The following is a 56,582-nucleotide window of genomic DNA, read 5'->3' as shown; positions in this document are numbered from 1 at the left end:
CAACCCGCTGCCTCCCATCCCGGGCTGTCCGCTGCTGGTGGCCTCGGGCAACCCGCAGTACCCGCCCTACCTGTGGCGCGACCCGGCCGACGAGCAGAAGCTGGTCGGCGCCAATGCCGACCTGATGCAGTGGCTCGCGGCCGAGATCGGCATCCCGGTCGAGACCCGCTATGTCGGCCCCTGGGGCCGGGTGCAGGAGGAGATGCGCGCCGGCCGCATCGACCTGATCGCGGGCGCCTTCTTCACGCTGCCGCGCACCGAGTACATGGACTACTTCCACCCGGCCTTCCGCGAGACGCGCAGCGTGATCTGGACCCGCAGCGCCGCACCGGTCGCGTACAAGCGCTGGAGCGACCTCGCGCCCAAGCTGGGCGTCACGGTGATCAACAACAGCTTCGGCGTCGAGTTCGACAACTACGCGCGCCAGTCGCTCAAGATCAGCCAGGTCGCCAGCATCGAGCAGGCGATCCAGATGCTGCAGCGCGGCCGCGCCGACTACCTGATCTACGAGGACACGCCGGCCGAGGCCTATGTCGCGCGCAACGGCGGGCCGGCGATCCAGCCGCTGCTGCCGGCGATCGCGCGCGAGGGCCTGTACCTGACGCTGGCCCACCGCTCGCGTTGCAACACCCCCGAGCTGCGCGGCCGCCTCGTCCGTGCGGTCTACAAGCTGTCGCAGGAACGGGTGATGAACCGGCTGGTCGAGCAGGGCTTCGTGCTCTGGCGCAAGCAGCCGTCCCCCTGACGGCCCCACCCGCCGGAGGGATCGGGAGGGGAAGCCGGAGCGGTATACTTCTGCCTCTTTTTTGTGCAGCCTCCGCACCGCTCCCGATGTCCACGCCGCTGCCCGGCACGCTCACGCTGGGTTCCTTCGTCCTGCCGAACCGTCTGTTCGTCGCCCCGATGGCGGGCGTGACCGACCGGCCCTTCCGCGTCCTGTGCAAGAAGCTGGGCGCGGGCTACGCGGTCAGCGAGATGGTGACCTCGCGCAAGGACCTGTGGAACAGCCTGAAGACCTCGCGCCGCGCCAACCATGAGGGCGAGCCGGCGCCGATCTCGGTGCAGATCGCCGGCACCGACGCGGCCATGATGGCCGAGGCCGCCGCCTACAACATCGACCGCGGCGCGCAGATCATCGACATCAACATGGGCTGCCCCGCCAAGAAGGTCTGCAACAAGTGGGCGGGCTCGGCGCTGATGCAGGACGAGGCGCTGGCGCTGCAGATCGTGGAGGCCGTGGTCGCCGCCTGCGCACCGCGCGGCGTGCCGGTGACGCTGAAGATGCGCACCGGCTGGTGCCAGGCCGAGAGGAACGCGGTGGCGCTGGCCCGGGCGGCGGAGTCCGCCGGCATCGCGATGGTGACCGTGCACGGCCGCACCCGCGAGCAGGGCTATACCGGCCACGCCGAATACGACACCATCGCCGCGGTCAAGGCCGCGCTGCGCATCCCGGTCGTCGCCAACGGCGACATCGACACCCCGCGCAAGGCCCGCGAAGTGCTGGCCGCCACCGGCGCCGACGCGATCATGGTCGGCCGCGCGGCGCAGGGGCGGCCCTGGATCTTCGCGGAGATCGCGCACTTCCTGGCCACCGGCGAGGAACTGCCCGCGCCCCGCGTCGCCGACGCCAAGCGCTGGCTGGTCGAGCACCTGCACGACCACTACGCGCTGTACGGCGAGCTCACCGGCATGCGCAGCGCGCGCAAGCACATCGGCTGGGCGGTGCGGGCGCTGCCCGGCGGCGAAGACTTCCGGCGCCGCATGAACGCGCTCGAGACCTGCGACGACCAGGTCCGCGCGCTCACCGACTGGCTCGATGCGCTGGCGGACCACCACGAGCGCCTGCCCTACGTGCCGACGGCCGACGACGCCGCGAACGACGGACAACACCAAGACGAAGACCAAGAAAGAAGGCTCACGGCATGACGCCCAAACCGATCGACTCCTGCATCCGCGAAAACCTGGAGGCCTACTTCCGCGACCTCGGCGGCGAGGCGCCGCACTCGATGCACGAGATGCTGATCCGGCTCGTCGAGAAACCGCTGCTGGAGGTCGTCATGCAGCACAGCGACGGCAACCAGAGCAAGGCCGCCGAATGGCTGGGCATCAACCGCAACACCCTGCGCCGCAAGCTCGTCGAGCACAAGTTGATCTAAGACCACCCCTACCGGCTTCCGCCGGCCCCTCAGGGGCGAACGCGGGAGCCCGGCAAAGCCGGATCTCCGCGTTCCGCTTGGTCACACCCGAATCCCCCCGCATCGAAGGAATGTTCATGGCCCAACTCACCGCCCTGATCTCGGTCTCCGACAAGACCGGCATCGTCGAATTCGCCCAGGCGCTGCATGCGCTGAACGTGCGCCTGCTGTCCACCGGCGGCACCGCCAAGCTGCTGGCCGACGCCGGCCTGCCGGTGACCGAGGTCGCCCAGCACACCGGCTTCCCCGAGATGCTGGACGGCCGCGTCAAGACGCTGCATCCGAAGATCCACGGCGGCCTGCTGGCGCGCCGCGACCTGCCCGAGCACGTCGCCGCGATCCAGCAGCACGGCATCGACACCATCGACATCCTGGCGGTGAATCTCTATCCCTTCGAGTCCACCGTCGCCAAGCCCGGCTGCACGCTGGAGGACGCGATCGAGAACATCGACATCGGCGGCCCAGCCATGGTCCGCAGCGCGGCCAAGAACTGGAAGGACGTGACGGTGCTGACCGACGCGTCGCAGTACGCGCAGGTGCTCGAGGAACTCAAGGCCCACGGCAAGACCAGCGACAAGACGCGCTTCGCGGCCTCGGTCGCGGCGTTCAACCGCATCGCGCAGTACGACGCGGCCATCAGCAACTACCTGAGCGCGCGCCTGGACGACGGCTCGCTGGCCGAGTACCCGGCGCAGATGAACAGCAGCTTCGTGAAGGTGCAGGACCTGCGCTATGGCGAGAACTCGCACCAGACCGCCGCCCTCTACCGCGACCTGCATCCGGCGCCCGGCTCGCTGGTGACCGGCAAGCAGCTGCAGGGCAAGGAGCTCAGCTACAACAACATCGCCGACGCGGATGCCGCCTGGGAATGCGTGAAGAGCTTCGACACGCCGGCCTGCGTGATCGTCAAGCACGCGAATCCCTGCGGCGTGGCCGTCGCGGCGAGCGCCGCCGATGCCTACGCGAAGGCCTTCAAGACCGATCCGACCAGCGCCTTCGGCGGCATCATCGCGTTCAACCGCGAGGTGGACCGCGCCGCGGCCGAGCTGGTGTCCAAGCAGTTCGTCGAGGTGCTGATGGCGCCGTCCTTCAGCGCCGAGGCGCGCGAGATCTTCAAGGGCAAGGTCAACGTGCGCCTGCTCGAGATCGCGCTGCCGCCGGGCGGCGCGCGCCCCTGGGACCAGGGCCGCAACGCGCAGGACGTCAAGCGCGTCGGTTCGGGCCTGCTGGTGCAGACCGCCGACAACCACTTCCTGTCCAAGGCCGACCTGAAGGTCGTCACCACGCTGCAGCCGACGGCGCAGCAGCTCGATGACCTGATGTTCGCGTGGACTGTCGCGCAGTACGTCAAGAGCAACGCGATCGTGTTCTGCGGCAATGGCATGACGCTGGGCGTGGGCGCGGGCCAGATGAGCCGCATCGACTCGGCGCGCATCGCGTCGATCAAGGCGGAGAACGCCGGCCTGGCGCTGGCCGGCTCGGCGGTGGCCAGCGATGCGTTCTTCCCGTTCCGCGACGGCCTGGACGTGCTGGCCGACGCGGGCGCCTCCTGCGTGATCCAGCCGGGCGGCTCGATGCGCGACGACGAAGTCATCGCCGCGGCCAACGAGCGCGGCATCGCGATGGTCTTCACCGGCGTACGCCACTTCCGCCATTGAGCGCCTGCGCCTGCGCCGGGGGCCGGGTCTTGCCCGCCCCGCGCGCGCTCCGCTCCGCTTCAGGCCCGGCCCTCGCGCCGGGCCTTTTGCTTGGCGCGTCGCCGTTACCGGTGCCCTCGCTGGCGGCGCATCCCTGACACATCTCTGCCGTTAAGACCGCATCAATGCATGTACGTTCTGCAGAGCGGACCCACTCTGATTGGGGATACGGGGCCTAGGCACCCACTCATTTGCGTCGCGAGCCTGCAACTCCATATGCACTTTTTTACCGCAGCGTGACCTCTTGCATTGACCGGCCAAGTGCGGCGTTGATACCTTTCGCCCCGCATCGCCGAGATGCGATTTTTCTTTAGAGAGAAGTATTCGAATGACCAAGATTTCCGCCATCGTCGTCGCCGCCCTGCTGGCCGCCGGCGCCGCTCAAGCACAGACCCAGACCCAAGCCCCGCTGTACGGCGAACTGGGCTACACCTTCGTCAAGGTGAAGGCTGACGGCGGCCTGTCGGCCAAGCCGGGCGCCATCCGCGGCATCGTCGGCTACGACGTGCACCCGAACGTCGCCATCGAAGGCATGCTGGCCTTCGGCGTGTCGGACGACACCGTCGGCGGCGCCAAGATCAAGATCCCGCACAGCTACGGCCTGTTCGTGACCCCGAAGTACGCCTTCGACCAGTTCGAAGTCTTCGGCCGCCTGGGCTACGCCCACAGCAAGATCAAGGCTTCTGACGAAGACGGCTCCATCTCCGACAGCGGCGGCAGCTTTGCCTACGGCCTGGGCGCGAAGTACAACTTCGACAAGTCGATCTACGGCGCTGTCGACTACATGCGCTATTACAAGAAGGACGGCATCAAGGCCGACGGCTTCACGCTGAGCGTGGGCTACCGTTTCTGATCGTCGCGATCGCCTCGCGCGATCCGACCGGGCCTTCATCGGCCCGAATTGAAAGCCCGGCTCCGGCCGGGCTTTTTCTTTTTTGCACGCCGGCACGCACCGGATCCGCCGCGGCTAGTCGCGCCCCTCTAGTCCAGGGTCGACGCGCTTGGCCCGCCACGCGAATGCGCATAGCCTTCGGCTCATTCCAAGCATCCCGCGGAGACACGCGATGGACCAAGCCCTGCACGAGCGCCTGCACCTGATCCTGGAGCAGCAGCGCGCGGCCTTCGACCGCGAACGCCTGCCCTCGCTCGCGCAGCGTCGCGACCGGCTGGAGCGGCTGCGGCGCATGACCGCCACGCATGCGCAGGACCTGGCCGAGGCGATGTCCCGGGACTTCGGCCACCGCTCGCGGCACGAGAGCCTGCTGGCCGACCTCTTCACCGTCGAGTCCGGCGCGCGCCACGCGATCCGGCACCTCAAGCGCTGGATGGCCGTGCGTCGCGCGCCGACCGCGCTGCACTTCCTGCCCGCGTCCAACCGCCTGATGCCGCAGCCGCTCGGCGTGGTGGGCATCGTCGCGCCCTGGAACTATCCGTACTACCTGGCGATGGCGCCGGCGCTCGCCGCGCTGGCCGCGGGCAACCGCGTGATGATCAAGCCCTCGGAGCTGACGCCGGCGACCTCCGAGCTGATGGCGCGGCTCGTCGCCCAGCACTTCGCGCCCGACGAGATGACCGTCGTCACCGGCGACGCCGAGGTCGGCAAGGCCTTCACCCACCTGCCCTTCGACCACCTCTTCTTCACCGGCTCGACGCCGGTGGGCCGGCTGGTGGCGCAGGCCGCGGCGCAGCGCCTGACGCCGGTGACGCTGGAGCTGGGCGGCAAGTCGCCCGCGATCGTCGACCGCAGCGCCGATCTCGCGCTGGCGGCCGAGCGGATCGCCTTCGGCAAGCTGCTCAACGCCGGCCAGACCTGCGTCGCGCCGGACTACGTGCTGGCGCCCAAGGAGCTGGTGCAGCCGCTGGCCGACGCGATCGTGGCGGCGGTGCGGCGCTTGTATCCGCGCATCGACGGCAACCCCGACTACACCGCCATCGTCAGCCCGCGCCACCATGCGCGGCTGCGCGGCCTGCTGGACGACGCCCGCGCCCGCGGCGCGACGCTGCGTCCGACGCACGACGAGGCACCGGCCGATCGCCGCCTCGTGCCCACGCTGTTGCTGGGCACGACGCCCGACATGACGGTGATGCGCGAGGAGATCTTCGGCCCGCTGCTGCCCATCGTGCCCTACGGTCACGTGTCCGAGGCGATCGCGCAGGTCAACGCCGGCGACCGCCCGCTGGCGCTCTACTGGTTCGGCGAGGACCGGGCCGCGCGCGAGGACGTGCTGGCCCGCACCGTGGCCGGCGGCGTCACCGTCAACGACTGCATCTGGCACCTGGGCCAGGAGGAGCAGCCCTTCGGCGGCGTCGGCGCCAGCGGCATGGGCGCATACCACGGCGTGTGGGGCTTCAACACCTTCAGCAAGCTCAAGCCGGTCTTCCTGCAGGCGCGCTTCGCCGGCACCCGGCTGTTCCATCCGCCCTATGGCCGGACCTTCGACCGCCTGCTCGGCCTGCTGAAGAAGATCGCATGAGCGCCGCGGACCACGTCGACGCCGACATCGTGATCGTCGGCGGCGGCTCCGCGGGCGCGGTGCTGGCCAGCCGGCTCAGCGAGGACCCGGCCTGCCGCGTGCTGCTGCTGGAAGCCGGCGGCCGCGGCGACGGCTGGATCACACGGACGCCCTTCGCCGGCGTGCTGCAGGTCGCGGCCAGGCTCAACAACTGGGGCTTCGAGACCGTGCCGCAGGCCGGCCTGAACGGGCGGCGCGGCTACCAGCCGCGCGGCAAGGCGCTGGGCGGCTCCTCGGCGATCAATGCGATGGTCTACACGCGCGGACACCGCAGCGACTACGACGCCTGGGCGGCGGCGGGCAATCCGGGCTGGGGCTACGACGAGCTGCTGCCGTACTTCGTGAAGGCCGAGCGCAACGCGCGTTTCGGCGCGCCGTGGCACGGGCAGGACGGCCCGCTGCGCGTCGGCGACCTGCGCACCGACAGCCCGGTGCACGCGGCCTGGCTAGCCGCCGCGCGTGAATGCGGCCATCCGGTGCGCGAGGACTTCAACGGCGAGGACATGGCGGGACTGGGCGTCTACCAGGTCACGCAACACGAGGGCGAGCGCTGGAGCGTCGCCCGCGGCTACCTGCACCCGATCCTCGGCCAGCGGCCCAACCTGCGCGTGGAGACCGGCGCACGCGCGCTGAAGCTGGTGCTGGAAGGCCGGCGCGCGATCGGCGTGGAGGTGCTGCAAGGCGGCCAGCGTCGGACGCTGCGCGCGGCGCGCGAGGTGCTCGTCTGCGCGGGGGCGCTGCAGTCGCCGCAGCTGCTGATGTGCTCGGGCATCGGCGACGGCGCCGCGCTGCAGGCGCTGGGCCTGCCGGTGGCGCACCCCCTGCCGGGCGTCGGTCGCAACCTGCACGACCACCCGGACTTCGTCTTCGGCTACGCCTCGGACCGGCTCGAACTGGCCGGGCTGTCGCTGCGCGGCGGCTGGTCCTTCCTCCAGCAGGCCCGGCGTTACCGCCGCGAGCGGCGCGGCCTCGTCACCAGCAACTTCGCCGAATGCGGCGGGTTCCTCTCGACGCGCCCCGGCCTGCCGGCACCCAACGTGCAGTTGCACCTGGTGGTGGCGCTGGTGGAGGACCATGCACGGCGGCTGCACCTGGGCCATGGGATGTCCTGCCACGTGTGCCTGCTGCGTCCGCGCAGTCGCGGCGCCTTGACACTGGCGAGCGCCGACCCGCTGGCCGCGCCGCGCATCGATCCGGCCTTCCTCGACCACCCCGAGGACGTGCGCGAGCTGATCGAGGGCTACAAGCTGACGCGCGACCTGATGCGCGCGCCGGCGATGCGGGCGCTGTGGCGGCGCGAGCTGTGGAGCGCCAGCCTCGGCGGCAACGGCAACGGCAACGGCGCTGTCGACGACGGCGACCAGGCGATCGAAGCGCTGCTGCGCGCGCGCGTCGACACCGTCTATCACCCGGTGGGCACCTGCCGCATGGGCCGGGACGCGCTGGCGGTGGTGGACGAGCGGCTGCGGGTGCGCGGCGTGGACGGGCTGCGCGTGGTGGACGCGTCGATCATGCCCAGCGTCGTCAGCGGCAACACCAACGCGCCGGTGGTGGCGATCGCCGAGAAGGCGGCCGCGATGATCCAGCGGGGATAATCGCGCCCCATGGTCCTTGCCGAAATCACCGGCCTGTTCCTGTCCTGGCTGGCGCGCCTGATCACCGGCGCCCAGGGACACTGGAAAGGCTGCCCGCCGACGTCGGAACAACGCATCTACTTCGCCAACCATCAGAGCCATTTCGACTGGGTGCTGATCTGGGCGTCGCTGCCCGGCGAACTGCGCGCGCGCACCCGCCCGATCGCCGCGCGCGACTACTGGACGAGCTCCGCGCTCAAGACCTGGCTCACCACCGCCGTGTTCAACGCCGTCTACGTCAGCCGCACCCGCGCCACGCCGGACGAGGATCCGCTCGAGCCGCTGGTGGACGCGCTGCAGGGCGGCGACTCGCTGGTCATCTTCCCGGAGGGCACGCGCTCCAACAAGGGCGCGCCGCAGGCCTTCAAGGCCGGTCTCTACCACCTGTCCGAGCAGTTCCCCGAGGTGCAGCTGATCCCGACCTGGATCGACAACGTCCAGCGCGTCATGCCCAAGGGCGAGGTCGTGCCGGTGCCCATCCTCTGCACCGTCACCTTCGGCGCGCCGATCCGCATCGAGCCCGGCGAGGACACGCGCGCGTTCCTGGAACGCGCCCGCGCCGCCGTGATGGCGCTGCGTCCGGGAGGGTGGAAGGAATGAGGTGGCTCAAGTCATTGAACACCGGCGAGCAGGTCGCCTTCCTGTTCGTCGTGCTGTTCGGCGCGCTGCTGCTGGTGAGCATCGGCTCGGTGCTGTGGTCGCTGCGCGAGCGGCCCGAGCAGGAGCAGGAAGCCTGGCAGGCGCGCTGGGCGCGGTTCCGGCATGAACTCAACATGGTGTGGGTCGGCGCCTGCCTGTTCTGGGCCGCCTGGGTTTCGGGACCGGTCGGGGCGACGCTGCTGTTCGGCGTGTTCTCCTTCCTCGCCTTCCGCGAGTTCATCACCCTGCTGCACACCCGCCGCGCCGACCACCGCGGGCTGATCATGGCCTTCTTCGTGATCCTGCCGCTGCAGTACGTGCTGGTGGGCACGCGCCACTTCGACCTGTTCTCGGTGCTGATCCCGGTCTACGGCTTCCTGGCGATCCCGGTGGCCAGCGCGCTGGCGGACGATCCCGGCCGCTTCCTCGAGCGCAACGCCAAGATCCAGTGGGGCATCATGGTCTGCGTCTACGGGCTGTCGCACGCGCCGGCGCTGCTGCTGCTGGACATCCCCAAGTACCAGGGGCGCGGCGCCTTCCTGCTGTTCTTCCTGGTGGCGGTGGTGGCCTGCGGGCAGATCGCCCAGGCGGTCGCGACCAGCCGCTTCCGCGCGCGGCCGGTGGCGCGCCGCATCAGCCGCTCGTTCACGATGAAGGCCTGGTGGATCGGCGCGTTCGCGGCCGCCGTCGCCGGCGCGCTGCTCTACTGGATCACGCCCTTCAAGGCCGGCCAGGCCGCGATCGCGGCCTTCATCGCGGCCGGGTGCGGCAGCTTCGGCGTCTTCGTGATGCAGGCGCTCAAGCGCGACGCCGGCATCCATGCCTGGGGCAACCGCAGCGCGATCACCGGCGCGGTGGGGCTGCTGGACCGCATCGCGGTCATGTGCTTCGCGGCGCCGGTGTTCTTCCATTCGGTGCGGTGGTACTTCCGCGCCGCGACCTGAGGAGATCCGCCATGCGCATCCTGGGCATCGACCCCGGCCTGCAGACGACCGGCTTCGGCGTGATCGACGCGGACGGGCCGCGCCTGGCCTACGTGGCCAGCGGCACGATCAAGACCAACGCGCTGCCGACCGGCGACCTGCCCGGCCGGCTCAAGATCCTCTACGACGGCATCCGCGAGGTGGTGTCGCGCTACCAGCCGACCTGCGCGGCGGTGGAGATCATCTTCGTCAACGTCAACCCGCAGTCGACGCTGCTGCTGGGCCAGGCGCGCGGCGCGGCGCTGACGGCGCTGGTGTCCTGCGACCTGCATGTGTCGGAGTACACCGCGGTGCAGATGAAGAAGGCCATCACCGGTCACGGCGGCGCGGCCAAGGCGCAGGTGCAGGCGATGGTGGCGCGGCTGCTGGCGCTGCCCGGCGAGCCGGGCAAGGACGCGGCCGACGCGCTGGGCATCGCGATCATGGACGCGCATGCGCGGGTGTCCTTCGACGCGATGAGCCGTCAGACCACGCTGCAGCGGCGCCAGCACGCTCAGTTCAAGGGCTCGCGCACCTACTGACGCCGACGGCGGGCGCTTCAGGGCTCGTCGTGCCAGTAGTCGAGGTCGCCCTCGCCGACCTTGCGCAGCGCCTCGAACGGGCGGTCGCCGCCGATGCCGGCCTCGGCCATGAATTTGTTGGAGTCGGGATAGACGCAGATCTCGGGCTGCTCCATCGTGCTGATGGACAGGTATTTGATCGGCGCGTCCGAGGTGTTGATGATGTGGTGCGGGTACTCGGGACCGGCGGGGATGAAGATCACGTCGCCGGCCTTGATCGGCAGCCGCTCGCCGGCCACGCGCAGCGTGCCGGAGCCTTCCAGCACGATGAACATCTCCTCCTGCGCGTGATGCAGGTGGTAGGGGCAGGTGGTCTTGCCCGGCTCGACGATGTCATAGGACGCGCCGAGTTTCCTCGCGGCGGTGCCGCGCGCCAGCCGCGCGAAGCGCGACTCGTACAGCGGCTCCCGCTTGAACGCGGTCAGCTCGACTTCATGGAAATTGCGGATCAGTTGGGCGGCGAGCGCCTGGGCGCGATCGTTCATGCGGGGGTCTCCTTGCGCGACGACGGGGCGGGCTGACTTGAACCCGGGATCGCAGGCTAGCGTGTCCCCCCGTCGTCGGCAAACCCAAGTCAATGACGCCAGCGCGAGGGATTCTTAGCATGTGGCTCTTCCTCCACTGACCGCAGGAGTTCACTCATGCATTCGATCCAACTGACGGTGGCGTACGATCCGCGAATGAAACGCCCGCTGCAGATCCAAGCTGACTGGGATCCCGAGGCCTCGGTCTGGGTCGCCACGTCGGAGGACGTGCCTGGGTTGGCCACCGAGGCGGAGACGCTCGAGGCGCTCGAGGCGAAGCTGAAAGTCCTCGTGCCCGAGTTGCTGGAAGCGAACGGCCATCTTCCCGACGGTCCGGAGCTGTCGATGGAAGTGCTGGCGCGGCGCGTCAGCAGCACCTCGATCCACCTGCGCTGAGTCCCATGGGCGCCAGCTTCACGCCGGAGCTGGTCCGGATGCTCCGCGCCGCAGGTTGCTGTTTCGAGCGCCGCGGCAAGGGCGATCACGACATCTGGTTTTCCCCGCTGAGCCGTCTCCGCTTCCCGGTGGATCACCAGATCAAGTCGAGGCACCTTGCCAACGCGGTCCTGCGCCAGGCCGGCCTGGCCAAGCACTTCTGAGACAGCCTCGCGGGCGTCGCGCCCGGTGCGGATCGCAATGGCCTCCCGCCACCATGGCGATCCCTCGCAGGGAGGACGAAAGTCAGTTGGAATAACCGGCCTTCCTGCCGTGTTCATGCAATACCCCCAACTGATCCCAACCCAGGAGATCCCGCATGACGAAGACCCTCAAGCTCACCGCCGCCGCGCTGCTGATGGCCGCCGCCGGCCTCGCCACCGCGCAGACCGCTCCCGCGATGGCCAAGGACGGCGCGCTGGTCGGCGCCAACGACATGACGCTCTACACCTTCGACAAGGACGCCGCCGGCTCCGGCAAGAGCGTCTGCAACGGGCCCTGCGCCACCAACTGGCCGCCGCTGATGGCTCGCGCCGAGGACAAGGCCAGCGGCGACTGGTCCATCATCACGCGCGACGACGGCTCCAAGCAGTGGGCCTACAAGGGCAAGCCGCTGTACTTCTGGGTCAAGGACGCCAAGCCCGGCGACCGCAGCGGCGACGGCATCAACCAGGTCTGGCACACGGCGAAGCCATAAACCGCTCCCCTGTTTCCGCGACCGCAGGCCGTCCGTCCGATGCCCCTCGTCCTCGACGAAGCCTTGCCGCTGCTGCCGCGCCTGCGCCGCCACGCGCGGCTGCTGTGCGGCGACGCGGCGCGGGCGGACGACCTGCTCCAGGACACGCTCGAACGCGCGGCCCGCAAGGGCGCGCTGTTCCATGCCGAGCCCGGCCCCACGCGCCTGGATGCGATGCGCAACTGGCTGCTGACACTGATGCATCGCCTCTACCTGAACCAGCGCCGCGATGCCCGCGAGGCCCTGCACGACTCGCTGGACGACGAGGACACGCCGCAGCCGCTGGTCCATGAACCGCAGCAGCAGGTGGCCCTGCGCCTGGACCTCGAGCGGGCGCTGGCCGCGCTGCCCGCCGCCTCGCGCGAGATCCTGCTGCTGGTCTGCGTCGAGGAGCTCAGCTACCAGGCCGCCGCCCAGGTGCTGGAGGTGCCGGTAGGCACGGTGATGTCGCGGTTGTCCCGCGCGCGGGAGCGGCTGCGGCAGTCGATGGACGGCGTCGCGCCGGCCCGCCCCCCGCTGCGGGTGGTGAAATGAGCGCCCCGCCATGACGCACGACGACCACGAACTCGACGACGCCACGCTCCACGCCTACGTGGACGGGCAACTCGAGCCCTCCCACGCCGCCGAAGTCGCCGACCGGCTGCTGCGCCAGCCGCGCGCCGCACAGCGGGTACTGGCCTGGCGCGAGCAACGCGAAGCCCTGCAGGCGCTGCATCGGGACTGGCTCGACGAACCGGTGCCCTCGCGCCTGAGCGCCGCGCTGCACCCGCCGGCCGCGGCCGCCGTCGTCGCCCCGCCGTCCCCCTGGCCGCGCGCCTGGGCCGCCGCGCTGCTGGTGGCGCTGGGCCTGGGCGCGGGTGCCGCGGGCGGCTGGGGCGGTCACGGCTGGTGGCAGGGCAAGCAGCAGGCCGCCGCGCAGGCCGCCGCCCAAGCCGCCGCGCGTGCGGCGGGCCGCGATCCAACCGTCCCCGAATACGTCCGCGACGCCGCCATCGCCCACGCCGTCTACCAGCCGGAAAAGCGCCACCCCGTCGAGGTCGGTGCCGACCAGGCGGACCACCTCGTCCAATGGCTGAGCAAGCGCCTGGGCGCGCAGTTGTACACCCCGGTGCTGCGCGATTACGGCTGGAAGCTGGTCGGCGGCCGCCTGCTGCCCGCGAGCGACGACCCCTCCGTCGGCGGCGCGCTAGCCCGCGCGCAGTTCATGTACGAGAACGACGCCGGCGAGCGCTTCACGCTGTACGTCAGCACCGGCGCGGCATCACCGGAAGCCCCGGTCGCCTTCCGCCTGACGCAGCGCACCGAGGGCGGCAGCACGACGCGCAGCCTGTACTGGATCGACGGCAAGCTGGCCTACGCGCTCAGCGGCAACTTCGACGAGAGACGCCTGCGCGTGCTCGCCGACCTGGTCCATGCCCGCATGGGCATGATTGCCCGCGCGGCCTCATCGCCCTGACCTTTCGACATGAAAAGTCCGGCGGGCACAATGCGCCGCCATGTCGCTCACACGCCTGATCGCCGGCCACATCCGCGGCCATTGGCGGCCCTATGCCGCCAGCGCGCTGATGCTCAGCACCATCGCCGTCCTGACGGTCTGGATCCCGCGTCAGGTCGGCCATGTCGTGGACGCGCTGGTCGCGCACCGCCTCGCTGGCTGGGATCTGATCGCCCAGTTGAGCCTGCTGGTGCTCGCCGGCCTGGCGATCTACCTGCTGCGCGTGGGCTGGCGCCTGGCGCTGTTCCGCACCGCCTATGAACTCGGCCGGCAGCTGCGCACCCGCCTCTACGCCCAACTGACGCGCCAGGGTCCGGCCTTCTTCCACGCCCAGCGCACCGGCGATCTGATGGCGCTCGCCACCAACGACGTCGACGCCATCGAGATGGCCGCCGGCGAGGCGCTGCTCGCCGCCTTCGACGGCTCGCTGACGCTGATCCTGGTGCTCGGGATGATGACGATCGGCGTCGACTGGCGCCTGGGCCTCGCCGCGCTAGTGCCCTTCCCCTTCATGGCCTATGCGTTCTGGCGCATCTCGACGCAGGTCCATGTCGCCTGGTCCGATTCGCTGACGCGCTTCTCCGCGCTGAACCAGCAGGTGCAGGACAGCCTCGCCGGCGTGCGCACCGTGCGGGCGCTGGGCCTCGTGCGGCGCAGCCGCGCGCAGTTCGGCGAGCTCGCGCGCGACGCCGGCGCGGCCGCCTACCAGGCGCAGCGCTGGGAGGCGATGTTCGAACCCGCCGTCGGCCTGTCGCTGGGCGCGGCCACGGTGATCGCGCTGGGCGTGGGCGCGTGGCTGGTCGGCACAAACCTGATCACCATCGGCCAGCTGACCGCCTTCACGATGTACCTGGGCCAGTTGATCTGGCCGATGTTCGCGGCGGGCTGGGTACTGTCGCTGCTGGAGCGCGGCCGTGCCGCCTGGTCGCGGCTGCAACCGGTGCTCGACGCACCGGCCGGCCTCGTCGACACCGGCACGCGCGAGCTGCCCGCGCAGGCGGACATCGCCTGGGACCGCGTGTCCTTCCGCTATCCCGGCATGGCGCAGCCGGCGCTCGAGGACATCACGCTGACGCTGCCGCCGGGCCGCACGCTGGGCATCGTCGGCGCGACGGGCGCGGGCAAGTCGACGTTGCTGCGGCTGCTGCTCCGCCAGTACGAACCCGATGCCGGCGCGGTGCGCCTGGGCGGCGTGCCCGCGCCGGAGATCCGGCTCGACGCACTGCGGCGCGGGCTGGCCTGGGTGCCGCAGGAGCCCTTCCTGTTCTCGGCCTCGGTGGCGGACAACATCGGGCTCGCGCGCCCGGACGCGACGCGCGAGCAGATCCTGGCGGTGGCCGAGCTGGCCGCCGTCCATGACGACATCGCGCGCCTGCCGCAGGGCTACGACACGCTGGTCGGCGAGCGCGGCGTGACGCTGTCCGGCGGCCAGCGCCAGCGCGTCGCGATCGCGCGGGCGCTGCTGGCGCAGGCGCCGGTGCTGCTGCTGGACGACGCGCTGTCGGCCGTGGACAGCGGCACCGAGACGCAGATCCTGGACCACTGGCGCGAGTTGCGGGAGCGCCATCCGGAGCGCAGCCTGGCGATCGTCAGCCACCGGCTCTCGGCGGTGATGGAGGCCGACGAGATCGTCGTGCTGAAGCAGGGCCGGATCGTCGAGCGCGGCCGGCATGAGGACCTCATCGCCCTGGGCGGCTGGTACGCCGGCCAATGGCGTTATCAACAACTGGAGGCCAGCCTTGACGCCGCCTGAGACCGCGTCCGGCACGGACAGCAAGACGCAGCCCGACCGCCACTCGCCGCGCGAGGCGCTGGCGCTGCTCGCGCAGGCCGCCGCACCGGAGCGCCGCGGCCTGGCCAAGGGCCTGGGCTGGCTGGTCGTGGCGGCCGCGCTCGAGGCCATCGGGCCCATCCTCGGCAAGCACTTCATCGACGCCCACGTGCTGCCGCGCGATTTCTCGCTCGGCCCGATGGCGCTGCTGCTGGGCGCGATGCTGCTGGCCGGCTGGGCCGCGAGTCTGCTGCGCTACGCGCAGCTGCGGCGCATGGCGGCGGTCGCGCAGCGCTCGGTGCTGCGCCTGCGCGAGCAGGTCTACGCCCATGTGCTGGCGCAGCCGATGGCCTTCTTCGACCGCAGCATCACCGGCCAGCTGCTGAGCCGCATCACCAACGACACGGACGCGGTCAACAACCTGTACCGGCAGGTGCTGTTCGTGATGCTGGACTCGACCATCGTCGTGGCCGGCGCGCTGGTCGCGATGGCCTGGCTGGACTGGCGGCTGATGCTGATCGTGCTGGCGCTGGTGCCGGCGAGCTCCGGGATCATCTGGCTCTACCAGCGCGCCAGCAGCGGCCCGGTGCAGAAGGCGCGGGCGCTGCGGGCCGAGCTCAACGCGCAGATGGCCGAGAGCATGGCAGGCATGGCGATGCTGCAGTCGGCTGGCGCCGCGCAGCGCTTCGCCGCGCGCTACGAGACAGCCAACCAGGCGCAGCTGCAGGCGCGCGTGCAGGAGCTGCGCGCCAATGCCTGGCTGCTGCGGCCGGCGCTGGACCTGCTCAACGTGCTGCTGATCGTGACGGTGATCTACGGCTTCGGGCAGCGCGAGCTGTCGGGGATGGAGGTCGGCCTGCTCTATGCCTTCCTGGCCTACATCGCCCGGGTCGTCGAGCCGCTGATCCAGATCACGATGCAGTTCAGCCAGCTGCAGCAGGCGCTGGTGGCGGCATCGCGGGTGCGCGCGCTGCTGCGCGAGCCGTCCGAGCCGCGCTCGCACCGACCGGACCTGGTGGTCGGCGCCGGCGCGATCCGCTTCGAGCACCTGCACTTCGCCTACACGCCGGAGCAGCCGGTGCTGCGCGACCTGGACCTGGACATCCCCGCCGGCAGCTTCGTCGGCATCGCGGGCCACACGGGCTCGGGCAAGTCGACGCTGCTGGCGCTGCTGCTGCGCTTCTATCAACCGCAGCAGGGCCGCATCCTGATCGACGGCCAGCCGCTGGCCCAGCTGCCGGACGAGACCTTCCACGAGGCGCTGGGCCTGGTGCCGCAGGAGCCCTACCTGATCGCCGGCAGCGTGCGCGACAACATCCGCATGGGCCGGGCGATCCCGGACGAGCAGCTCGAGGCGGCGGCCCGCGCGGCGCGGGCGCACGACTTCCTGAGCGCGCTGCCGCAGGCTTACGACAGCCGGCTCGGCGACGGGGGGCTGGCGGTGTCCACCGGACAGAAGCAGCTGATCGCGCTGGCACGCGCGCTGGCCGGGAATCCGCGCATCCTGCTGCTCGACGAGGCGACGGCCAACATCGACAGCGCGACCGAGGCGCAGGTCGGCGAGGCGCTGCGCGCGCTGCGCGGCCGCGTGACGGTGATCGCGATCGCGCACCGGCTGTCGACGATCCGCGACGCCGACCAGATCGTGGTGCTCAACCACGGCCGCCTGTCCGAACGCGGCACGCACGAGGCGCTGATGTCGATCGAGGGCGGCATCTACCAGCGCCTGGTGCAGCTGCAGGCGCTGGAGGAGTGAGCAGGCGTGTGCCGAGCCGCGGCTGAAACGACAGAAGCCCGGTCTCTCGACCGGGCTTCCAAAGGCCTCGAAGGGCGGGTTTCCAGAAGGTTCCCCGAAGGGCTGGAAGCTAGGCATGGCCTCAAAGGGCAGGACGGATTCTGCGCTTGGCGCGGGTGGACATCAAGACAGTGGTTCGAGTGGCTGCGTCGCATCGATGTGCAGCGCATATTCGCTTATCGGAACACGTCATCAATGCTCGCTGACCTTCGCCGCCTGCATCAGCAGGTCGAGCTTGGCCTTCATCTGGTCCTGCGGCGTGCCGGTTTCCGCCCGGTACTGGAAGGTGTAGAGCACCTCCGGCGCAGGCTGCGCGTCCGCGACGCCGGGGATCGCGCTGATGATCTGCCGGTCGTTCGCGCTCACCGCGACGCCGTCGTAGGGATGCGCGTGACGTAGCCGCTTGCTCCACTCGCGCTTCACCGCCTCGCTGCCGGACTCGGCGGGCGTCCCGTGCCGGAACACATCGATCTCGGTCTTCTCGTCGGGGTTGTAGGCCACGACGCCGGCGATGCGGAGTTCATCCCCCGCCGGCGCGTGCTGGAAGGCGAGATCCAGCCGCAGCCGACCACCCGGTTCGATCTTCTGCAGCTCGGGCCCGTAGGTGAACGCCAGACGGCGGTCGTCGAACGCGAAGCTGCGTCCGTAGTCGACCTTCAGCACCGGCTCCGCCAGCGGCTTCGGCAGCAGGGGCCCCTGCTGCAGGAAGCGGTTCCAGTCGGACAGCTTGCCTTCGTAGGAGGCCGCGAAGAAGCCGGTCATCCGCTTCATCCGGTCGATCTGCCCGGCCAGGCCCAGCGCGCCCGCCCGGGCCTCGAAACCGACCGAGCCATCCGGCACCGGCAGGTCGAACGCCATCATCCAGTCGCTGCCGAACCAGGTCGTGACGTGCCAGAGGCGCAACTGCCAGACCCGGCCCCAGCCGTCGGTGAAGCGGGTGTCCTCGGTCGGGTTGCCCAAGGAGGCCACCTTGATCGTCTCCGCGTTGACGTGGATGGTGCCCGGCGACGCCTTGAGCACCAGGTCCCTGACCATGCGGGGATCGGCATACCACTTGGCCGGATCGATGCCCTCGGGCCGGTGCCGGTGGAACACCAGGTAGCCCTTGAACTCGGCCGAATCCTGCCAGCCCTCATGCCCCAGATCGAGCCGCGTGTAGTGCGGCTGCGTGATCACCCAGTCGCCGTTGCCGTTCTGCACGACGATGCCGGGCGCGCTGCGCTCGTAGAAGCCGTGCAGCAGCCGGTCGCTGCCGCTGCCGCGAGGAAAGGTGTCGTTGGCGTTCTCGGCGAGCAGGTCCCGCAGTTGGGCGGCATTGAACTCGTCGGCCGCTTTCATGTAGGCCTGCGACAGCTCGGCGAAGCGCTTGGGCGCGGGGATGTCGACCTTGAAGCGTGCCGATCGCGTCTTGTCGAAGACGGCGAAGCCGGTGACGCCGCGCGTGTCCGCGCTCACCACGCCGTCGGGCGCGCGCTTCACGAGCGCGATGGGGACGGCGATGTTGAGCGTGTTCTCGGTGGTGCGCATCGCCCGCACGATGCCGATCACGCGGCCCGAGGCGTCGACCAGCGGTCCGCCGCTGTTGCCGCCGGAGATCGGCGCGGAGAAGCGCATCCACGACCAGCGGCCGCTGTCCTCCTCCGGCGTGTCGGAGGTGTAGTTCCCTTCCCGCATGACGACGCCCTCGCCGAGCGCGTTGCCGACGGCATAGACCGTCCCGTTGAGCACCGGCTTCTCGTTGAGCGGCAGCGCGGCGACGCTGTCCGGCGGATTCGCCAGCGTGAACACCGCGAAGTCCTGGTCGACGGAGCCCTTGGTGACCTGGGCGATCGGGTAGAGCTTGCCGGCCGCGTCGCGCAGCATCGGCTCGCCGCGCGAATCGCCGAACGAGGCGATCAGCACATGCATGGCGGTGACGAATTGGTGGTCGCCGATGGCGAAGGCGGTGCCGACCGACACGTACTTGTCGGCGCGCATCTGATAGGGCAGCAGCTCGTGCCAGGGCTTGTCGTAGCGGATGGACTCCTCGGCCGGCTTGGGCACGACGACCTCGAAGGTGGCCTCGCGCACCTGGCGCTGGATGTCGGGCTCCAGCGGCGCCGCGAGGGCGCCAGCGCAGAACTGCAGGCCAAGAATGCCAACACCGCCGAAGCGGACCATTGCCGCCAGTGCCCTTTTCATACATCCCCCCGTATGGCGACCGGAGGAAGGCCGGCCGCTGGGGGATGCTGAGGTCGACAAGCTGCCCGGTGGTGTCGAGAGGGTGAAGAAGGATGAAGCGGCGGGCGGCCGCCGGTCAGGGGGTCACACCAGCAGGATCAGCCGCGCAAGGGGACCGACCGCAGGCTGCCGCCACATGGATCCGTTCCCCACGCAAGTGGGGGAACCACCTCCACGGAGCCGGTGTCGTTGACCGTGAAGGGCCCATCCCCGCTCACGCGGGGCAACCAACATCCTGACCACCAAGTACATGGTGCGGTCGGGTGCATCCCCGCTCACGCGGAGCAACCATGCCGCCGAATCGCTTGACGGCCTTCGGGTCGGGGCCATCCCCGCTCACGCGGGGCAACCACGCCGGATCCGGTCAGGCGGCGGATGACCTTGGGTCCATCCCCGCTCACGCGGGGCAACCGTCACGAAGTGGGACAGCGTGTTGCTGCCCTGCGGTCCATCCCCGCTCACGCGGGGCAACCGCGGCTGTGGGCGGCTTCGTGCTGCTGCGCATGGGTCCATCCCCGCTCACGCGGGGCAACCTTGATCGACTTCCCCTTGCCGTGGGCGGCCCAGGGTCCATCCCCGCTCACGCGGGGCAACCTTCACCGCCAGGCGATCTCGAAGATGCAGATCGGGTCCATCCCCGCTCACGCGGGGCAACCGGGTTCACCGGCGATGAGATGACCGCCCAAGGCGGTCCATCCCCGCTCACGCGGGGCAACCACCTTGAACACCGACGTGATGTGCGCCAGGTAGGGTCCATCCCCGCTCACGCGGGGCAACCAGGCCTGGAATTCCGCCCGACTCGCCGCCGCAGGGTCCATCCCCGCTCACGCGGGGCAACCCGCGGCGTAGTAGGCGCGGGCGTGCTTCACCTTGGTCCATCCCCGCTTACGCGGGGCAACCTATGTCGCCGAGGTGGGGTAGTAGGTCAGGCTGGGTCCATCCCCGCTCACGCGGGGCAACCTCCCGGCACATCCCGCTTCACGATCGCGATCAGGGTCCATCCCCGCTCACGCGGGGCAACCTCAGTGAAGGGGACGCAATCGCGCGAGCCCATGGGTCCATCCCCGCTCACGCGGGGCAACCTCAACGCTCAGCATCATCTCGGTGAGGCTCTTGGGTCCATCCCCGCTCACGCGGGGCAACCGTCGTGCCGGAGCGCGGTCATGCCGTGGTCGCCGGTCCATCCCCGCTCACGCGGGGCAACCGCGTAGATGGTGTGCATGTCGTGCTCCGGTGCGGGTCCATCCCCGCTCACGCGGGGCAACCCCGACCTGCCGCGTCCAGGACTCCGGGGAGAGGGGTCCATCCCCGCTCACGCGGGGCAACCGGCGACTCGCTCATCGTCCGCCTGCCCAACTGGGGTCCATCCCCGCTCACGCGGGGCAACCCGCGAGGCCACCTTCCGCGGCAAGAAGCGCGAGGGTCCATCCCCGCTCACGCGGGGCAACCGAGATGATGGGCGCATTGCCCAGCGGCACGAAGGGTCCATCTCCGCTCACGCGGGGCAACCTAGTCGGCGCCGGCCCACCGGTCGCTCCGTAGGGGTCCATCCCCGCTCACGCGGGGCAACCGCCGTGATCTGGAAGGTCGTGTCGCACCAGGCGGGTCCATCCCCGCTCACGCGGGGCAACCATCTGCCGCAGCGAAATGCCGGTCTTCTGCAGGGGTCCATCCCCGCTCACGCGGGGCAACCTGAAGGCTGGCAAGAAATGAGCCCGGCCAACACGGTCCATCCCCGCTCACGCGGGGCAACCCCGACGATCGCCACGCCGAAGGACGGCTGTGCGGGTCCATCCCCGCTCACGCGGGGCAACCTTGCTCGGCGCTCGGGCCGCCATGCTGAGGCGGGGTCCATCCCCGCTCACGCGGGGCAACCAGGTGGAAGGGCTGGAAACCATCGACTCCAAGGGGTCCATCCCCGCTCACGCGGGGCAACCCAGAAGAGCACGGGCCTGCCGGTCTTCTACCAGGGTCCATCCCCGCTCACGCGGGGCAACCAGTTGGGAACAGCATCGCGGACGCCTACGGGCGGGTCCATCCCCGCTCACGCGGGGCAACCAACGCCGTGCATCGCTCGATGTCGCCCTTGTCGGGTCCATCCCCGCTCACGCGGGGCAACCCAGTGCCACCCCGGCTTCAGGGACGCCCTGCAGGGTCCATCCCCGCTCACGCGGGGCAACCGTGAACGACGGGCCCGGGATCACGGTGGAGACGGGTCCATCCCCGCTCACGCGGGGCAACCCAGCCGCGTGCGCAGGGAGCCGCATCGGGTAAGGGTCCATCCCCGCTCACGCGGGGCAACCTCGTTCAGGAACGGCGCCACTTCGCGCAACGACGGTCCATCCCCGCTCACGCGGGGCAACCTCTCTCGCGTAACTCCAAGTCACGAAAGAGGAAAGTCCGAAATGCGCTCGAAATTTTAAAGAGCGGTTCTCGTCGCCGTGGCTCGTCGCCGTACGAGCCACATCCCGTCGGCTTCGATGAGCTCCCGGGATGGCTCTCCCAGGTTGGCGACACCAACGCCACCCACAGCATTGAGATCTCGCCAAACCATCACGACACTCCCCCGAGGTTCGTGGAGGTGCCACTCGCTCATCACGGTCCAGACTCGTTCCCTCACGCGTGGGCTCATACGAGGAGAAACGAACACATTCGTCGCTACCTCCAGCATCACGGATGAAAGGAAACCGTGGACACGGTCAGCGGCATCACGAATCACGATCGTCACCAGCGCCATTTCCCACCTCTTCCATCCGCAGCACCTGCTTGATGCGATCGATCATTCCGCCAATCACCTGCTGCTTGCGAAACACCGCCGCCGCTTCTCGTCGAACCAGCCGATCGATGGTCTCGTCCACCTGCTCCGCGCGCTCAGCCGCTACGAAGGCGATCTGCAACGTCACCGTGTCGCGGAACAGGTCCGCAATGTCCAGCACGAACGATTGACCGGAATCCTCGTGAATGAATCCCAGTGGAGGCAACGCAGCCAGCGATTGCACCGCCAACGCAGCGGCAGCCTGAACCGCCGTGGCCGCGTGATTGATCGCCTGGTTCGCCAGGTCCGCGGCATTCGGATCAGCGCGGTCGTACTGGCGTCCCTCCCACCGAATGCCGTGCTTCGCCGCCATCAGCTTGTAGAAGTTCTTGACCCGCGCCCCCTCGATGCCCCGGAGCGTGTCCAGGTCCCGGTGTGGCAGTACTTCGCCCAGCCGAAGCGCATACATATGCCTCGCCACGCTGATGCGTCGCCGTGGATTGCCCCACAACTCGGCTTGTCGACGAGCCACATCGGATCGGTCGGGCAGCAATGGCAGGGCGGTATAGCTGCGCACGCCGTCCTCCCCCACCGCAGCCATCAACGTGCCATGCCGTGCCAACAGCCTCAGCGCATCCTGCGTGACGCTGCTGCCCGGCCCCAGCAGGATCATCGACACCGACTGATGCGGGATCTGATCCACGGTCGGGGTCGGAGTGTCCCGTCCGCGCTGGAAGTGCAGGCACCCGTCCACCACGCCCAATTCCCCGCGGGAGAGCCACAGCAACCCATGGCGGTCTGCGTGGGGAATCCGCGCGGTCTCGAGTCCGAGTCGGCCCTTGAGCACGATGAGACCCCGCGATCAGCTTGGCCGACTCAGCAGCAGCATCCCGAATCCGAACGATCGATGCCGTCCCACCCCGCGGGCCAGCAGATGCGCGAAGCCATCCGGCTCGATCACGCGCAGTCGCCCTCGCAGCAGCACATCCGGTCCGTCGATCGCTCGCGCACGTCGAGCTTCGCCCTCTGGCGCCTGCGAGCGCCGCACGATGACCGAACGTTGGTAACCCGCCAGCCGCACCTCCTCCAGAGCGACCGCGTCCTGCCATATCTCGCGTGATGCGCCCTGCCTCGCGGCGAGGTGTTCTCGCAACCACTGCTCGTAGACCGCTTCGCGCTGGAGTGGTGCGCCTGGCGCTTTGGACACGGCATGCAGGAACGCGTCCTGCTCGCCCTTCGCGCCGCGCACCGTAGGGCGCACGCGCACTTCGAACTCAAGCACTTGCCCGACACGCCAGCATGTCGGGAACGCTCGCAATCGGTAGCCTTCATGCCGAGCGGACGCTCCCAGCCCCAAGGTCTCGGCCGCCAAGGGATCGGCCAGCGCCACCTGTGCCGCCATTTCCTCCGCGCCTAGCCGCGTGTAAGCGAGCAGCCCCCGCTCCTCATCCAGGTAGCGAAATGGTTGCGGTGCCGCCTCGCCAAAGGCCGCACGCAGCAGCCCATGCAACGCATCACCCAAATCCGCCGCCTGGCGCTCGTGCCGGGCATGGTGCCTCGCCACCCACGCGGCCAGCAGCCGAGCGTCGGGGCGCGTATGCAGCAGGTGCAGTTCTCTCGCGCTCATGCAGCGCCTCCCGCAGGATTCAGCACCGCCTCGCGCACGGAGCGCCAACCTCCATGCAAACCGCTGCGCCAGTTCCGCTCATCGCAAACGTCGGAGCGTTGACCCAACGCGACAGAGCCTTCTTCGCCATCAGGCCATTGAGCGCGCCAGCCATCGCCCGCCCGAGCACCGTGCCGAGCCACCACGGCTTGCAGCGCACCCAGCAGGTGATCCGCCTCGAGCCAGCCCGCCACCAGACGGTCGGACGGCAAGCACGGCTTGCGGCCGATGAACAGAGGCCGCACCGGTCGATCCAACGCGAGCGCAACGTCGTCCAGCGTCGGAGCCTCCTCCGCCGGCCTCAACTGCAACACCACCCACGCGCGCAGGTCGGCGTGGTAATCCCGGTAGCGAAGATGCGGGCCGGCATAGGTGTTGGCACCGCCGTCACGCCCCTCCGGCTGCCCGGACGTTGTCCACCCCATGTCACCAGCGCCCAACTGGGCTGTCTGAAAGTCCTGCAATCGACGCGAACCCGGTTCCAGCGCCGCACCCATCCGCAACCGTCGTTGAAGTGCGTCGTGCCGGACGCCCTCGCTGCGATCCCAACCCAGCGCGTTGGCGATCAGTCCGGTGAGCATCGACAACGCCGGGAAGTCGCGTATCACACCGCGGTTGTCGATGGCCTCGCCGCCAAACGCAATCAGCGGGGACGCGAGCCGCAACACAAGATGGCGCGACACGTCACACCTCCACGGCAGCCTGCATCACCGTGGCCTGCGCCCATTCGGCCAGCCCCTTGAGCGGCAAGCGGCGGCCGCCGGGCACCGACACGTCGTCCAGCGCCAGATACCGTCGAGCCAAGGCGGCACCGTAGGCCTCGTCCATTCGCCCGATCTCGTCGGCCATGCACTGCACCGCCCGTTGCCGCAACGCGGGCTGCGTCAAGGGCAGCGCACTCTGGAACGCGCCGGCAAGGCTGCGAGGCTGCCAGTCGCCCGCTTCGACCAACATGAACTTGGCCCATTCGAATGGCGCCGTGGAGCCGCGCTTCGCGCCAGGGCTGACCGTGGCGACGAGGTGCAACAGGTTTTGCACGACTCGGCCCGCCAATGTGCGTTGGTCGACGGAGGTGGCCGCCCAGTCATGGATGCTCACGCCCTCAAGGTTGGCCACCAGCTGCGGGACATCGACCACCACGTACCCGTAATAGAGCCCACTGGCCAGCTCCGTGTCGAAGATGCCGGCGGACCCCGACTCGCCCGCCTCGCGAAGCAGATCGTCAACAACGGTGAAGTAATCGTTCTCCACCTGCGCCTCATGCACAGTGAAGGCATGTGCCACGTAGACCGCCGCGTCCCGACTGGCCAGGACGTCCGACGTGACCATGCGGCCGAACAGCGCCGACTCCAGGCCGCTCCCCAGCCGCATCGCCTCGATGTTCTTCTTCTCGTCCTTGAGAAAGGCCGCGACGGCGGTCTTGAGCGCCTTCTCCTCGCCATGCTCCGCAGCGAGTTCCGCGCAGCGCTTCACCAGGTAATCGATCTCGGCGTGGCCCAGCAACACCGCCTGACCCGTTTCCAGCGCTTCCCGGCCCTTGAGGTCCTTGGCCTTGTCCACCAGGCCACCGGCGCGCAATCCCTCCACGGCTGTCTGGGCCAGTGCTTCGCTGAGGCCGCTCGCCATCAGCCGGTCGCGGATCAGGCGTGGTATCTCGCGCGACCTCACGGCCATCGGCACATCGAGCCGGTTCAGCGAGAAGGCATCGTCGGCCACGCGCCAATGGCGCTTCAGGCATTGCGAGGAGATTCGCGTGCGCATTGCGTCGCCATAGGGCAGCCGCTTGGCAAGGCCTGCGTCGTCGCGGTTGAGCAAGGCCGCCGGGTAGTTGTGCAGCGTGTGAATCTGGATGAAGCGGGGCACGATCATGGGTTCTCCGATGGATGAATGGGGGTTCAGCCCTTGGCGGCTTCCGCCGAGAAATACGCGCTGGCGATTCGCAACCGTAGTTGCTCCGCCCGTTCAAGGTCGTCGCGCTCGCCGCTGCCCTCCTTGAGCACAAGCTCGCCCAACTCGAACCAGTTGGGTGCGATGCGCTTGCTTGCGAGCAAGCGCAGCATGCGCGGCACGAGTTGACGGAATGCCTCGCCACGAGCCGTCAGCAACTTGGTCACGCGCGACTCGGCAACACCGGCCTGGGCCAGTTGGGCCCCCAGTCGCCCCCGGGCCGTCGTGTCCGGACAGCGCCATGCCGTGCGCGACGAGTGCCCAACGCGGCCAGGTTTCAGCGCGCCATGTCTCGGGCTCGAGACCGGCGAACAACAGCGCTCGTGATAGCGCCGCGATCTCGTGCGGACGCAGAGCCTCCGGCGTGAGTCGAGCCAATGCGGCCCGTTCGCCCACACCCGCACGCTGGACGTAGGTGGCCAATGCGCCAAGCGCATTCGTCGGGGGCACGATCGGCGGGACCGTTGCCGACGTCCCCACGGCGGCAGCGACGGATTGCTCATTCATGGCGTTCTCCTTCCACTCGCGGGCTGGCGACCTGCCGCTGCTGCGCGTAGTGATGAGCCAGATCAGGCAGGACAGGTTTGGAGCCGCGCAGAGCCCCGTGGAAGCGCGACAGCGCGGCGGACTGCGCCTTGTAGCGCTGCATGCCGCTGCGCGGGCCCGCAGTGAATGCCTCGACGAGTACGGCCTCCGCGCGTTCCACCAACCCCAACAGCCACCGCAGACGTTCCGGCGACCTCGCTTCGTTCTCCGCCTCAACCTCCAAAGCAAGGTCAGTGAAGAAGCGTGCATCCTCCCGCGTCTCAAACGGCCGCGCGAAGCGATTGGCGCGCTCGCTGATGCCGTCATTGCGAACGTCCGCATCGCCGTTGGCAAACAACAGCGACAGCGAACTCCATACGAGCTTGCGTACCGCGGCAATCGCCGCGATCCGGTGCTTCGCGATTTCGGCAACCGCCACGCGCTGCGGTCCAGCCAACAGTTGACGCAGCTTCGGCGACACCGGAACGCGACGCTCGTGATAGCCCTCGGTCTTCCCCTGCCCCCTCACGGTGGCCTGGGCCACGACCTCCAGCGCCGCATCCGCCGGCCACCCGTCCAATGACCAGGCCGCGCCGTGTGCAAAACGGCCGCCGCTGAGCAATTCGCTCATCAACCGGTACTCGAAACCGGCGGCAGATACGGTCAGAGCCTTGCCTTCGGACGTCTCCACCGGCATCCACGCGTCGCCGGTGACGCCACTGCGCTCCTTGGCTGCCACGCGGGCCACCTTGCTTCCCGTGACGCGTGCCACGAGGGCGCCGTTGGCACTCAACAGTCGGACGCGACGGCAAACCTCCACATAAAGCGGGTCCAGCGACGACATGTCCAGTGATGTGGTTCCCGCCCAGGGCACCAACCAGAGCAACGCATGCCCGTGATCCGAGGCGTACCCGTGCTCGTCCGCAAGCCGCGCTCGCTGAGCCAGCAGCCGTTGGGTATCGGACAACCATCGTTGGCCCCACGCGCCTCGGGCCGCGATGCCAACACCCGGTCGACTGGCAAAGCCACCATTCATGCGCGAGATCCCGTAATTGCCGGCCCCGAGAAAGCCCTCCTGGGTCTGCAGGCTGACGAGCGCGAACAGCCAGTCGTCAGCCTCGGCGGACCGCGCTCGTGCGCCTTTCACGTCGTGGTTCTTCGACGTGACCAGCATGTCGAGTTCATCGGGCGCCCACAGGAGATTCTTCCAATCCTCGACACGCTCGCCAGGCACTGGCGCCTGCAAAAGAGCAGGCCGATCCGGCGGCGCCACCAGACACCACGCCGAGCCGTCCGGATCGTCCGGCGTCAGGGCCAACAGCCCGCGATGCCAATCCGAGGCATCCGTCCACCCCTGCGTCCGCCCCTCCCGATGTAGCGCAATGGCGGCCAACTGGGTCAGGAACGCGTGCCAGGGATGGCGCTGATGCGGCCTCAGCGCCGGGAAGTCCCGGACTTGGTCGGCAGCCATCGCCGCCATCAGCGCTGGAAGGGTACTGCGTTGCAACTCGCCGTCCGCCACGCAACGCCACCGGATGACCGGCTCTTCCAGCAAGCAGTTCTGCAGGTCAAAGGTCGCCGAGTCATGACGCATGATGGAGGTTCTCCTCGGTGTTCGGCTTCAATCGCTCGACGCCCAGTCGGCTGTAGCGATAGCGCGCCTCGCCAAGACGAAAGGTGAATCCCGGTTCATCCTGCAAGTGCTGCACGCCTTCGGCGGCCGTGTCCGGGGCCAGCCCCGGCGGGACCTGGTGATGCCGCAAGGCCAGTTGGTCCACCGGCTGGCCGAAGGGTCCGATCGGGACCGGCTCCGCAAACGTGACCAGCCGGTCCGCGGCTCCCAGGCGGCTGCCGATGCCGAGTTCGTTCTCCGGAAACGGCACATCCCCAAACGGTTTGTCGAACGGCACGGCATGCAGGTTGGCCACCGTCTTGGTCGCCGCCAGCGCCCCTTCGTATTCCTGGCCGAATGCCACCCATTCGGGCCCCAATTCGAGCGCGATCGCATCCAGGGCTTCGGGATGCGTGGCCAGTTCGACCAACTGCCGGTTGTCAGCCGGGATATCGCGGGTCGGTGCTGCGGCGATCAACCGGCGCGTCGCCTCGAGCACGCGGAGGTCGACGTAGACGCCTCCCATCGCTTGCCCCCTCGCGCGAATCGGACCGATGCCATGACGCTGCCGCCGAAGCATCGGCGACAGGTCATGCCCTGCTGGGACCAGGATCCAAGCACGGGGCTGCTCGAAGCCCGATGGCCGCCGATCGTCTGGCGTGTCCTGACTGGGACGCGCATGGCGGTGCAGGCGACCGAGGCGTTGCAGCAGAACGTCCATGGGACACAGGTCGGTGATGAGCAGATCCACATCGATGTCCAGGCTCTGCTCCAAGGTCTGCGTTCCCACAACGATGCGACCTCCCGCAATCGTGCGGCGCTTGCCGATCTGTGCCTGGACCTCACCGTCAAGCAGCGGTCGGTCCTGCCGACTGAAGCGGCTGTGATGCAGGGTGCTGACGCCGCCGACGCGGAACAGGCAATCAAGCCCCTCGGCGGCATTGAGCCCCTCCACAGCCCGCAAGGTCGCCACCGCGGCGGGTACGGTGTTGCGTACTACCAGCACACGAGCGCCCTGGGCTGCGGCGCGCACTGCGATCGCGGCTACGCGATCCGGCTCGTCAATGATGTCCAGCGCTTCCCAATGCACGGTCTTGTGGCGCGGATTGCCTGTGACCGCGCGAAGTTCCGGACCGCTGGCGCCCCCGCTGCCAATCGCGGGATACGGAAGTGCCACGGCCTGAGCGAGCGGAGGAACACTGGAACCTCGAGGTCTGCCGCCAATATCCAGATAGCGCGTGCGCGCAACTGCGCCCAGCGTGGCGGAAAGCAGTAATGCTTGGCCGCCGCAAGCCACGTGAGCGCGCAGGAGGTGCTCGGACATGCGTGTCATGTAGGCGTCGGACGCGTGCACCTCATCGATGACGAGCAAGCTTCGAGCCAGCAGAGCCTGCCTCAGATGCGCGTGCTTGATCTGCAGGGCTCCAAGCAGGGCTTGGTCCACCGTGCCCACCGCGATCGTCGCAGCCAGGTAGCGCTTTGGAGATTCCGCGGCCCAACGGCGCTCCGCGTCGGCATCGCCGGGTTCGTCGTGCCAAAGCACCCGGAACCCCGGTAGCGGCTCATAGGTATGCCCATCCGCGGCGGTATAGCCGGCCAGGGCGCGGACGACCACAGGCGCCGCCTCGGCCCAGACCCGTTGCACGAAGGCCTGCACGCGCTCGTAGAGTTGGGTCGCCGCGACTCGCGTCGGCAATGCGAAGTAGAGCCCGTCCACGACGCCTGCACGCCACAAATGCAGGAAGCGCCAGAGCGCGGCCTCGGTCTTGCCGCTGCCGGTTTCAGCCTCGAGCACGACCACGGGACCGACGTCGTCCAACGCCATCGCAGCCTGCATGGGCCGCGCCTCCGGAACGCCGAACGCCCGGGTGAAGTCGGCGTGGACGACCCGACGACGCATGGCGGCATCGCCGACGTCGAGACCAATGGCTCGCAGCGCGTGGCGGGCGCGATGACGCGCGGTCTCACCACGTTGCTCTCCGGGGCGGCTGTAGGGAAAGAAGCCTTCTCGCGTGTCGGAGCCGAGCCAGTCCGACAGTTGCACGAGGCCGGCGAACAGGTGGCCGAACGCGGCTGCGTCCGGCAGCGATGACCCGTCAGGCGCGAAGGCCTCCGGATACAGAGCCTGCATGGCGCGGCCCATCTCGGAGATTGCTTCTGCGGGGTCATAGACGGGGCCGTCCTGGCCTTGCACGGGTCGCCAGATGGCCTCGGCGCTGTCTGGCGCCACTGGGCGCCCGTGATGGCTGATGCTGGCATGAAGCAGCGGAAGCACAGCGCTCCCCCACATCTCCATGCGAGAAATCGGCAGTCCGGCAAGCAGACGCGGGGCTTCATGAAGCGCGCCGGAGAAGATGGCCCAGCCCTGGCCGCCATGCCCGCACGCAGCGGCATGCCAGCCCGAGGGCCGCTCAGCCGTGCTTGACCAGTAGCGCCCCTGGAAGCCGGCATTGGCCTTGCCGATGTCGTGCAGAAAGCCCAGTACCGCCAGGCGGGCACGGTCCACGGGTGAAAGGGCCCGGCCGGCAGTCCGTTCGAGTGCTCGCGATATCGCGGGCAGCAACATGAGCTGCTCCAGGACGGCCGCGACGTCGGTCATGTGGTCCAGCAGCGAATGCGCTGTCACCGTTCCGTCCGACGCTCGACTCAGCTTTCCCCAGGGCGTGAACATCGAGTGCATTTGGCGGGCTCGTGAATCTGCTCGAAATGAGCGACCGAAGCCGAGTGCCTAGGCTGCGCTTGCCGGTTCAATCTGAATCTGCGGCGTCGATGCGAGACATCGCGGCAGGTCCACAAGCCCCGCTGTCAACGTCGTCGCGCGACGAGAGACGACACGGGTCGACGTTGTCGCCCCATGGATACCACGCATCCTCGCTGTCATGGCTCCTCCCTGACGCGCCTCAGTCGGGCGCGATGCGATCCGCTCGTGTTCTCTTATCGGATCAAAGCCAATCTAACGACTGCGATACGTGGGTGTGATCGGGGAAACGCCAATCTGCGGCGGTCAGCGTCAGCTCATGGCGCCTGACACTGCGAACAGATGGCTGCCGCTCCCGAGTCAGGTCCAGCGGCAGAAAAGTTGCAGCGGCGGGGCCATGCGCCACCGGCGGACACGGATGGGTCGTCCGAGATCTATCGCGCTTCCCTCACCGCTTCGGTAATGCGCTCTCAAACGAGCAGGATCAACCGCTCCAGGATCAGCACCGAGAACGCGCCGATGCCCGCGATCACGGTCCACTTGATCAGCAGGATCGCGCGGCGGCGCCAGACCGGGCGCTTGGTGGCGATGTAGAGCGCGAAACACAGCAGCCCCGCCACGAGCAGCAGCGCGATGACGGTGCGGACGATCAGCATGGCATCGGCCCTTGCGATTGGGCGGCCGCTGTCGCCAGCTCTTCGAGCGAATAGAAGTAGCGCGCGTGGCTCACCCGCAGCGCCGCCTCGCTCGCTGCGCTGAACAGCACGATCTCGTTCTCACGATCGCTGCCCAGAAGGCTCAACTCCAGCTCCAGCCGATCATCCGCGGCACGGACGTGGTCCGCATCGTCGTACTTGTCGAACCGCAGCAGTTGCTGTGCGCGGCGGTCGTAATGCACCAGAAAAATCATCGGAGCTCCAATCGTTCCGGAATGCTCAGCATGCTGCAGCTTTTCCAGGATCGCTTGCGTGCTTTTGACCGGTCGCTGCGAGAAATGAGCGCCGGTAGTCATCCAGCAACCTCAGATCGGCCGCGGTGACGCACCCTTTCAGTCGTTTGCCCAGCTTCTGCAGCTGGCTCTGACTCAACGGCATGCGTCCCCAATCGCCTCAGCGCAACATCACCACGCCGGCGCCAGCTCGGCGAACCCCGCCGGCGCGTCGCGCTCATCCTCGAAGGTCACGATCTCGTACGCCTCCGCGTCCGCCAGCAGCTCGCGCAGCAGCAGGTTGTTCAGCGCATGTCCGCCCTTGAACGAGGTGTACGCCGCCAGCAGCGGATGCCCCACCACCTGCATGTCGCCGATCGCGTCCAGGATCTTGTGCTTCACGAACTCGTCGTCGTAGCGCAGCCCCTCGGCATTGAGCACGCGGTAGTCGTCCACCACGATCGCGTTGTCCATGCTGCCGCCCAGCGTCAGCCCGCGCGAGCGCATCAGCTCGATGTCCTTGGTCATGCCGAAGGTGCGCGCCCGGGCGATTTCGCGCTTGTACTGGCCGCTGCCCATGTCGAACACGTAATGCTGGCCCGTCGCCGACACCGCCGGGTTGTCGAACTCAATCTGGAAGCTCAGCGTGTAGCCGTGATGCGGCACCAGCTTCGCCCACATCAGGCTCTTGCCCTCGCCCTTGCGCACCTCCACCGGCTTCTTCACCCGCAGGAACTGCTTGGGCGCGTTCTGCAGCTCGATGCCCGCGCTCTGCAGCAGGAAGACGTAGCTCGCCGCCGATCCGTCCAGCACCGGCACCTCGTCGGCGTTGATGTCGATCAGCAGGTTGTCGATGCCCAGGCCCGCGCAGGCCGACAGCAGGTGCTCGATCGTCTGCACCTTGGGCTGGCCGGGATCGCCGCCGGGGCTGATCGTCGTGGCCATGCGCGTGTCGCAGACGCTGTGCGTGTTGACCGGGATGTCGACCGGCTGGGCCAGGTCCACCCGACGGAACACGATGCCGGTGCCGGGCGCCGCGGGCCGCAAGGTGATCTCCACCTTCTGGCCGCTGTGGATGCCGACCCCGACCGCGCGGGTCAGCGATTTGATGGTGCGTTGCTTGAGCATGGGCGGCATTCTCCCAAATCGGGGTCAACCCTGCTGGACGACGGCCTCATGGTCCGCGCGCGCCACCGGCAAGCGCAGCGTCACCACCGTGCCGTGCCCCGGGCTGCTGTCCACCCGCAGGGACCCGCCCAGCACCTTCGCCCGGCGCTGCAGGCCACGCAGGCCGCGCCCCTGTGAAATCGTGCCGACGTCGAAGCCCTCGCCGTCGTCCTCGACCCGGATCTCCACGCGCTTGCCCAGGTCGCGCGTGACCACCCGCACCCGCGACGCCCGCGCATGCTTGAGCGCGTTGGTCAGCGCCTCCTGCATCAGGCGGAGCACATGCAGCGCGTCGGGCGGCTCCAGCCATTCCAGCGGCGGCAGGTCGTGCACGTCCCATTCCAGCTTGAGACCACCCAGCTGCAGCCGCTTGCCCAGCCGGTAGCGCATCGTCGCCAGCAGCGACACCAGGTCGTGGCCGACCGGCTCCAGCGAATCGATCACCAGCCGCAGGTCGTCCACGCATTCGCGCAGCACGTCCACCACCTGCTCCTGCGGCATCGTGCCCTGCTCCACCGCGACCATCGCCGACAGCAGCGAGGAGCCCAGCCCGTCGTGCATGTCCTGCATGATCCGCTGCCGCTCCAGCAGCAGCGCCTGCTGGCGCTCGACCTCGCGCAGCTTGTCGTGCTGCGCGCGCAGCTCGACGCTGCGCTCCTCCAGCCGCTGCGCCAGGTCCTCGTTGGCGCGCTCGACCTGGCGCAGCGCCTCGATGTAGCGGTACTGCACCGCATACAGGAAGCTGGCCAGGATCACCAGCGTCGCGAACGGCATCAGGTAGACATGCTCCGGCCACCACCAGCCCGCCAGCAGGCCGAGGTCGTGCACGCCAAGCGCCACCCCGATCACCAGCGCCGCCGCCATCACCCGCAGCTCGCGCGTGCCCTGGCGCCAGGCGACGCTCGCCACGAAGGCGGTGCCCGCCAGGCCCACCACCGCATTGCAGATGTGCAGCAGCACCAGGGCGTCGAAGCCGCGCCCCCACAGCGGCATCGACGCCAGGCTGGACACCAGCACGAACAGCGCCATGCCGTGTTCGAAGCGCGCGAAGCGCTGCCGCGCGAAGCGCAGCGCGAAGAGGAAGGTCAGCAGCATCACCCACGACATCGAGGCATGGGTCACCCACCAGAACCACTCGAGCGCGTCGCGGGTGCGCGGCAGATCCAGGTGGTAATGCAGGTTGCGGACCAGCCAGGCGACGGTGGCCAGCGAGAACAGCAGGTAGGAGGAATCCTCGCGACGCTTGAACCAGAGCAGCAGCGCGAACAGCCCCAGCGTCACCAGCGTCAGCCCGGTGGCCTGCGGCACGCCGATCTGCAGCACCCAGCGGCGATCGTGGCGCGGCTCCAGGTCCTCGCGCGCGCCCAGCCAGACGCTGGACACCGAGTAATAACCGGCCTGCATCACCGGCACGGCGATGACGACCTCGATCTCGCGCGCCTGCTGGATCTCGGTCAGCGCCGCCGGCAGCACCACCCACAAGGGCCGCACCCATTGCTCGCGCGCGCCGGACTGGTTGTCGAAGACCGGCCGCCAGCCGTCGTCGGTCTTGACCAGCACCGCTGCCGCCAGCGCCACCAGGCGCGGCATGTACAGCGCGACGCTGGTGGGCCAGCGCCCGTTAGGCGCCGCGTAGCGCAGGCGGTACCAGCGCATCTGGAAGCGCGGGGCGGCGCCGGTGGTGGTGGTCGCCTCGCGCTGCTGGAATTCAGGCAGCCGCACCGGTTGCCAGGCGGCGGGGTCCGACGGCGGCAGCAGCGCCTGCGGCAGAGCGCCGTCCTGGCCGTCCATCACGCGCAGCGCGCGCCACCAGGCCTTCAGTTGGTCCTGGGTCCACTCGCTGGTCGCGACCTCGGCCTCGGTCGCGCGCTGGGCGCCAGCGGCCGGCCCGCTGTCGGGCACCGGTCGCGCCGGCCCCAGGGGCGACGCCCGCGTGGCATGCGTGTCACGCGTCGCCCCGGTGAGCGGCATCGAGCTCGAGGCCGTCCCGTTCGAGGCCGGGCCGCCCGGTGCGGCTCGCGTCCCGCTGTCGGCATCGCCCGGTGGACCGATCTGACCGCCACTCGCGGCACGCCCTTGAGACCACGCAGTGACCGGCGCCGCGAGCATCAGCGCGAAGACCATGAGCAAGAGGAACGGCGCCACGGACGACACCATGGACGACGCCAGGATCGACGGCTTCGAGGAACGCGACATCCATGCCTGCCGCACCCGCGCGACCGGCCCACTCGCCGCCGACATTCCATCCTCGCCCTGGACCATGCATTCGCTCTGTCTTGTGATCGGGCGCCAGTGTGCCGAAGTTCACGCAGCGGCACGAGCATTCAATTGCAACAGCCTCCCCCCGAAGGATGGGGGCGCAGCGACGCCGTCGTTCCGCCTTCCGAAAAGCAAAAGAGGCCATGCCCCCGCCAGGGGACATGGCCTTCAAGCTGATGGCGTTCGAGAAAGAGGTCGGTCTCAGTCCGCCTGCTTGCGCAGGAAGGCCGGGATCTCGATCTCGTCCATGCCGTTGGACGACAGCGCCTCCACCTTCGCGGCGGCGGTGCGGCCGTGGCGCCAGACGCTCGGCACGCTCATGCCGCCGAAGTCCGAAGCCGTCATCGGCGCGGCGGCCGGCGCGCCCTGCGCGGCGGCGCTGCCCGGCATCACCACCGGCTGCGTCAGCACCGGCATGTTGTCGGTGCCGGTGCGCAGCTGCGGCTGCTGGACGACGAGCTGCGGTTGCTGGCGCGCCGCGGAACGCTGGCTCAGGCCAGTCGCGATCACGGTGACGCGCAGCTGGTCGCCCAGCGATTCGTCGTAGGCGGTGCCGTAAATGATGTGCGCGTCTTCAGCGGCGTAGCGCTTGATCGCGGTCATCGCGTTACGGCTCTCGGCCAGCTTGAAGTTGTTGCGGCTCGCCGCGATCAGCACCAGCACGCCACGCGCGCCCGACAGGTCGATGCCTTCCAGCAGCGGGCAGGCCACGGCGCCTTCGGCGGCCTTGGTCGCGCGGTCCGGACCGGCCGCGACGGCCGTGCCCATCATCGCCTTGCCCGGCTCGCTCATCACGGTCTTCACGTCTTCGAAGTCGACGTTGACCAGACCCGGCATGTGGATGATGTCGGAGATGCCGCCGACCGCGTTCTTCAGCACGTCGTTGGCGTGCGCGAAGGCCTGGTCCTGCGTGACGTCGTCGCCCAGCACTTCCAGCAGCTTGTCGTTGAGCACGACGATCAGCGAATCGACATTCGCCTCGAGCTCCTGCAGGCCCAGGTCCGCGGCCTTGCCACGGCGGTTGCCTTCGAACTCGAACGGCTTGGTGACCACGCCGACGGTCAGGATGCCCATCTCCTTGGCCACGCGCGCGATCACCGGCGCCGCGCCGGTGCCGGTGCCGCCGCCCATGCCGGCGGTGATGAACAGCATGTGCGCGCCGGTGATGGATTCGCGGATGCGGGCTTCCGCTTCCTCGGCGGCCGATTTGCCGACCTCGGGTTTCGCGCCGGCGCCCAAGCCGGTATGGCCCAGTTGCAGGAGTTGATCGGCCTTGGAGCGATTCAGGGCTTGGGCATCCGTGTTGGCCACGATGAATTCCACGCCCTGGACACCTTGGCTGATCATGTGCTCGACCGCGTTGCCGCCGCCGCCGCCCACGCCGATCACCTTGATCTGGGTGCCCTGATCAAACTCTTCGATCATCTCGATCGCCATATCAAACCTCCTGTCCATATTGTGCAGTTGCCATCAGCAAAATAGAAGTGGGATCGGCCCTTTTTTAGGGGGCAAAACCCTCGAACGTCGTAAAGAAAGCGTGAGCCGATGAGTTCCGGCTTCTTAGAAATTTCCCAGGAACCAGTCTTTCGCGCGGCCGAACAGGGTCTTCACCGAACCCGCCTGCTGCGCCGCCTTGAATCCCCGTGTGCGCGAGAGCCGCGCTTCCTCCAACAAACCCATCACGGTCGCCGAACGGGGATTGGCAACCATGTCGAACAGCGCGCCGCCGTAAGTCGGATTCCCGCGACGCACCGGTTTCAGGAAAATGTCCTCGGCCAGTTCGACCATGCCCGGCATGACCGATGAACCGCCCGACAGCACGATGCCCGAGGACAGCAGTTCCTCGTAGCCGGAATCCCGGATGACCTGATGCACGAGGGAGAAGATTTCCTCCACGCGCGGTTCGATCACCCCGGCCAGTGCCTGTTTGGACAGCATGCGCGGCGCCCGATCGCCCAAACCCGGGACTTCGACCTGGTCGGCGGGATCGGCCAGCAATTGCTTGGCCACGCCATGCTCGACCTTGATTTCCTCCGCATCCTTGGTCGGGGTGCGCAGCGCCATCGCGATATCGCTGGTAATCAGGTCGCCGGCAATCGGAATCACCGCGGTATGGCGGATCGAGCCGCCGGTGAAGATCGCCACGTCGGTGGTGCCGGCGCCGATGTCGACCAGCGCCACGCCCAGGTCCCGCTCGTCGGAAGTGAGTGCAGCCAAACTGGAGGCGCTCGGGTTCAGTACGAGCTGCTCGACCTCCAGCCCGCAGCGGCGGACGCACTTGACGATGTTTTCCGCCGCGCTCTGGGCGCCGGTCACGATATGGACCTTGACCTCCAGCCGGCCGCCGCTCATGCCGATCGGCTCCTTGACCTCGTGGCCGTCGATGACGAATTCCTGCGGTTCCACCAGCAACAGGCGCTGGTCGTTCGGGATATTGATGGCCTTGGCGGTTTCCACCACCCGGGCGACATCCACCGGCGTCACTTCCTTGTCGCGCACGATGACCATGCCGGTCGAGTTCTGGCCGCGGATATGGCTGCCGGTAATCCCGGTGTAAACCCTCGAAATCCGGCAGTCGGCCATCATTTCGGCCTCTTTCAGCGCCTGCTGGATGGACTGGACGGTGGCATCGATATTCACCACGACGCCGCGTTTCAGGCCATGGCTGGGCGCCACGCCCAGGCCGGCGATGCGCAATTGGCCGTCCCCCATCACCTCGGCCACCACCGCCATGATCTTGGCGGTGCCGATGTCCAACCCGACGACCAAATCCTTGTATTCCTTGGCCATGCCTGTCCTCAATTCTTCTTGGCGCCCTTGGGCGCAGTGGTAACCGTCGTCACGCCGGCGAGCCGGACCGCATATCCGGATTCGTGGCGGAGGTCCGCCGATACCAACGAGGTGCGGTAGCGGGCGGTGATCTGCGGAATGCTGGCGATGAACTGGCCAAACCGGGCCACGACTTCAGCCTCGCTGCCCCGGCCGAGTTCAACGACCGCTCCCTTTTCCAGCGTGGCTTTCCAGGAACCGCGACCCGACAAATCCAGCCGGGCCACCCCTTCATCCAGTTTCCCGTGGGTCATGGGATCGAGCTGGCGCCACATCGCGAGCATCGCCGCCGACGATTTGGCCGGCCCGGCCAGGGTCGGCAGGTCCTCGTCCTCGACATCGCCCAGATTCGCCTCGAAGACCTCGCCGAAACTGTTGACCAACCGGGTATCGACGACCGCATCGCTGTCGGCATCGGCGTTCTCGGCCTTGGTTTCCCAATAGGCGGCGGGGCGGTGCTCCTCGAGCGCCACCACCAGGTGCAGCGGCCAGACGCGGCGCACCGTCGCATGACGCACCCAGGGCACGGCCTCGAAGGCGGCGCGCGCCTGCTGCAGGTTCATCGTCAGGAAGTTGCCCGACAGCCGCGGCAGCGCGTTCGCCCGCAGCGACGCGCTGCTGTTGCGGCTCACGTCGCCCTCGACGGTGATGGACTTGATCGAGAACGCCGGCTGCCGCGCCAGCCAATGCACCCCCACCGCCGCCGCGGCCAGCGCCACGGCGAGCAGCAGCAGGCCGGCCACCCCGTTCATCACGCGGATGTCCGGCGGCAGCGGGCTGGCGGTGTGGGTGAAGGTGGCGCCCATGGGAGGGGTGGTGGCGGTGGCTTGGGGGTGTCCTGTCAGCCGGCGTTCAGGCCTGGCTGTCCAGCCGCGCCTGCGACAGCAGGTACAGGCACAGCTTGGGATAGGAGATGCCGACGGCCGCGGCCGCCTTGGGCACCAGCGAGTGGGAGGTCATGCCCGGCGAGGTGTTGATCTCGAGCAGGAAGAGCTGGCCGTCGGACCTGCGTCGCATCACGTCCACCCGCCCCCAGCCGCGCGCGCCCAGCGAGCGGTAGGCGGCCAGCACCAGCTGCTGCACCCGGGCCTGCTCCTCGGGCGGCAACTGGCCGACGAGGTATTGCGTGGTGTCGGTGAAGTACTTGTTCTGGTAGTCGTAGTTGCCGCCTTCGGCCCGGATCTCGATGACCGGCAGCGCGATGGCGCTCGCGCCCTCGCCCAGCACCGGGCAGGTCAGTTCGGCGCCGTCGACGAACTCCTCGCACAGCACCTCGGCGTCGTACCTGGCCGCGAGCTCGACCGCCGCCTGCATGTCCGAATACCCCATCACCTTGGTCGCGCCGATCGACGAGCCCTCGTGCGGCGGCTTGACGAAGACCGGCAGGCCGAGTTCGTCCGGCACGGTGCGCACGCGCTCGCGCTGCAACTCGTCGCGCCGCAGGCTCACCCAGCGCGGCGTGGACAGCTGGTCGGCCAGCCAGACGCGCTTGGTCGTGATCTTGTCCATCGCGATGGCCGAGGCCATCACGCCGGAGCCGGTGTAGGGAATGCCCATCAGCTCGAGCGCGCCCTGCACCGTGCCGTCCTCGCCGTGGCGGCCGTGCAGCGCGATGAAGGCGCGCTGGAAGCCTTCGGCCTTGAGCTCGAGCAGGTTGCGCTCGCCCGGATCGAAGGCATGCGCATCGACGCCTTCGGACTGCAGCGCGGCCAGCACGCCGCTGCCCGACATCAGCGAGACCTCGCGCTCGGCCGAGTCGCCGCCGAAGAGCACGGCCACCTTGCCGAGCGCCTTGGCGTCGATGCGGCCGATGGCCAGCTGCTGAGAGAGCGTCGAGTGGGTGTCGAGGGCTGCGGTCATGCGCGGCCTCCCTTCGTCATGAGTTCAACGGTGCGCGCGGGAACGGCGGCGATCGAGCCGGCCCCCATCACGATCACCACATCGCCGGCGCGCGCCTGGTGGGCGATCGCCTGCGGCAGTCCCTGCCAGTCGCCGACGAAGCCGGCCACGGTGCCGCGGTCCGACACCGCGCGCGCCAGGCTTTCGCCGCTGATGCCGGGCAGCGGGGACTCGCTGGCGGCATAGATCTCGGTCAGCAGCACGCCGTCGGCCTGCGACAGCACCTCGGCGAAGGCCTCGAAGCAATCGCGGGTGCGGGTGTAGCGATGCGGCTGGAAGGCCAGCAGCAGGCGGCGGCCCGGATAGGCGCCGCGCGCGGCCTGCAGCACCGCCTGCATCTCCACCGGGTGATGGCCGTAGTCGTCGATCAGCAGCGCGGTGCCCGCGACGCCATCGGCCGCCGCCACCGGCAGCTCGCCATAGGACTGGAAGCGCCGGCCCACGCCGCCGAAGGTCGCCAGGCCTTGCAGCAGCGCGGCATCGTCCAGGCCCAGTTCCATCGCCATCGCGATCACCGACAGCGCGTTCAGCACGTTGTGCTGCCCGTTCAGGCGCAGCCGCACGTCCAGCGCGGGCAACTCGCGCCCCTGGCGGTCGCGGCGCAGCGCGGTGAAGCGCATGCCGCCGCCGGCCTCGGCGCGCACCTCGGTCGCGCGCACCGCGTTGTCCTCGCCCAGTCCGTACAGGACCACCGGGCGCGACACCATCGGCACGATGCTGCGCACGCCGGCGTCGTCGCCGCACAGCACCGCGGCGCCCCAGAACGGCATCAAGTGCAGGAAGTCGACGAAGGCCTGACGCAGACGGGCCATGTCGTGCCCGTAGGTGTCCATGTGGTCCGCGTCGATGTTGGTGACGATCGCCAGCTGCGGCAGCAGGCGCAGGAAGGACGCGTCCGATTCGTCGGCCTCGACCACCATGTGCGGCCCGCTGCCCAGCGCCGCGTTCGCGCCCGCCGCCAGCAACTGGCCGCCGATCGCGTAGCTCGGATCGAGCCCGGCCTGCAGCATCACCGTGGTCAGCAGCGAGGTCGTCGTCGTCTTGCCATGGGTGCCGGCCACCGCGATGCCCAGGCGCGGCCGCATCAGCTCGGCCAGCATCTGCGCGCGCAGCAGGACGGGGATGCCGTGCTGGTGGGCGGCCATCAGCTCGGGGTTGTCGGCCTTGATGGCGCTGGACTTGACCAGCACCTGCGCGTCGCCCACATGCTGGGCCGCATGGCCGATCTGCACCTCGACGCCCAGCGCGCGCAGCCGGCGCGTGGTGTCGCTCTCGCCCTGGTCGGAGCCGCTGACGCGATAGCCCTGCGCGGCCAGCAGCTCGGCGATGCCGCTCATGCCGGCGCCGCCGATGCCGGTGAAATGGATGTGCTGGATGGCGTGCTTCATGCGCGCGCTCCGTTCCCGGCGCCGCCGGAGCGGGCGCCCTTGGCGGCGACCAGCGCCTCGAGTTCATCGGCCACGCGCGAGGCCGCGCGCGGACGCGCCAGCGAGCGCGCCTTCGAGGCCATCGCCAGCCAGTGCTCGCGCGGCTGCTGCAGCAGGTCGAAGAGCGATTGCGCGCTCAGCTCACCCTGCGGCAGGTGCGTGCCGGCGCCGTGCTGCGCCATGTACTGCGCGTTGTCGCGCTGGTGCGAGGTCGTGCTGACGACCAGCGGCACCAGGATGCTGGCGACGCCGGCGGCGCACANCCGCGCCGGCGCGGCAGATCACCACGTCGGCCTCGGCCAGGCGCGTGGCCATGTCGGTGATGAAGGGCACGACCTCGGCCTGCACGCCGGCCTTGGCGTAGGCCGCCTGCACCAGCGGGAAGTTGGCCTCGCCGGTCTGGTGCGTGACCATCGGGCGCTGGTGCTCGTCCCACAGCGCGAGCGTCTGCGGCAGCACGTCGTTGATCGCGCGCGCGCCCAGCGAGCCGCCCACGACCAGCACCTTCAGCGGTCCGTTGCGGTCGGCGAAGCGCAGCTCGGGCGCGGGCAGATCCTCGATTTCGGCGCGCACCGGATTGCCGGTGACGACGCTCTTCTTCTGCTGCGCGGCGGCCAGGCCGTCGAAGCCGAAGGCGATCTTGCGCGCCACCGGCGCCAGCGCCTTGTTGGACAGCAGCAGCGCCGCATCGGCGTTCACCAGCATCAGCGGACGACGCATCACCCAGGCCATCAGGCCGCCGGGGAAGCAGACGTAGCCGCCCATGCCCAGCACCGCGTCGGCCTGGCGCGCGCTGAAGATGTGCGCGCTCTGGCCCAGCGCCTTGAACAGCCGCACGACGCCCAGCAGCGAGTGCTTCAGGCCCTTGCCGCGCAGGCCGGCGAAGGACAGCCGGTCCATCGGCAGGCCCGATGGCGGCACCAGCTTGTTCTCCATGCCGGCCTCGGTGCCGAGCCAGGAGACGGTCCAGCCGCGGCGCTGCATTTCAGCTGCGACCGCGAGCCCCGGAATCACATGCCCGCCCGTTCCAGCGGCCATCACGACGAGGTGGCGAGTACTCATGCCCTCCCCCCTCGCATCAACTGTCGGTTCTCGATATCGATTCGCACGCAGATCGCCAATGCAATGCAGTTCAGGACGGTGGCCGAGCCACCGTAGCTCATCAGCGGCAGCGTCAGGCCCTTGGTCGGCAGCGCGCCCAGGTTCACGCCCATGTTGATGAAGGCCTGACCACCCATCCAGATGCCGATGCCCTGCGCATACAGGCCCGCGAAGACGCGGTCCAGGGCCACCGCCTGCCGGCCGATGTGGAACAGCCGGCGCGACAGCCAGAAGAACGCGAAGATCACGATCGCCACGCCGATGAAGCCGAGCTCCTCGCCGATGACGGCGAGCAGGAAGTCGGTGTGGGCCTCGGGCAGGTAGTGCAGCTTCTCGAGGCTGGATCCCAGGCCCTGGCCGAAGAACTCGCCGCGGCCGAAGGCGATCAGCGAATGCGTCAGCTGGTAGGCCTTGCCCTGCGCGTACTTCTCGTCCCACGGGTTCAGGTAGGCAAAGATGCGCTCGCGGCGGAAGTCGCTGAAGGTGATCATCAGCACGAAGGCGCCGATCAGCACCGCCACGCTGAGGAAGAACATGCGGCCGTTGACGCCGCCCAGGAACAGGATGCCCATCGCGATCGCCGCGATCACCATGAAGGCGCCCATGTCCGGCTCGGCCAGCAGCAGCATGCCGGTGAAGGCCAGCGCGGCGGCCATCGGCCACACGGCGCGCACGAAGTTCTCCTTCACCTCCATCTTGCGGACCATGTAGTTGGCCGCGTACATCGCGATGGCCAGCTTGGCCAGCTCGGAGGGCTGGAAGTTCATGACGCCCAGCGGCAGCCAGCGGCGCGCGCCGTTGACGCCTTTGCCCACATGCGGGATCAGCACGATCATCAGCAGCGCCAGCGCGATGACGAAGATCTTGGGCGCGTGGCGCTCCCAGAAGCTCACCGGCACCATCACCGTGATCCATCCCGCCAGCAGGCCGATCGCGATGAACAGGCTCTGCCGCACGAAGAAGTGCATCGGCGCGTACTTCGCGAACTTGGGGTTGTCCGGCAGCGCGATCGACGCCGAATAGACCATCAGCAAGCCCAGCGCCAGCAGCGCCAGCACGACCCAGACCAGCGTCAGGTCGAAGCCGAGGATGCGGGTGGGCTGGCCGGCGGAAGTGGAGACCCAGTCGCGCACCGGCACGTCGACGCCGCCAGCGCCGCCGGCGGTCGCCGGGCGGCGCGACAGCAGCGCGCGGATGCGCTCGTTGAGCTGCTCGAGGACGGTCGCGGCGCTCATCCGACGAAGCCCTCGTCTTCGGCCAGCTCGCGCACGGTGGCGATGAACACCTCGGCGCGGTGGGCGTAGTTGCGGAACATGTCCAGGCTGGCACAGGCCGGGCTCAGCAGGACGCTGTCGCCGGACTGCGCCTGCGCGAGCGCCCAGTGCGTCGCCGCCTCGAGCGACTCATGGCGATGCATGAGCACGCCGCTGTCCTGGAGCGCCGCCTCGATCTGCGGCGCGTCGCGCCCGATCAGCGCCACCGCGCGCGCATGCAGCGCGATCGGCGTGGCCAGCGGGGAGAAGTCCTGCCCCTTGCCGTCGCCGCCCAGGATCATCACCAGCTTGGCCGGCGCGCGGTCGGCGCCCAGGCCCATCACCGCCGCGACGGTCGCGCCGACGTTGGTGCCCTTGGAGTCGTCGTAGAAGTCCACGCCCTTGATCGAGGTGACGAACTCGACGCGGTGCGGCTCGCCGCGGTATTCGCGCAGGCCGTGCAGCATCGGCGCCAGCGGGCAGCCGATCGACGAGGCCAGCGCCAGCGCCGCCAGCGCGTTGGCCGCGTTGTGGCGGCCGCGCACGCGCAGCGCGTCGGCCGGCATCAGGCGCTGGATCAGCAACTCGTCCTCGTCGTCCTTGCGGCGCTTCAGGCCCTTGAGTTCCTCTTCCTGCTCGCGGGCGCGCACCAGCCAGGCCATGCCGTTCTCGACCAGCAGGCCGAAGTCGCCCGGGCGGCGCGGCGCGTCCAGGCCGAAGCGGACCACCTCGCGCTCGACGGTCTTGGCGGGCCGGCCCCGGCCCTGCTTCACCACGACCGGCGCGGGCACCAGCGCTTCGACCTCGGGATCGTCGCGGTTGACCACCAGCACCCCGTGCTCGCCGAAGATGCGGCCCTTGGCCCGCGCGTAGGCCGGCATGTCGCCGTGCCAGTCCAGGTGGTCCTGCGTGATGTTGAGCACCGCGCCGGCGCTGGGCTCGAAGCCCTTCACGCCGTCCAGTTGGAAGCTCGACAGCTCCAGCACCCAGACCTGCGGCAGCACCTCGAATTCCGCCGGCTTGGGCGGCGGCGGCTTGATCGGCAGCGGCTGCTCGTCGAGCAGCTCGGCCACGGTCTCGAGCGCGCTGCGCTCGTCGGCCGGGGCCTGCGCGGCCAGCGTCTCGACGGGCGCTTCCGTCGGCGCCTCGACCGGCGCATCGATTGGTGCTTCGCTCGGCGCTTCGAGCAGCGCCTCTTCGGACGCCTCGGCCGGTGTTTCCGTGGAGGCTTCGGCGGGCGCGTCGACCGGCGCCAGCAGCGCCTCGGCGTTCGGCACCTCGGCCGCTTCCGAGCCCGGGGCTGCGCTCACCGCCTCGACCGCGAGGTCGACGACGGCCTCGATCTCCGCCTCCTTCGGCTGCGGCATCGGCTCCTTGTCGAGCGCATCGCTCAGCGTGCCCAGCAGCGTCGGGCCGATGTTGCCGGCCATCGCCACACGGCGGCCGGCGCGCTCGACCAGCAGCGCGGTCATGCTGGTGGTCGTCGTCTTGCCGTTGGTGCCGGTGATCGCGAGCACGCCCGGCTCGTAGCGGTACAGCGTCTTGAGCTCGGCCAGCGCCTGCGCGAACAGCTCGAGCTCGCCGCGCATGCGCAGGCCGATCTCCTCGGCGCGCGCCAGTAGCGGCTTGAGCCGTGCATCCAGCGGCGACAGGCCCGGGCTCTTCAGCAACACCCAGCTGTGATCGATCGAGGCCAGCAGCTCCGGCGTGAACTCGCCATGCACGAAGGCGGCCTCGGGCAGGCGCTCGCGCAGCGCGGCGAGCTGCGGCGGCTGCTCGCGGCTGTCCCACACCGTCACGCGCGCGCCCAGGCGCGCGGCCCAGGCCGCCATCGCGAGCCCGGAATCACCCAGGCCGAGCACGAACGCGTGCCGGTCCTGGTAGAGGGTCGGGAAGCGGATCGGGGTCATCGTCGTCGCGTCCCGATCAGCGCAGCTTCAGGCTGGCCAGGCCCACCAGGCACAGCAGCATCGTGATGATCCAGAACCGGATGACGACCTGCGTCTCCTTCCAGCCCGACTTCTCGAAGTGGTGGTGCAGCGGCGCCATCTTGAAGATGCGCCGGCCCTCGCCGTACTTCTTCTTCGTGTACTTGAACCAGGTCACCTGCAGCATCACCGACAGCACCTCGGCGACAAAGACGCCGCCCATGATGCCCAGCACGATCTCCTGGCGCGTGATCACGGCCAGCGTGCCCAGCCCGCCGCCCAGCGCCAGCGCGCCGACGTCGCCCATGAAGACCTGCGCCGGATGCGCGTTGAACCACAGGAAGGCCAGGCCAGCGCCCGCGAGCGCGGCGCAGAAGATCAGCAGCTCGCCGGCGCCCGGGATGTAGGGGAAGAGTAGGTAGCGGCTGTAGACCGACGAGCCGGTCACGTAGGCGAAGACGCCCAGCGCCGAGCCCACCATCACCACCGGCATGATGGCCAGGCCGTCCAGGCCGTCGGTGAAGTTCACCGCGTTGCTGGTGCCCACGATCACCAGGTAGGACAGGCCAATGAAGCCGAACACGCCCAGCGGATAGCTGATCGACTTGAAGAAGGGCAGCATCAGGTCGGCCTTGGGCGGCAGCTCGGTCGAGAAGCCGCTGGTGACCCAGCGGAAGAACAGCTGCACCACACCGAGGAAGCTGGTCTCCGAGACGCTGAACGCCAGGTAGATCGCCGCGATCAGGCCGATGATCGATTGCCACAGGAACTTCTCGCGCGAGCGCATGCCCTCGGGGTCCTTGTTGACGACCTTGCGGTAGTCGTCGACCCAGCCGATCAGGCCGAAGCCCATGGTCACCAGCATCACCACCCACACGAAGCGGTTGGACCAGTCGAACCACAGCAGCGTCGAGATGCCGATGCCGATCAGCACCAGCACGCCACCCATGGTCGGGGTGCCGCTCTTGGCCAGGTGCTGCTGCACGCCGTACTCGCGGATCGGCTGGCCGATCTTGAGTTCGGTCAGGCGGCGGATCACCCACGGGCCGAAGGCCAGGCCGATCAGCAGCGCCGTCAGCGCCGCCATCACCGCGCGGAAGGTGATGTACTGGAAGACGCGCAGGAACCCCAGTTCAGGGAAATAGGTCTGCAGCCACTGGGCCAGACTAAGCAGCATGGGGGTCTCCTGGGCCGCCGGACTGCAAGGCGGCCACGATCTGTTCCATCTTCATGAAGCGCGAGCCCTTCACGAGGATGTTCTGTACTTGCGGTGCATCCTTCAGCGCGGCGATCAGCTCGGCGACGCTGTCGAACGCCCGGGCACCCGCGCCGTAGGCGGACGCGGCGTCCCGCGCGGCGGCGCCGGCGGTCCACAGCGCCGACAGGCCCTGGTCCGCCGCATGCGCGCCGACCTCCTGGTGGAAGGCCGGGCCCTGCTCGCCGACCTCGCCCATGTCGCCGAGGATCAGCCAGGACGCGCCCGGCAGTTCGGCCAGCACGTCGATGGCGGCGCGCACGCTGTCGGGGTTGGCGTTGTAGCTGTCGTCGATGAGCGTGACGCGGCGGCCCTGCCACAGCGCCGTCTGCAGCGCGGAGCGGCCCTTGACCGCCTTGAAGGCCTGCAGCCCGTCGCGGATCGCCGCCAGCGGCGCACCGGCCGCCAGCGTGCAGGCCGCGGCGGCCAGCGCGTTGCGCACGTTGTGCTGGCCGGCCATCGCCAGAGCCACCGGCACCGTGCCGGCCGGCGTCAGGATCTCGATCGCCCAGTGGCCGGCGGCGCCGGTGGCGGCGCTCGCCTCGGTCGGCGCGACCCACTGCGCGCGGCCCATCACGTCGGCCTGACCCTGCAGGGCGAAGCTGAGCGTGCCGCGGCCGGCGGCCTGTTCCTGCCACACCGGCGCGCAGGGATCCTCGGCCGGGAACACCGCCACGCCGGCGGTGCCCAGCGCGCCGATCACCGCGCCGTTCTCGCGCGCGACGGCCTCGACCGTGTGCATGAACTCCTGGTGCTCGCGCTGCGCGTTGTTGACCAGCGCCACCGTGGGCTGCGTCATCGCGGCCAGCGGCGCGATCTCGCCCGGGTGGTTCATGCCGAGCTCGACGACCGCGGCGCGATGCCACACGACCTCGTTCTGGCGCAGGCGCAGCAGGGTCAGCGGCACGCCGATCTCGTTGTTGAAGTTGCCCTCGGTCGCGAGCATCGCGGCGTCGCCCAGCCAGGCGCGCAGGATGGACGCGATCATCTGCGTCACCGTGGTCTTGCCGTTGCTGCCGGTGACCGCGATGACGGGCAGGTGCTGCTGCTCGCGCCAGGCCTGCGACAGCAGGCCCAGCGCCGCCTTCGCGTCGGGCACCAGCAGCCCGTCCAGGCCGGCCTCGGCCAGGCCGCGCTCGGCCAGGGCCGCGGCGGCGCCGCTGGCTTTGGCCTGGGCCAGGAAGTCGTTGGCATCGAAGCGCTCGCCACGCAGCGCGACGAACAGGTCGCCGGCGCGCAGCGTGCGGGTGTCGGTGTGCACGCGCAGCAGCGGCGTGGCCGGGTCGCCGACCAGCGTGGTCGCCGGCAGCAGCGGCGACAGCAGCGCGAAAGCGCGGCCCAGCGTCATGAAGGGCACCGCCGGCGCGCCGGGCGCGGTCGAGGCGATGGTCGTGGTGGCGTCGCTCACAGCCCCGCCCTTTCGATCAGCGCGGCCCGCGCGGCCTGCACATCGGAGAACGCGCGGCGCTCGCCGTGGATCTCCTGGTAGTCCTCGTGGCCCTTGCCGGCGATCAGCACGACGTCGCGCGCACCCGCCTGATCCACCGCGCGCGCGATCGCCACGGCCCGGTCCGCAATCACCTCGCGCGCCGCATCCGCCGGCAGGCCGGCCTCGATGTCGGCCAGGATCTTCAGCGGGTCCTCGGTGCGCGGGTTGTCGCTGGTCAGCACGACCTGCGCCGCCAGCTTCGCCGCGATCGCGCCCATCAGCGGACGCTTGCCCGGATCGCGGTCACCGCCGCAGCCGAAGACGACGCGCAAAGCGCCGCCGCGCGCCGCGGCCAGCGGTTGCAGCGCGCCCAGCGCCTTCTCGAGCGCGTCCGGCGTGTGGGCGTAGTCGACCACCACCTGCGGCAGCTCGCGGCCGCTGCCCACCCGCTGCATGCGGCCCGGCACCGGCGTGACCAGTGCCGCCACGCGGGCGATGTCGTCCAGGCCGTGGCCCAGCGCGCGCAGGCCGGCGATGACGCCCAGCAGGTTGGACACGTTGTAGTCGCCGATCAGGCCGGTCTGCACCGGCACCGCCGCGGCGCCCTCGCGCAGCGTGAAGGCCAGCCCGTGCGCGTCATGGCGCAGGTCGGTGGCGCTCAGGCGCGCGTCGGCGCGGTCCAGGCCGTAGGTCCAGACGTCCAGCCGGCCCGCGGCGCCCAGTTCGGCCGCCAGTTCGGCACCCTTGGGATCGTCCAGGTTCAGCACCGCGGCCTTCAGGCCCTCCCACGCGAAGAGCTTGCGCTTGGCCGCCCAGTAGGCGTCCATGCCGCCGTGGTAGTCCAGGTGGTCCTGCGTGAAGTTGGTGAACAGCGCGACCTGGATGCAGGTGCCGGTCAGCCGGTGTTCCTCGATGCCGATCGACGAGGCCTCGATCGCGCAGGCGCCGAAGCCGTCGTCGGCCATGCGCTTGAAGGCTTCCTGCAGCCGCACCGGATCGGGTGTGGTCAGGCCGGTGGCCTCGATCGAAGCATTCGTCGTCGCGCCCGGCACCGGCGGCTGGCCCACGCCCAGCGTGCCGATCACGCCGCAGCGCGCGCCCAGCAGCGTCAGCGCCTGCGCGATCCACCAGGCGCTGGAGGTCTTGCCGTTGGTGCCGGTCACGGCCAGCACGCTCAGCCGCCGGCTGGGCTCGCCGTAGAAGGCCGAGGCGATGCGGCCGCAGTTGGCCTTGAGGTCGGGCAGCGACGCGATGCGCGCGTCGGTGAAGCCGTATTCGGCGGCGCCGGCATGCTCGACCAGCGCGGTCGCCGCGCCCGCGGCCAGCGCGCCGGCGACGAACTGGCGGGCGTCCTTCGCGTAGCCGGGCCAGGCGATGAACGCGTCGCCGGCGCCGACGGCGCGGCTGTCCGTGCGCAGCTGGCCGCTGGGCGTCCATTCCAGGAGCCAGCGGGCGGCGGCTTCGGGTGATTTCAGGTGCATCAACATGGTTCGTGCCCGCTCAGAAACTCTCATCGACGGCTTGCAGCCGTTGCTGCGCCACGATCTGCGGCTTGACGTCCAGGTCGGGCGGCTCGCCCAGCAGGCGCAGCGTCTGGGCCACCACCTGACTGAACACCGGTCCGGCGACGGCGCCACCGAAGTACTGGCCGTTCTTCGGCTCGTCGACCATCACCGCCACGATGATGCGCGGCTTGGAAATCGGTGCGATGCCCACGAACCAGGAACGGTATTTGTGGCTCGCATAGCCCTTGCCTTCCTGCTTGTGGGCGGTGCCGGACTTGCCGCCGACGCTGTAGCCCTGGACCATCGCCTGCGGCGCGGTACCGCCCGGGCCGGCCGCCATCTGCAGCATGCCGCGGATGTCCGCGGCGACCTTGGGGCTGAAGACCTTGATGCCCACCACCGGCTGGTCCGCCGGGTGCTTGGTCATCGTGATCGGGATGATGTCGCCGTCGCGGGCGAAGACGGTGTAGGCGCGCGCCAGCTGCAGCAGCGAGGCCGACAGGCCGTAGCCGTAGCTCATCGTCGCCTGCTCGATCGGCCGCCAGCTCTTCCACGGCCGCAGCTTGCCGGTCACCGCGCCGGGGAAATCGATCTGCGGGCGCTGGCCCAGGCCGATCGCGGTGAACATTTCGTGCATCTCGCGCGGCTGCATCATCAGCGCCAGCCGCGCCGCACCGATGTTGCTGGACTTCTGGATCACCTGCTGCACGGTCAGGTCGCCGTGCGGGTGCGCGTCGGTGGGCGACCAGCCGGAGATGACTACGCTGCGCGGGCCGGTGCTCAGCAGCGTGTCGGGACGCACGCGGCCGGTCTCCAGCGCCAGGCCGGCGGTGAACGGCTTCATCGTCGAGCCGGGCTCGAAGACGTCGGTCAGCGCGCGGTTGCGCAGTTGCTCGCCGGACAGGTTCTGGCGGTGGCCGGGGTCGTAGCTGGGGTAGTTGGCCAGCGCGAGGATCTCGCCGGTATGCACGTCCAGCACCACCACCGAGCCGGCCTTGGCCTTGTTCTCGGCCACCGCGTCGCGCACGCGCTGGTAGGCGAAGAACTGCACCTTGGCGTCGATCGACAGTTCGATGTCCTTGCCGTTGGTCTCGGGCACGCGCTCGCCGATGTCCTCGACGACGCGCCCCAGCCGGTCGCGCACGACCGAGCGCGAGCCGTCGCGCCCCTGCAGGTCCTTCTGGAAGGCCAGCTCGATGCCCTCCTGGCCCTTTTCCTCGATGTTGGTGAAGCCGACGATGTGCGCGGCAGCCTCGCCCTCGGGGTACTGGCGCTTGTACTCGCGGTCCTGGAACACGCCCTTGAGGCCGAGCTCCTTGATCTTGCGCGCGGTCTCGTCGTCGGCCTGGCGACGCAGGAAGACGAAGCGGTTGTTCGGATCCAGCCGCTTGTCGAGCTCGGCGCGCGACATGTCCAGGATCTTGGCGAGCTGGCGGCGCTTCTCGGGATCGGTGTCGACTTCCTTGGGGAAGGCCCAGATCGACGGCACCGCGACGCTGGCGGCGAGCACCTGCCCGCTGCGGTCGCTGATCTTGCCGCGGCTGGCCGGCAGCTCCATCTTGTGGGCGTAGCGGGCCTCGCCCTGGCGCTGGAAGAAGTCCTCGCCGATCAGCTGGATGTAGGCGGCGCGCGCCAGCAAGCCGGTGAACGCCAGGCCCACCAGCGCGACCAGGAAGCGCGACCGCCACGGCGGCGTCTTGGACGCCAGCAGCGGGCTGCTGGAATAGCTGACGCCGCGCGTGGGTGCGTTGCGGGCCGCGCCGCGCGCGCCCTGGCCGAGCTTCTTGCCAAGTCTGCCGATCACCGCGCCACTCCCTGCGGGGCACGCATGCCGCGCACACCGCTGGCTTCGATCGCCGGCGCGTCCGGATTGAAGGTGATCGCGGGCGAGATCGGCCGCATCTTCAGCCGCTCCCGCGCGACCTGCTCCACGCGCAGGTTGGTCGCCTGCGCCTGGCGGTCGGCCATCAGCTTCTGGTAGTCGGCCTCCAGCCGGCGGCCCTCGGTCTGCGCGCGGTCCAGCTCGGTGAACAGCCGGCGCGACTCGTAGGCGCTGCGCACCATGTAGATGCCGGAGACCATCACCGCGACGAGCAGCAGCAGGTTCAGGCGGCCGATCATCGACGGCCTCCCTTCTTCTGCTTGCCGGTGGATTCGGGCACCGGCGCCGGGATCGGCGCCTCGGTGCGCTCGGCCACGCGCAGGATCGCGGAGCGCGCGCGCGGGTTGCCCTGCACCTCGGCCTCGCTGGGCATGACGCGGGCGATGGCGCGCAGCGGTTGCGGCCTGGGCGCGGCGAAGGGGGCGCGGCGGTCGAACTCCTCCTTGCTGTGCGAGGCGATGAAGTTCTTGACGATGCGGTCTTCCAGCGAATGGAAGCTGATCACCGCCAGCCGGCCGCCCGGCTTGAGCCGCGCGAGCGCCGCGTTCAATCCCTGCTGCAGTTCCTCAAGCTCGGCGTTGACGAATATCCGTAGAGCCTGAAATGTGCGCGTTGAAGGGTCCTTGCCCGGCTCGCGGGTTTTGACCGCACCAGCCACGACTTGGGAAAGCTCGGCGGTTGTCCGGACAGGACGCCCGCCTTCCCGGCGAGCCACAAGCGCCTTTGCAATCGGGAGAGCAAACCGTTCTTCGCCATAGTCGCGGATCACCTGTGCGAGTTGGGACACCTCCGCCCGGGCGATGAAGTCCGCGGCGCTTTCGCCCCGCGTCGTGTCCATGCGCATGTCGAGGGGGCCGTCGAAGCGGAAGCTGAAGCCGCGCTCCGGGTTGTCGATCTGCGGGCTGGAGACGCCCAGGTCCAGCAGGATGCCGTCGACCAGGCCGACGCCCAGCGCGTCGAGTTGCGCGGCCATGTCGGCGAACGCGCTGTGGCAAATGTGGAAACGCGGGTCGTCGACCCGCGTTGGTCCGGAGGTCGCGGCCGCGACCGCCTCGGGGTCGCGGTCGATCGCGATCAGGCGCCCCTCCTCCCCGAGCCGCGACAGCAGCAGCCGCGAATGGCCGCCGCGACCGAAGGTGCCGTCGACGTAGATGCCAGCGGGGGTCGTGAACGCGCCGTCGACCGTCTCGTGCAGCAGCACGGTCGTGTGGGTGAAGGCGGCGGGGGTGGACTGCTCGCTCATGAGGCTCAGAAGCTGAAGTCCTGGAGCACGGCCGGCATCTCGGACTGCATGATGGCGGCCTCGTGCGCGGCATAGGCCTGGGCATCCCAAAGCTCGAAGTGGCTGCCCATGCCCAGCAGCATCGTGTCCTTCTGCAGTCCGGCCGAGGCGCGCAGTTCCGGTGCGATCAGCACGCGGGCGGCGGCATCGATCTCGACATCCTGCGCGTTGCCGAGGAAGACGCGCTTCCAGCCGGCGGCGGACATCGGCAGCGCGGCGACCTTGTCGCGGAACTGCTCCCAGGCCGGACGGGGGAAGACCATCAGGCAGCCTTCCGGGTGCTTGGTGAGCGTCAGCTGGCCGCCGCACAGCGCCTGCAGGACCTCGCGGTGCCGCGCAGGGACGGTCAAGCGCCCCTTGGCGTCCAACGCCAAGGCACTCGCCCCCTGAAACACGACATTCGCCACTTTGCCCCACCGAATTGCACTTTCTCCCACTTTAATGGCGAGACCGGCGCCGGTCAAGGAAATTTGGCGTTTTTCCCAATCAAATCAATTACTTAGCCTGTATTCTCACGCCATTGCGCAAAATAAAAGTCGTTCTAAATGAAGGACTTAACAAACGGTGTGGAAGTGATGGATCAACTGAAATCAGCAGTCGTACCCGCTTGAAACCGCGGTCGCCGGCAGCGCCGCGGCAACGCGCCGGCTCCGCCGGTCGGTGGGAAATCGGGGCGGCCCCACCGTCCGGCGGCCGCCGGAAGGGGGACAAAGTGGGAGAAAGGAAAAAGCCCGGCACTGGCCGGGCTTTCGTTCAGTCGGAGCGCGCCGCAGCGCTGGGATCACGGCATCGCCGAAGACGCGGCGGGGGACGGGGTGGCAGCGGTCGCCTCGACCACGCCGCCCTGCCACCAGGCCGGCGTCGGCCCCGGCTGCTCGATCGCCAGCGGCGCGCCGATCACCGGCGTCACCAGCTCCACCTTGCGCAGCCGCGCCAGCGCGCTGATGCGCTCGAACGGGTCCTGCCAGCGGTGCATCGCCAGGTCGAAGGTGCCGTTGTGGATGGGCAGCAGCCGCTGCCCCTTCAGATCGATGTGCGCCTGCATCGTCTGCTCCGGCTGCATGTGCACGTAGGGCCAGCGCGGGTCATAGGCGCCGGTCTCCATCAGGGTCAGGTCGAACGGGCCGAAGCGCTCGCCGATCGCCTTGAAGCCGTCGAAGTAGCCCGTATCGCCGCTGAAGAACACCCGCAGGTCGCCGTCGATCAGCACCCACGAGGCCCACAGCGTCGAGTTGCGGTCGCTCAGCCCGCGGCCGGAGAAATGCTGCGCCGGAGTGGCCGTCAATTGCACGCCGGCGATCGACGTCCCCTGCCACCAATCGAACTGCTGCACCTTGGCCGCAGGCACGCCCCAGTCGATCAGGCGCTGGCCCACGCCCAGCGGCGTCAGGAAGCGGCGGACCTTGGGCGCCAGCGCCAGCACGGTGTCGTGGTCGAGGTGGTCGTAATGGTCGTGCGAGAGGATCACCGCCTCGATCTCGGGCAGCTCGTCGAGCGCGATCGGCGGCGCGTGGAAGCGCTTCGGCCCCATCCACGAGAACGGCGACGCGCGCTCCGAGAAGACCGGGTCGGTGAGCCAGAAGCGGCCGCGCAGCTTCAGCAGCACCGTCGAGTGGCCCAGGCGGAACAGCGTCCGGTCGGGCGCGGCCAGCAACTGGTCCTTGGTCAGCGCCTGCACCTCGATCGGCCGGTCCGGCACGGTGCCGGCGGGCTTGTGGAACATGACATCCCAGAAGATCCCGAGCATCTTCCAGAAGCCCTGTTCGGGCTCGACCGCCGGATTGCGGAACCGGCCCTGCGCCCATTGGGGCGACTGCTCGCGGGAGGGCTGGCCACCCTCCGGCGCGGGGGTGGACGGCCCGTTCGAGGGCACCGGGGTGGGCGAGGACATCACACGGGAAGCGGTCATGGCGAGGGCTCCAACAATCAGGACGGCGACGACGCCGCTCAGCGCGGTGAGCGACAGCGGCAGCAGCGAACGGAGGACGGGGGTCAGGCTCATCTGAAACTTGCACTACACAGTGTAGTTTTGGCGAGTGTAGGCAGGCGGGCCGGAAAAGTAAACTCCCCGGTGTAAGATTGCGCCCCATGACTGCCGACGCCCCTCTCCCTGCCCCCAGCCCTGCCGTCGAGCCGCCTGCCGACGAGGCGGTGGGCGGCGACGCCGAGCGGATGCGCCTGACCGACCGCAAGCGCCAGGCGATCGTCGACGCGGCGATCGCGGAGTTCCGCGAGCATGGCTTCGAGGTCGCGAACATGGACCGCATCGCGGGCCGGGCGCAGGTGTCCAAGCGCACCGTCTACAACCACTTCAGCGGCAAGGACGCGCTGTTCGACGCGATCCTGGAGCGCCTCTGGGCGGCAACGGAGGCGCAGGTGACGTTGGCTTATCGCGCCGACCGCCCACTGCGCGAGCAGTTGCTGATGCTGATCGACCAGAAGCTGGCGATGAGCGGTGACCCGCAGTTCCTCGACCTAGCGCGGGTACTGATCGCCGAGGCGATCCACGCACCGCAGCGCGCGCGGGACATGCTGTGCCGGCTGGGGGGGCGCGAAGAGGGATTGACCGTGTGGATCCGTGCGGCGATGGCCGACGGGCGCTTGAAGGCCGGCGACGCGGCTTTCGCAGCGGCGCAGCTGCAGGCGCTGGTCAAGGGCTTCGCGTTCTGGCCGCAGATCACCATGGGGCAGCTGCCGCTGGACGCGGCGCAGCAGCGTCAGGTCGCGGATTCGGCGGCTGACATGTTCCTGCGCTTCCATGAGGTGGAAGCGGGGGGCTGAAGCTCCCCCCCTTCTGGGCGTTCGCCGGGGAGACCCCTCACCCCTGCCCTTGTATCTTTCGTTTTGAGAGTACACACAGGTTTGTTTTGGCAGTTGTCCACAGCCCGTCTGCCCTCTGGGATACCTAGCCCGTGGGAGAGCATTTGGCGTGGACGACTGGCCGTCTGTTGAGCAAGCCCGAACAGTTGCTGGACGGCCGACATGCACTGGCGTGCTCGGACCTCGAATTTGCAAGGATGGGAAATGGCAGGCGCACCTGAACTGATTTTTGTTGGTATCGATGTTTCCAAAGCCACGCTTGAGGTGGCCTTGAATGACAGGGACAAGACGCAGACCTTCAGCAACGATGAGCCCGGTTTGAAGTCGCTGTTGGCGATGCTCACTGAGATGCGCGAGCGCGTGGGAGTCGTTCTGCTGGAAGCCACCGGTGGGCTGGAGCAGCCGGCGGCGGCGATGCTGTGCGCGCATGGTTTGGCCGTCATGGTGATCAATCCGCGCCAGGCGCATGACTTCGCCAAAGCGATGGGCTACCTGGCCAAGACGGACCGCACGGACGCGAAGATGCTGTCGCAGTTTGCGCGCACGCTGCATGCCAGCGACCGGCGCGAGCGACTGCTCTACAAACTGCCCACGGACGCGCAGGAGACACTGCTAGCCATGGTGACGCGGCGCAGTCAGCTCGTGGCCATGCGGGTGGCTGAGCACAACCGATTGGCGAGCATGCACGCGTCGCAGCGCAAGAGCATTCGCACCATTCTGAAGATGCTGGACCACCAAATCGGAAAGATCGATGACGATGCGGGCGGCTTCCTGAAGGAGCACTTCAAGGACAAGCTGGAGTTGCTCAAAGGGCTCAAGGGAGTGGGGCCAGGCACACAAGCGATGCTGATGGCTGCGCTGCCCGAACTCGGCCAACTCAAGCGACGCGAGATCGCCAAACTCGTGGGTGTGGCGCCGTTGAACAACGACAGCGGCACATTCAAGGGTCGGCGCTCCACCTGGGGTGGACGGGCCAATGTCCGTTCGGCGCTGTACATGGCTTCGCTCAGCGCTGTGCGTTATGACCCTGTCCTCAGGAGCTTCTACGAACGACTGGTGCAAGCGGGCAAGCCTAAGAAGGTGGCGCTGACCGCCTGCATGCACAAGCTGCTCACCATCATCAACGCCGTCATCAAGTCCGGCACCGCTTGGCAGCCCTCTTATCCACAGCCCGCGCTAGCCTGATTAGCGCTTGACTTGGAACACAGTTGCTCTCCC

General features: G+C 69.2%; 48 protein-coding genes, 1 pseudogene and 1 CRISPR repeat array (1 of these 50 running past the window's edge). Of the genes and pseudogenes, 19 read left to right on the top strand and 30 right to left on the bottom strand.

Translation table 11 applies throughout. The features are described 5' to 3' along the window. From ACTJKJ_RS11850 to ruvC, 10 genes are all read left to right on the top strand, one after another. Nucleotides 1–745: the 3' portion of a substrate-binding periplasmic protein gene (locus tag ACTJKJ_RS11850; RefSeq protein ID WP_440820550.1), read on the top strand. Its footprint begins 158 nt before the window's first position; only the last 745 of its 903 coding nucleotides appear in the window; its start codon lies off the left edge, out of view; it ends in the stop codon at nt 743–745. Between the two features lie 86 nt (nt 746–831). Further along, on the top strand, nt 832–1,926 hold the full coding sequence (gene dusB / locus ACTJKJ_RS11845; protein ID WP_440820549.1) for a tRNA dihydrouridine synthase DusB: 1,095 nt from the start codon (nt 832–834) through the stop codon (nt 1,924–1,926). After that, the gene (locus ACTJKJ_RS11840; RefSeq protein ID WP_091725921.1) at nt 1,923–2,156 is read left to right on the top strand and encodes a helix-turn-helix domain-containing protein; all 234 of its coding nucleotides are present in this window, start codon (nt 1,923–1,925) and stop codon (nt 2,154–2,156) included. Before dusB ends, ACTJKJ_RS11840 begins: the two co-directional genes overlap by 4 nt. A 116-nt stretch (nt 2,157–2,272) precedes the next feature. Further along, on the top strand, nt 2,273–3,853 hold the full coding sequence (purH, locus tag ACTJKJ_RS11835) for a bifunctional phosphoribosylaminoimidazolecarboxamide formyltransferase/IMP cyclohydrolase (protein WP_440820548.1): 1,581 nt from the start codon (nt 2,273–2,275) through the stop codon (nt 3,851–3,853). A gap of 367 nt (nt 3,854–4,220) precedes the next feature. Further along, complete coding sequence (locus ACTJKJ_RS11830) at nt 4,221–4,745, top strand: porin family protein (RefSeq protein WP_440820547.1); 525 nt, start codon at nt 4,221–4,223, stop codon at nt 4,743–4,745. Nucleotides 4,746–4,956: 211 nt separating this feature from the next. Further along, complete coding sequence (locus tag ACTJKJ_RS11825; RefSeq protein ID WP_440820546.1) at nt 4,957–6,366, top strand: coniferyl aldehyde dehydrogenase; 1,410 nt, start codon at nt 4,957–4,959, stop codon at nt 6,364–6,366. Then, on the top strand, nt 6,363–8,000 hold the full coding sequence (locus tag ACTJKJ_RS11820) for a GMC family oxidoreductase (RefSeq protein ID WP_440820545.1): 1,638 nt from the start codon (nt 6,363–6,365) through the stop codon (nt 7,998–8,000). Before ACTJKJ_RS11825 ends, ACTJKJ_RS11820 begins: the two co-directional genes overlap by 4 nt. Nucleotides 8,001–8,009: 9 nt before the next feature. Continuing rightward, the gene (locus tag ACTJKJ_RS11815) at nt 8,010–8,639 is read left to right on the top strand and encodes a lysophospholipid acyltransferase family protein (RefSeq protein ID WP_440820544.1); all 630 of its coding nucleotides are present in this window, start codon (nt 8,010–8,012) and stop codon (nt 8,637–8,639) included. Further along, on the top strand, nt 8,636–9,622 hold the full coding sequence (locus tag ACTJKJ_RS11810) for a phosphatidate cytidylyltransferase (protein WP_091725941.1): 987 nt from the start codon (nt 8,636–8,638) through the stop codon (nt 9,620–9,622). The genes ACTJKJ_RS11815 and ACTJKJ_RS11810 overlap by 4 nt, the downstream gene beginning before the upstream one ends. Nucleotides 9,623–9,633: 11 nt before the next feature. Next, complete coding sequence (gene ruvC, locus ACTJKJ_RS11805; protein ID WP_091725944.1) at nt 9,634–10,182, top strand: crossover junction endodeoxyribonuclease RuvC; 549 nt, start codon at nt 9,634–9,636, stop codon at nt 10,180–10,182. Nucleotides 10,183–10,199: 17 nt separating this feature from the next. Here ruvC and ACTJKJ_RS11800 read toward each other — a convergent pair whose 3' ends face one another. Then, nucleotides 10,200–10,706: a cupin domain-containing protein gene (locus tag ACTJKJ_RS11800; protein ID WP_440820543.1), complete on the bottom strand. Its 507-nt coding sequence runs from the start codon at nt 10,704–10,706 to the stop codon at nt 10,200–10,202. 156 nt (nt 10,707–10,862) lie between these two features. Here ACTJKJ_RS11800 and ACTJKJ_RS11795 point away from each other — a divergent pair, with 156 nt between their 5' ends. From ACTJKJ_RS11795 to ACTJKJ_RS11765, 7 genes are all read left to right on the top strand, one after another. Then, nucleotides 10,863–11,141, top strand: a complete 279-nt coding sequence (locus ACTJKJ_RS11795; protein ID WP_217648438.1) for a DUF1902 domain-containing protein — start codon at nt 10,863–10,865, stop codon at nt 11,139–11,141. A gap of 5 nt (nt 11,142–11,146) precedes the next feature. Beyond that, on the top strand, nt 11,147–11,344 hold the full coding sequence (locus ACTJKJ_RS11790) for a type II toxin-antitoxin system HicA family toxin (protein ID WP_091725953.1): 198 nt from the start codon (nt 11,147–11,149) through the stop codon (nt 11,342–11,344). A 155-nt stretch (nt 11,345–11,499) separates the two neighbouring features. Beyond that, nucleotides 11,500–11,877 (top strand): COG4315 family predicted lipoprotein, encoded by a 378-nt coding sequence (locus tag ACTJKJ_RS11785; RefSeq protein ID WP_183481900.1) that lies wholly within the window; start codon nt 11,500–11,502, stop codon nt 11,875–11,877. Nucleotides 11,878–11,916: 39 nt separating this feature from the next. Next, nucleotides 11,917–12,450, top strand: a complete 534-nt coding sequence (locus ACTJKJ_RS11780; protein ID WP_440820542.1) for an RNA polymerase sigma factor — start codon at nt 11,917–11,919, stop codon at nt 12,448–12,450. Between the two features lie 10 nt (nt 12,451–12,460). Next, a complete protein-coding gene (locus ACTJKJ_RS11775) occupies nt 12,461–13,372 on the top strand; it encodes an anti-sigma factor family protein (RefSeq protein ID WP_440820541.1) in 912 nt (303 codons plus the stop codon). A 40-nt stretch (nt 13,373–13,412) separates the two neighbouring features. Beyond that, a complete protein-coding gene (locus ACTJKJ_RS11770) occupies nt 13,413–15,164 on the top strand; it encodes an ABC transporter ATP-binding protein (protein ID WP_440820540.1) in 1,752 nt (583 codons plus the stop codon). Further along, nucleotides 15,151–16,938 (top strand): ABC transporter ATP-binding protein, encoded by a 1,788-nt coding sequence (locus ACTJKJ_RS11765; RefSeq protein WP_440820539.1) that lies wholly within the window; start codon nt 15,151–15,153, stop codon nt 16,936–16,938. The genes ACTJKJ_RS11770 and ACTJKJ_RS11765 overlap by 14 nt, the downstream gene beginning before the upstream one ends. A 231-nt stretch (nt 16,939–17,169) precedes the next feature. On the opposite strand, the gene ACTJKJ_RS11760 is transcribed toward ACTJKJ_RS11765, so the two are convergent. From ACTJKJ_RS11760 to ACTJKJ_RS11620, 29 genes and pseudogenes are all read right to left on the bottom strand, one after another. Further along, a complete protein-coding gene (locus ACTJKJ_RS11760) occupies nt 17,170–19,158 on the bottom strand; it encodes a S1 family peptidase (protein ID WP_440820538.1) in 1,989 nt (662 codons plus the stop codon). Nucleotides 19,159–19,397: 239 nt separating this feature from the next. Next, a CRISPR array of direct repeats spans nt 19,398–21,561; the repeat unit is 29 nt; unit sequence GGGTCCATCCCCGCTCACGCGGGGCAACC. Nucleotides 21,562–21,616: 55 nt separating this feature from the next. Further along, on the bottom strand, nt 21,617–21,868 hold the full coding sequence (cas2e, locus tag ACTJKJ_RS11755) for a type I-E CRISPR-associated endoribonuclease Cas2e (protein ID WP_440820680.1): 252 nt from the start codon (nt 21,866–21,868) through the stop codon (nt 21,617–21,619). A gap of 37 nt (nt 21,869–21,905) precedes the next feature. Then, nucleotides 21,906–22,799: a type I-E CRISPR-associated endonuclease Cas1e gene (gene cas1e, locus ACTJKJ_RS11750; RefSeq protein ID WP_440820537.1), complete on the bottom strand. Its 894-nt coding sequence runs from the start codon at nt 22,797–22,799 to the stop codon at nt 21,906–21,908. 15 nt (nt 22,800–22,814) lie between these two features. Then, nucleotides 22,815–23,579, bottom strand: a complete 765-nt coding sequence (locus ACTJKJ_RS11745; protein WP_440820536.1) for a type I-E CRISPR-associated protein Cas6/Cse3/CasE — start codon at nt 23,577–23,579, stop codon at nt 22,815–22,817. Continuing rightward, nucleotides 23,576–24,301 (bottom strand): type I-E CRISPR-associated protein Cas5/CasD, encoded by a 726-nt coding sequence (gene cas5e, locus ACTJKJ_RS11740; RefSeq protein WP_440820535.1) that lies wholly within the window; start codon nt 24,299–24,301, stop codon nt 23,576–23,578. The genes ACTJKJ_RS11745 and cas5e overlap by 4 nt, the downstream gene beginning before the upstream one ends. Nucleotide 24,302: 1 nt before the next feature. Beyond that, nucleotides 24,303–25,487, bottom strand: a complete 1,185-nt coding sequence (gene cas7e / locus ACTJKJ_RS11735; RefSeq protein WP_440820534.1) for a type I-E CRISPR-associated protein Cas7/Cse4/CasC — start codon at nt 25,485–25,487, stop codon at nt 24,303–24,305. Between the two features lie 26 nt (nt 25,488–25,513). Beyond that, a complete protein-coding gene (gene casB / locus ACTJKJ_RS11730) occupies nt 25,514–26,002 on the bottom strand; it encodes a type I-E CRISPR-associated protein Cse2/CasB (protein ID WP_440820679.1) in 489 nt (162 codons plus the stop codon). Between the two features lie 62 nt (nt 26,003–26,064). Continuing rightward, nucleotides 26,065–27,684 carry a type I-E CRISPR-associated protein Cse1/CasA gene (locus ACTJKJ_RS11725; protein ID WP_440820533.1) on the bottom strand — a complete coding sequence of 540 codons (1,620 nt, stop codon included), beginning with the start codon at nt 27,682–27,684 and terminating at the stop codon, nt 26,065–26,067. Next, nucleotides 27,674–30,382 carry a CRISPR-associated helicase Cas3' gene (gene cas3, locus ACTJKJ_RS11720; RefSeq protein ID WP_440820532.1) on the bottom strand — a complete coding sequence of 903 codons (2,709 nt, stop codon included), beginning with the start codon at nt 30,380–30,382 and terminating at the stop codon, nt 27,674–27,676. Before cas3 ends, ACTJKJ_RS11725 begins: the two co-directional genes overlap by 11 nt. A 488-nt stretch (nt 30,383–30,870) precedes the next feature. Further along, on the bottom strand, nt 30,871–31,056 hold the full coding sequence (locus tag ACTJKJ_RS11715; protein ID WP_091725981.1) for a hypothetical protein: 186 nt from the start codon (nt 31,054–31,056) through the stop codon (nt 30,871–30,873). Further along, a complete protein-coding gene (locus tag ACTJKJ_RS11710; RefSeq protein ID WP_440820531.1) occupies nt 31,050–31,412 on the bottom strand; it encodes a hypothetical protein in 363 nt (120 codons plus the stop codon). Before ACTJKJ_RS11710 ends, ACTJKJ_RS11715 begins: the two co-directional genes overlap by 7 nt. Nucleotides 31,413–31,520: 108 nt before the next feature. Then, nucleotides 31,521–32,456 (bottom strand): UDP-3-O-acyl-N-acetylglucosamine deacetylase, encoded by a 936-nt coding sequence (gene lpxC / locus ACTJKJ_RS11705; RefSeq protein WP_091725987.1) that lies wholly within the window; start codon nt 32,454–32,456, stop codon nt 31,521–31,523. Nucleotides 32,457–32,480: 24 nt separating this feature from the next. After that, nucleotides 32,481–34,691: an ATP-binding protein gene (locus ACTJKJ_RS11700; RefSeq protein WP_440820530.1), complete on the bottom strand. Its 2,211-nt coding sequence runs from the start codon at nt 34,689–34,691 to the stop codon at nt 32,481–32,483. Nucleotides 34,692–34,955: 264 nt separating this feature from the next. Next, nucleotides 34,956–36,191, bottom strand: coding sequence for a cell division protein FtsZ (gene ftsZ, locus ACTJKJ_RS11695; protein ID WP_091725997.1), 1,236 nt, complete (start codon nt 36,189–36,191; stop codon nt 34,956–34,958). 123 nt (nt 36,192–36,314) lie between these two features. Beyond that, a complete protein-coding gene (gene ftsA / locus ACTJKJ_RS11690) occupies nt 36,315–37,544 on the bottom strand; it encodes a cell division protein FtsA (RefSeq protein WP_091726001.1) in 1,230 nt (409 codons plus the stop codon). Between the two features lie 8 nt (nt 37,545–37,552). Then, the gene (locus ACTJKJ_RS11685; RefSeq protein WP_091726003.1) at nt 37,553–38,389 is read right to left on the bottom strand and encodes a cell division protein FtsQ/DivIB; all 837 of its coding nucleotides are present in this window, start codon (nt 38,387–38,389) and stop codon (nt 37,553–37,555) included. A gap of 46 nt (nt 38,390–38,435) precedes the next feature. Then, a complete protein-coding gene (locus tag ACTJKJ_RS11680) occupies nt 38,436–39,443 on the bottom strand; it encodes a D-alanine--D-alanine ligase (protein WP_183481918.1) in 1,008 nt (335 codons plus the stop codon). Beyond that, a complete protein-coding gene (gene murC, locus ACTJKJ_RS11675; RefSeq protein ID WP_440820529.1) occupies nt 39,440–40,870 on the bottom strand; it encodes a UDP-N-acetylmuramate--L-alanine ligase in 1,431 nt (476 codons plus the stop codon). Before murC ends, ACTJKJ_RS11680 begins: the two co-directional genes overlap by 4 nt. Beyond that, nucleotides 40,867–41,971, bottom strand: a pseudogene (gene murG / locus ACTJKJ_RS11670) (undecaprenyldiphospho-muramoylpentapeptide beta-N-acetylglucosaminyltransferase). Before murG ends, murC begins: the two are co-directional and overlap by 4 nt. Next, a complete protein-coding gene (gene ftsW / locus ACTJKJ_RS11665; protein WP_183481927.1) occupies nt 41,968–43,245 on the bottom strand; it encodes a putative lipid II flippase FtsW in 1,278 nt (425 codons plus the stop codon). Before ftsW ends, murG begins: the two are co-directional and overlap by 4 nt. After that, on the bottom strand, nt 43,242–45,173 hold the full coding sequence (gene murD / locus ACTJKJ_RS11660; RefSeq protein WP_440820528.1) for a UDP-N-acetylmuramoyl-L-alanine--D-glutamate ligase: 1,932 nt from the start codon (nt 45,171–45,173) through the stop codon (nt 43,242–43,244). Before murD ends, ftsW begins: the two co-directional genes overlap by 4 nt. 16 nt (nt 45,174–45,189) lie before the next feature. Beyond that, complete coding sequence (mraY, locus tag ACTJKJ_RS11655; RefSeq protein WP_091726023.1) at nt 45,190–46,368, bottom strand: phospho-N-acetylmuramoyl-pentapeptide-transferase; 1,179 nt, start codon at nt 46,366–46,368, stop codon at nt 45,190–45,192. Beyond that, nucleotides 46,358–47,794: a UDP-N-acetylmuramoyl-tripeptide--D-alanyl-D-alanine ligase gene (locus ACTJKJ_RS11650; protein WP_440820678.1), complete on the bottom strand. Its 1,437-nt coding sequence runs from the start codon at nt 47,792–47,794 to the stop codon at nt 46,358–46,360. The genes mraY and ACTJKJ_RS11650 overlap by 11 nt, the downstream gene beginning before the upstream one ends. A 56-nt stretch (nt 47,795–47,850) precedes the next feature. Beyond that, complete coding sequence (locus tag ACTJKJ_RS11645) at nt 47,851–49,362, bottom strand: UDP-N-acetylmuramoyl-L-alanyl-D-glutamate--2,6-diaminopimelate ligase (RefSeq protein ID WP_440820527.1); 1,512 nt, start codon at nt 49,360–49,362, stop codon at nt 47,851–47,853. A 13-nt stretch (nt 49,363–49,375) separates the two neighbouring features. Next, nucleotides 49,376–51,181, bottom strand: a complete 1,806-nt coding sequence (locus ACTJKJ_RS11640) for a peptidoglycan D,D-transpeptidase FtsI family protein (protein ID WP_440820677.1) — start codon at nt 51,179–51,181, stop codon at nt 49,376–49,378. Continuing rightward, nucleotides 51,181–51,501: a cell division protein FtsL gene (gene ftsL / locus ACTJKJ_RS11635; protein ID WP_440820526.1), complete on the bottom strand. Its 321-nt coding sequence runs from the start codon at nt 51,499–51,501 to the stop codon at nt 51,181–51,183. Before ftsL ends, ACTJKJ_RS11640 begins: the two co-directional genes overlap by 1 nt. Continuing rightward, nucleotides 51,498–52,505 carry a 16S rRNA (cytosine(1402)-N(4))-methyltransferase RsmH gene (gene rsmH / locus ACTJKJ_RS11630; RefSeq protein ID WP_091726030.1) on the bottom strand — a complete coding sequence of 336 codons (1,008 nt, stop codon included), beginning with the start codon at nt 52,503–52,505 and terminating at the stop codon, nt 51,498–51,500. The genes ftsL and rsmH overlap by 4 nt, the downstream gene beginning before the upstream one ends. Nucleotides 52,506–52,510: 5 nt before the next feature. Then, nucleotides 52,511–52,951, bottom strand: coding sequence for a division/cell wall cluster transcriptional repressor MraZ (gene mraZ / locus ACTJKJ_RS11625; RefSeq protein WP_233218122.1), 441 nt, complete (start codon nt 52,949–52,951; stop codon nt 52,511–52,513). 374 nt (nt 52,952–53,325) lie between these two features. Then, complete coding sequence (locus tag ACTJKJ_RS11620; protein WP_440820676.1) at nt 53,326–54,435, bottom strand: MBL fold metallo-hydrolase; 1,110 nt, start codon at nt 54,433–54,435, stop codon at nt 53,326–53,328. A 281-nt stretch (nt 54,436–54,716) separates the two neighbouring features. On the opposite strand from ACTJKJ_RS11620, the gene ACTJKJ_RS11615 reads away from it, so the two are divergent. Next, a complete protein-coding gene (locus ACTJKJ_RS11615) occupies nt 54,717–55,325 on the top strand; it encodes a TetR/AcrR family transcriptional regulator (protein WP_440820675.1) in 609 nt (202 codons plus the stop codon). A 243-nt stretch (nt 55,326–55,568) separates the two neighbouring features. After that, nucleotides 55,569–56,549 carry an IS110 family transposase gene (locus ACTJKJ_RS11610; protein WP_440819474.1) on the top strand — a complete coding sequence of 327 codons (981 nt, stop codon included), beginning with the start codon at nt 55,569–55,571 and terminating at the stop codon, nt 56,547–56,549. Nucleotides 56,550–56,582 lie beyond the last annotated feature (33 nt).

Source organism: Roseateles sp. 22389, assembly GCF_052044995.1.
Classification (GTDB): domain Bacteria; phylum Pseudomonadota; class Gammaproteobacteria; order Burkholderiales; family Burkholderiaceae_C; genus Roseateles.
Note: the sequence above shows the minus strand (reverse complement) of the source record. Positions and strands in the feature narration are given on the sequence as shown.

Excerpts from the sequence above, each read along its gene's own strand:
- dusB (WP_440820549.1), top strand. The coding sequence starts at position 832 with ATGTCCACGCCGCTGCCCGGCACGCTCACGCTGGGTTCCTTCGTCCTG.
- ACTJKJ_RS11840 (WP_091725921.1), top strand. The coding sequence starts at position 1,923 with ATGACGCCCAAACCGATCGACTCCTGCATCCGCGAAAACCTGGAGGCC.
- purH (WP_440820548.1), top strand. The coding sequence starts at position 2,273 with ATGGCCCAACTCACCGCCCTGATCTCGGTCTCCGACAAGACCGGCATC.
- ACTJKJ_RS11830 (WP_440820547.1), top strand. The coding sequence starts at position 4,221 with ATGACCAAGATTTCCGCCATCGTCGTCGCCGCCCTGCTGGCCGCCGGC.
- ACTJKJ_RS11825 (WP_440820546.1), top strand. The coding sequence starts at position 4,957 with ATGGACCAAGCCCTGCACGAGCGCCTGCACCTGATCCTGGAGCAGCAG.
- ACTJKJ_RS11820 (WP_440820545.1), top strand. The coding sequence starts at position 6,363 with ATGAGCGCCGCGGACCACGTCGACGCCGACATCGTGATCGTCGGCGGC.
- ACTJKJ_RS11815 (WP_440820544.1), top strand. The coding sequence starts at position 8,010 with ATGGTCCTTGCCGAAATCACCGGCCTGTTCCTGTCCTGGCTGGCGCGC.
- ACTJKJ_RS11810 (WP_091725941.1), top strand. The coding sequence starts at position 8,636 with ATGAGGTGGCTCAAGTCATTGAACACCGGCGAGCAGGTCGCCTTCCTG.
- ruvC (WP_091725944.1), top strand. The coding sequence starts at position 9,634 with ATGCGCATCCTGGGCATCGACCCCGGCCTGCAGACGACCGGCTTCGGC.
- ACTJKJ_RS11800 (WP_440820543.1), bottom strand. The coding sequence starts at position 10,706 with ATGAACGATCGCGCCCAGGCGCTCGCCGCCCAACTGATCCGCAATTTC.
- ACTJKJ_RS11795 (WP_217648438.1), top strand. The coding sequence starts at position 10,863 with ATGCATTCGATCCAACTGACGGTGGCGTACGATCCGCGAATGAAACGC.
- ACTJKJ_RS11790 (WP_091725953.1), top strand. The coding sequence starts at position 11,147 with ATGGGCGCCAGCTTCACGCCGGAGCTGGTCCGGATGCTCCGCGCCGCA.
- ACTJKJ_RS11785 (WP_183481900.1), top strand. The coding sequence starts at position 11,500 with ATGACGAAGACCCTCAAGCTCACCGCCGCCGCGCTGCTGATGGCCGCC.
- ACTJKJ_RS11780 (WP_440820542.1), top strand. The coding sequence starts at position 11,917 with ATGCCCCTCGTCCTCGACGAAGCCTTGCCGCTGCTGCCGCGCCTGCGC.
- ACTJKJ_RS11775 (WP_440820541.1), top strand. The coding sequence starts at position 12,461 with ATGACGCACGACGACCACGAACTCGACGACGCCACGCTCCACGCCTAC.
- ACTJKJ_RS11770 (WP_440820540.1), top strand. The coding sequence starts at position 13,413 with ATGTCGCTCACACGCCTGATCGCCGGCCACATCCGCGGCCATTGGCGG.
- ACTJKJ_RS11760 (WP_440820538.1), bottom strand. The coding sequence starts at position 19,158 with ATGAAAAGGGCACTGGCGGCAATGGTCCGCTTCGGCGGTGTTGGCATT.
- cas2e (WP_440820680.1), bottom strand. The coding sequence starts at position 21,868 with ATGCTGGAGGTAGCGACGAATGTGTTCGTTTCTCCTCGTATGAGCCCA.
- ACTJKJ_RS11745 (WP_440820536.1), bottom strand. The coding sequence starts at position 23,579 with ATGAGCGCGAGAGAACTGCACCTGCTGCATACGCGCCCCGACGCTCGG.
- cas7e (WP_440820534.1), bottom strand. The coding sequence starts at position 25,487 with ATGATCGTGCCCCGCTTCATCCAGATTCACACGCTGCACAACTACCCG.
- casB (WP_440820679.1), bottom strand. The coding sequence starts at position 26,002 with ATGCGCTTGGCGCATTGGCCACCTACGTCCAGCGTGCGGGTGTGGGCG.
- ACTJKJ_RS11725 (WP_440820533.1), bottom strand. The coding sequence starts at position 27,684 with ATGCGTCATGACTCGGCGACCTTTGACCTGCAGAACTGCTTGCTGGAA.
- cas3 (WP_440820532.1), bottom strand. The coding sequence starts at position 30,382 with ATGCACTCGATGTTCACGCCCTGGGGAAAGCTGAGTCGAGCGTCGGAC.
- ACTJKJ_RS11715 (WP_091725981.1), bottom strand. The coding sequence starts at position 31,056 with ATGCTGATCGTCCGCACCGTCATCGCGCTGCTGCTCGTGGCGGGGCTG.
- ACTJKJ_RS11710 (WP_440820531.1), bottom strand. The coding sequence starts at position 31,412 with ATGACTACCGGCGCTCATTTCTCGCAGCGACCGGTCAAAAGCACGCAA.
- lpxC (WP_091725987.1), bottom strand. The coding sequence starts at position 32,456 with ATGCTCAAGCAACGCACCATCAAATCGCTGACCCGCGCGGTCGGGGTC.
- ACTJKJ_RS11700 (WP_440820530.1), bottom strand. The coding sequence starts at position 34,691 with ATGTCGCGTTCCTCGAAGCCGTCGATCCTGGCGTCGTCCATGGTGTCG.
- ftsZ (WP_091725997.1), bottom strand. The coding sequence starts at position 36,191 with ATGGCGATCGAGATGATCGAAGAGTTTGATCAGGGCACCCAGATCAAG.
- ftsA (WP_091726001.1), bottom strand. The coding sequence starts at position 37,544 with ATGGCCAAGGAATACAAGGATTTGGTCGTCGGGTTGGACATCGGCACC.
- ACTJKJ_RS11685 (WP_091726003.1), bottom strand. The coding sequence starts at position 38,389 with ATGGGCGCCACCTTCACCCACACCGCCAGCCCGCTGCCGCCGGACATC.
- ACTJKJ_RS11680 (WP_183481918.1), bottom strand. The coding sequence starts at position 39,443 with ATGACCGCAGCCCTCGACACCCACTCGACGCTCTCTCAGCAGCTGGCC.
- murC (WP_440820529.1), bottom strand. The coding sequence starts at position 40,870 with ATGAAGCACGCCATCCAGCACATCCATTTCACCGGCATCGGCGGCGCC.
- ftsW (WP_183481927.1), bottom strand. The coding sequence starts at position 43,245 with ATGAGCGCCGCGACCGTCCTCGAGCAGCTCAACGAGCGCATCCGCGCG.
- murD (WP_440820528.1), bottom strand. The coding sequence starts at position 45,173 with ATGACCCCGATCCGCTTCCCGACCCTCTACCAGGACCGGCACGCGTTC.
- mraY (WP_091726023.1), bottom strand. The coding sequence starts at position 46,368 with ATGCTGCTTAGTCTGGCCCAGTGGCTGCAGACCTATTTCCCTGAACTG.
- ACTJKJ_RS11650 (WP_440820678.1), bottom strand. The coding sequence starts at position 47,794 with ATGACGCTGGGCCGCGCTTTCGCGCTGCTGTCGCCGCTGCTGCCGGCG.
- ACTJKJ_RS11645 (WP_440820527.1), bottom strand. The coding sequence starts at position 49,362 with ATGTTGATGCACCTGAAATCACCCGAAGCCGCCGCCCGCTGGCTCCTG.
- ftsL (WP_440820526.1), bottom strand. The coding sequence starts at position 51,501 with ATGATCGGCCGCCTGAACCTGCTGCTGCTCGTCGCGGTGATGGTCTCC.
- rsmH (WP_091726030.1), bottom strand. The coding sequence starts at position 52,505 with ATGAGCGAGCAGTCCACCCCCGCCGCCTTCACCCACACGACCGTGCTG.
- ACTJKJ_RS11620 (WP_440820676.1), bottom strand. The coding sequence starts at position 54,435 with ATGTCCTCGCCCACCCCGGTGCCCTCGAACGGGCCGTCCACCCCCGCG.
- ACTJKJ_RS11615 (WP_440820675.1), top strand. The coding sequence starts at position 54,717 with ATGCGCCTGACCGACCGCAAGCGCCAGGCGATCGTCGACGCGGCGATC.
- ACTJKJ_RS11610 (WP_440819474.1), top strand. The coding sequence starts at position 55,569 with ATGGCAGGCGCACCTGAACTGATTTTTGTTGGTATCGATGTTTCCAAA.